The organism is Stratiformator vulcanicus, from assembly GCF_007744515.1.
Taxonomy (GTDB): Bacteria; Planctomycetota; Planctomycetia; order Planctomycetales; family Planctomycetaceae; genus Stratiformator; species Stratiformator vulcanicus.
Map to the genome: position 1 here is coordinate 4,468,828 of NZ_CP036268.1, position 57,671 is coordinate 4,526,498.

Here is a 57,671-nt window from a genome sequence, read left to right on the forward strand (position 1 = left end):
GTCGCAATCCGACCGTCCGGTGATTGCTTTGAGGACGTCGTGGACATCACCCAATCAAGCGAGCCCGCCCCCTTGTAGCGGCCATGTTTCGCGCCGATCTGATCGACCTCGCGGTTAATGGCTTCCCTATCGAACCAATAGGCCTGTTCCCAACTTGTGGCATCATCCCATAGGTCGTTCTGCCAACCCTGCTGCCGCTTATCGTAAGGATTGCCGTGGAACAGCTTGCCGACCTTAATCGTGCGATAGCCCGCTTCACGAAAGGCCTGCGGCAGCGTCTTCGCATCGGGTAAAGCGTATCGCGGAGAGACTTCATTCACGAAGACTTTGACCGCATCGGGTCGCTTCCCGAACAGCAGGGAGCATCGACTCGGCCCGCAAAGAGGGTATTGACAATAGGCATCGTCGAACCGGACACCGGTTTCGGCCAGCGAGTCGATATGTGGTGTCTCGATGGCCGTATTTCCGTAGCATCGCGGAAAGACGCCTAGATCATCCGCCATGATGAACAGGACGTTAGGACGGTCGGCGGCAGAGACGAACTCTGAAGCCGCAACGAGACACGCCAGAGTTACAATAATAGCAATGAGTTTTTGCGCCAAAGATCAGATCTCCAAGAAAAGTCAGTTAGTTGGACTCGAATTGCCCGATGGCGGAAATGAGTGAGAACTCGAGCGGGTAGGGCGCGGCTCGCGGGCCTTTCGGCTGGACAAAGAATCCCGATGTGCGATTTTTTAAGGCGGCTTTCATCTCCGGCAGTTTGGGCCGGGCCTTTTCACCAAGGCGTTCCAACGTCCTCGCCGCATGGCACGCGGCCCAGCCGTTTTCGCTATTGAGTTCTTTGGCCAGCAGGTCGAGTGCGTCGTCGTGTTCGGCATCAGTGCAAAGTAGCGATGCTGCTTCAATACGAACCGATGCGGCTTCATCATCAAGCAGTGATGTCAGGGCTGGTCTGATCTCAGCCAATTCGTCACGTCGCGTTGCAAGCCCCTTCAACGCCCAATAGCGGATCGCAGGGTCGGGATCACTTAAGTGGTTTGCAATCTCCTCGAACGATGTCAGTTCCGTAACTTCAAGAATACGTTCCAGCGGGTATCCCTTACCGTCGCGCGCCAGTTCATAGGCGGGAGCGGCAAGCTCGGCCTCCGCCAGCTCGGCCTCTGGCCAGAACCCGAGATCACGTTCGGAGATTAAGAAGTGCTTTAATGCCACATCCATTTCCTTAATTCTCCCCTGCTGGGCCGGGTCATTCGCCAAGTCATTAAGGCACCATTTGTCAGACTGCGTATCGAAGAGCAATCGAGATGAACGATTCGTCTCCCAGTAGTGTTGCTGCTGCGGATTCAATATTCCTTCGTCGGCATTCTCCCGAATCTCCTGAACCAGTTCGCCCTCGACGTTGTAGAGCGCCGACATCGTCTGTTGATCGTACGGGACATCTCGGGCATACCTGCGGATAAGCAGATACCGCCCATCGCTAATCCAGCGGGTCACTTCCCGGGTTTCATCCATGCGGTCGCGCGTGCCGAGAACATAGCGGTGCTTCTTCGAAGCGCCCCGGCCCAAGAACGGGATGCCGTGCATGTAAACAGGCGAATCGACATCCGCCAGTTCAAGCACCGTTGGAGCCAGGTCGGCAAAACAGGTCAGCCGATCACTGACCGTGCCATGACGGGCAGGGGCAAGTTCTTGAAACTGCTCCGGCACATGCACCAGGAGCGGGCATCTCAGGCCATAGTCACTTGCGCAAGCTTTTCCAGTCGGCAGCCCGGCACCGTGGTCTGAATAAAAGAAGATGATCGTCTCATCGGCGAGGCCGTCTTCTCTTAATTGATGAATGATCTTTGCAACGAAATCATCGAGCGCCGAGATGCAGTCGTAGTAGCGAGCAACGGTCCGCCTGGCCGTATCGGACTGAGGATAATGCGGTGGAAGCGGGGCGTCGGCCGGGTTATGAATTTGCTCCGACGTGAGTGTGGATTGGACCTCATCAACAAAATAATCCCAGTCGTTGCGACTCGTCCGCGACTGATGGGTACCCATGAAATTAAAGATACTGAAGAACGGTTTCTCGTCCGTTCGATTCCGCCAGTGCGCGGCCTGACTCGAATCGTCCCATGCAGCCCGGACGAACTCGCTCACATCGCCCTCGGCATTACGCGCGAGGTTGTAATCGGTCTTCTTATTATTGGTGCAGTAATAGCCGGTATCGCGCAGATAGGCCGAAAACGGTCGCACCCATTCAGGAATGCGGTGATACGACCGCATCCGCGACGTGCCGAGCGGGCCGTTATGCATGCCTGTGATGATCGTACTCCGCGACGGCGAACACATCGGCGACTCGGCGAAGAATCGAGTGTAGCGAACGCTCCGCTTCGCTAACGCGTCAATGTGCGGCGTGGCGGCATACTTGTCGCCGTAACAGCCAAGGTCCGGGCTCATATCTTCAGCGACGATCCAAACAATATTGGGCCGGTCGTCGGCCCGCGCCGCTGAGGCACCAAAGATTACTGCAATTAAGAGAAAGTTCTTGGTCATGAAACGCAACATAGTAATTTCGCGGGAGAAACATTACCCGAGTGGTAGGTAGCCGAAGCGACCACAATAGCGCACTATCAGGCAATTCACAAATAAAAAGAGTGCAAACAAAAAGGGAGCGGGTCGATAGTCGACACGCTCCCTCGTCAATTTGCCCGCTATTCGTTAGACCAACTAAAGGCAGTTTTAACACTAGCCAGACGCGCAAGTCGATGGTCGACCAACCAGTGATGTTCCCGACGGCTCGCGCCTCGGGCTTGTATGCCAGACGATTTGAAACCAGTTCTAAACGATTTCTTTGATGACGCCGTCGGCTTCGCCGCCCTGAAAATCTTCGGGAACCGGAACGCCCATCACACCGAACATCGTTTGCCAGAGGTTTCCGAGATATTGGTCATCGTTGCGGACATGTCCCTGGTGATTCACACCGAGGCGACTGCCGCCGCAAATCATCGTCGGAAGTTGATGGCGATTGTGGGCATTGACCGTGCCGCCGCTGGACCCCCATGCGAGCAGCGTGTGATCGAGCAGCGTCCCATCGCCTTCCTTAATGCCTTTGAGCTTATCGAGCAGGTAGGCCCACAATTCCATATAATTCGTGTCAACGATCGTCCACCACTTGAGTTTGTCGTTGTCTTCGCCGTGGTGGGTCATCGTGTGATAGCCGTACGGGTTGTCGGTCGACCCGCGGAACGCGCCGGTTCCGTCGCTATTATCCTTACGAGCCATATAGGAAATAACGCGCGTGCTGTCGGTCTGAAGCGCCAACGCGATCACGTCATACATCAGCTTTTGATAGCGGACGTAGTCGAGCCCGCCGCGATCGGGGTCGAGGCTTTGCTCATCTCCGAACTCCGGCCGCGCGACCTCCGGCTTCGGCTTATAGAGCCAGCGTTTGTCGGCCGACATTTTATTTTCGAGGTCACGGATCGACGTGAAGTATTCTTCGAGCCGCTCTCGATCGTTTTTACCAAGGGTTTCATTGAGCCGTTTCGCTTCATCACGAACCGAGTCGAGTACACTTTCTTGAATGCCGAAGTTCTGTTCGCGCTTGGCGATCGACTCCGGAGTCTCGGGGCGGAATAGTTTCTCGAACAGGGCGTGCGGCCGGTTCTCGGCCGGCAGCGGCGTTCCGCTCCGCGTCCACGAACAGGTATTGTCTTGCGGCGCACCAAAGCCGGTCCCACGACGAATGCCGAGTTGGAGTGAGGGGAATCGCGTCTTGTGACCGATCGCTTCGGCCAGTTCCTGATCTGCCGAAATGCGGAGCTCGGTGTCGGCATCATGCGTAGCCGTTCCGGTGAGGAAAGTCCGATCGCCGCCGTGGCCACCGGAGTGGGTCAGCTTTAAACCACTGATGACGGTGAAGTCATCTCGGTGCCGAGCAAGCGGCTTAAGGATCGGCGTGAGCTGATAATCCTTGCCAGTCGCCTTCGGCGTGTAGTCTCGGCCGTTCATGCCGAGACCCCAGAATGTGAAGACTGACCGCTTGGGGCGTTCATCGGCCGTAATTTCGCCGGCCGTCGCGACGCTCCGCGCGTTGCGGCTCATCGCTTCCAGCATTGGCAGACCGAGGACGACCCCCGTTCCGGCCCCCTTAAGGAAACTGCGGCGATCGAGCGGATTGCGGCTATAGCGAGGTTTCATGGTGTTTCCGTTCTAGCTGAGTTGCGAGTGCTTGGAAGTTAGTCGATCAATAATTGAAAGGCTTATGACTACTTGGTTTGAAACGGCTCCGAAGCCACGATTGCTTGGATGAGCGGCCGAATGCGGTAGTCGTTCTGCTCCAATGCCGCGACCAAGTCGTCGACCGTTTTATAGTCGACATAACCGACCGGTCGGCTGAGGGCGTATGTCAGCAGCTTCTCGCTGAAGGCCTTCGCAAATTTCTTCTTTTCAGCCAGAAGCGCGACTTTAAACTCTTCGAGGCTTGAGTACTTACGACCGGAGGGCAACTGGCCACTCACGTCGAGTTCCGGAGCTTTCTTGGGATTGCGGAAATTCTCACCATTCGCCTTGGTTCGCCAGGCTCCGATCGCGTCGTAGTTTTCGAGCGCGAGACCGTACGGATCGAGCTTGGCATGACAAGACGCACAGGTCGGCTCATCGCGGTGGAGGGCCAGCCGTTCGCGGACGGTCAGATTCTCTCCCTTGGTATTGGGCTGCACTTCCCCGGCATTTGGCGGCGGGGGCGGAGGAGGATCATTAAAGAGATTTTCGACGATCCAAGCGGCCCGACGAACCGGCAGTGTTCGCGTCCCATCTGCCAATAGCGTCATCAATCCGGTCATGCCGAAGATGCCGCCGCGGTGATGCTCGGGCTTAATCGCCACACGACGAAATTCTTTTCCCTTCACACCTTTAATGCCGTAATGCTCGGCCAACCGCTCGTTAATGACCAGAAAGTCGGAGTCTAGGAAATTCGTGATCGCCAGATTGCTTGCCAGAATCTCCGCGAAGAAGGCGAGCGCTTCGGTTTTTGAAGCCTCTTCTAATGACTGATCATAGTCGGGGTAGAGATACATCCCCGGTTGAACGCTGCCGAACAGCTCGACCTGCAGCCACTGACCGGCGAAGCTCTCGACGAACTGTTGCGACTTCGGATCGTCAAGCATTCGCGTCACCTGAGACCGCAGCACTTTCGGGTCGCTCAGCCTTCCCTGCTCGGCGAGATGAAACAATTCTTCATCGGGCATCGTACTCCATAGGAAATACGAGAGCCGCGATGCGAGTTCGTAATCGTTTAATTCGCGGACACCGTCCGACACCGAAGCCGATCTCGGGACCGGCTCTGCGATATAAAGGAACTGCGGAGAGCACAGCACTTTCTGCAGCCCGAGCCGCATCGCCTGTGGAAAGTTCATGCCGTGTTGATTAATGCCTGCCTGAACGATCGCCAGCACACGGTCGACCTCACCCGGCTGGACCGGTCGCCGGAAGGCCCGCGGCAGCAATTTCTCAATCGCCGCTCGGGCTTCAGCCAGTGTCCTGTCTGCCGAAGTCTCTTCACCCAGCAACAGTTGGTGACTTGCCGGCGGCCATGACTGGTGAACCGGTCCGCTGACTTCGATGACGTCGACGAAGAGTTTCGGCACTTCATCTTCGCGACCGGCCCATTCGTTAGCATATGAAAAGAACGGCTCATTAAACTTTCCAGCCAAATCAAGAAGCCGATCGCGCTCGGCGTACGCTTCCTTCAGCGCTTGCTTATCGCCCGACTTCTTCGCCGCGGCGATCTCTCTGGTCACAACTCGGGACGGGTTCTTAATCTTCTTATACCAAGTTCCGTTCCCGCCGATGACCTTTTCAATGCCATTCCACGAGATACCCAACCCACGCTTTTGACCGGGCTGCCCGGCCCGCAGAAACATGACTGTTTCGACCCAGTCCGGATCGTCAAGATCGTGAGGTAGTTCGACGATCTTCTCCGACGCGACCGGCGTGCTATCGGCGTAGGAATATTTTAATTTGATCGGTGCGCCCCGTGATCCGACCGATGCTCCGGCTTTCATTCGGATACGGTAATAGCCGTCACTCGTCACGAGATCATTGAGCTTCACGCTCTGAAAGATTTTACCCCAGTACTTCGGCCCTTTGTCGTAGCCATAGTGACTCTGAATGTGCAGCACGCCGTTATCTTTGAACTCGTACTTCTGGACGCCGGCGGGGATTTTGAAGCTTTCGCCAAGCAGCGATTCCTTCACGACACCCTTAGTCTTTCGCGTACTGTCTTCAGATTCCGAGACAATTTTCTGGGCCTCCGGCTCGGAGCCGGAGACGATCACTTCGTCGGAAATCAAACTGGCGGCTTCCAGGTAAGCGTCCATCTGAGTCGCGTCGACGAATAACGCCGCACTCACGCGGTCGAAGCCCTCGGCTTTCCCGTCGGGGGGAACTGCTTCCATCAACGTCGTCGACGCAAAGTTCTCATCGATCAATAGCAGGTCGCGAACGGTGTTGATGTATTCGCGTCGGTTGAGCCGGCGGAGTTGGATTCGACCCCCGGCCATTTTCGCTTCCCGTTCGGTACGACGCAGTTCCCGGCCGACCCATTCGACGACAGCAAAAGACTCTTTCGGATCGGGACGAGCTTCGTCCTCCGGCGGCATGTCGCCGATGTTGATGCGGTCGATGACCTCGCGCCACATTTCCGGCGTTTTGGCGACCGAGAAATCGGCCCCCAACTCGTCGATGCGGAAGCCAGCGGCTGCCTGCCGAGCGTCGTGGCACTGGTAGCAGTGCTTCTTCAGAAAGGGCTCCACATCACGATGAAATGCTTCATCCGCGGCACTACAAAGTGTGGCGGGCGGGCATAACGCAATGGCAATCAGCAGTTTACGCATGGGAACTCTGGGCGAGCGGTCAGGCGGGACTCGTATCTCGAATTATCGACCCGCGTTTCGAACAAGACGTTCGTCCGGATCAGAATGATTCACGAAAAGCGGTCGACACGGCGAAATCTCACGATTGAGGCTTTGGTCCCAAATCAGAACATTATGCCTATCGCATCAACATTATCTTGTGCATTATTCCCACTGTCAATGTGCGATTCGGAGCTGTTGCTGTCGAAGGAAATGTCGAATGTCGCCGACTGGTACAACCCACCGGCGAACGCATCTCGACGACCGGTTGGTAGCTTTGGGCGACGTTATCGAGCGAAGTAAATCCGGCAGCGCCGCCTTCGACCTCCTGTTTCCCGCCCGAGTGATCCACATGAAACTTGTTGAGTCATCGCAAACGCGTTCAGCCCGATCGCTCTTTGGTGCCGCCGCCGTGCAGATATCGCGACGCTCTTTGACTAAGGGCTTCGCTATATTGATCCTGCTGACCTCGTCGATGGTGACCGCCGCCGATTGGGACCATTGGCGCGGACCGAATCGAAACGGTCTGACGTCGGAGACTTCCGGCTGGGACGGCGGCTCTTGGATCGAGGAACAAATCTGGAGCGCGCAAGTCGGTGCGGGTAGTTCTTCACCCCTGATCGTCGGCGATTGCGTTTACCTTCAAGGATGGTCCGGCAACCGCGATGCGATCGTTTGCCTCGATGCGACTTCTGGCAAGGAACGCTGGCGGCAATCGTATCCTCAGCCGCGCTATGGCCGACATGCGGTCGGCGACCAGAGTTTGTACTCCGGCTCCTCGCCGACGCCTGAGTACGACGCCGAAACCAAGTTCCTCTTCACCCTCGGTGTCGACGGCGATTTGAACGCGTGGGACACCCGCGATGGGGGCAAGAACGTCTGGTCGCTTAATCTTTACGATCACTATCATGCCGGTCGCCGCCCCGAAGTGGCCAAACGCCGCCGAACGCGTCGCGACTACGGGTACACCGGAGCCCCGCTGGCGCACGGGGACCAACTGATTGTCGAAGTCGGTGGCGATCAGGGAAACGTCGTCGCGTTTGATAAACGCACCGGACGCCAACTCTGGACGTCAAAGAATCAAGACGAAGCGGGGCACACCGCCGGGCCTGTGCTCTTAAAGGTCGGTCGGATGCAATGTGTCGCGGTGCTGACGCTTCGCAATCTGGTCGTGACGCAGATTGATGGGAAGACGCCGGGGCGCACGATCGCGATCTACCCTTGGACGACCGACTTCGGCAACAACGTGGCTTCACCGGCGGTCCACGAGAACTCGGTCGTGATTACGTCCGCCTATAATCAGTCGGCGATGTGCCGCTTAGACATTACGACTCGCGGAGCGCGCGAAGTCTGGAAAACCGAGGGACTCGCCTCCGGAGTCTGCAGTCCGATCATTCACGACGGACGGATTTACTGGGCCTGGAACGGCGTGCGATGCGTCGATTTCGAGACCGGCAGTGAGATATGGAGAGGCGGAAAAGTCGGCTCGCAGGGTTCGTGTATTCTCACCGGCGATGATCGCCTCATCGTCTACGCGAACCGGGGCGACCTGCTCCTCGCTGAAACGGCCAAACGCTCCCCTGACGAGTACCTACAGTTGGCCGCTAAAAAAGTTTTGTCGAAGACCGACGCCTGGCCCCACGTCGCCTTTTCCAGTGGCCAACTCGTGTGCCGCGACCGGGCGGGCAATGTGCGATGCCTGAAAGTCTCTCCGCGATAACCGACCCGGCTGCCTGTCGTGACAACGTCTCGTTTCAGGTTCTCAAAGCGACCACTTGCACTAAAGCAGCATACGCCCGACGATCCTCAAACCATGCTGCCACATCTCGCACTTTCAGCACCGGTAGCTCAGCAGGATAGAGCGACAATTTCCTAAAGCAGGTGCGGAATCGCCATTCGCCTAAAAAGAATATAGTTTTCTCCGCGCTCGACCCTCGTGGGCAATCACGCAAAAATCCGGCTTCCCCGCGTTTAGAAATTGTTCCAAGTGTCGCGATGCCAGAGGGTCACTAACACTGCTGCTTCACCGGAAGCAAATTCAATAACGTGCGTTTCTGATTTGTCGAGACTCGCTTTTCAGGTGGCCCAGTCGAGTTCGGCACTCTTCGACTGAAACCTGGCGCGGCATTTAAAAAACTCATTCTTTCGGATACTTTTCACGAAACCATTTGGCCGCCGCGGTGTTTCAGGTCTTCCGAGAACATTTTCGGTTTTCATATTATTCGATCTGCTCAGTCGCCATCGTTATCCCCGCCTTCGTCCTGCCACAACTTGTTTCAGCCCACGCGTAGGATCTGTAATGCATCAATGGCGGGTCGGAATCGTCGGAGGGGGCCCTGGCGGTCTCATGTCGGCATATGACTTACAGAAGTCAGCGTCAGCTCCATTGGCAATTACCATTTTCGAAGCGACCGAGCGCTGTGGCGGCAAGATTCTGACCCCGCACTTCAACAATGCCCCCATTCGGTACGAAGCGGGAGCCGCGGAGTTTTATGACTACTCTCACTTCGACGAAGATCCGCTTAAAGATCTTATCCTCGAGTTAGGGCTACCCATTTCGCGGATGGGGGGAAGCGCATTCATCTTCGGACACCAGAAGTTTACGAGTCTCGACGACATTACCGACTACCTAGGCCACGATGTGGCGCAGGCATTCAAAGACTTTGACAACCGTGCCAGAGAGGAAATGACCCCCCAAGAGTTTTACCACTCGGACGACCCTGAAGGAGTTACCGGGACGCTGAATTGCGATTTTGACAGCCGGCTGTCAACGATTACACACTCCACCGCACGAAAACTGATTGAAATGGTCATTCACAGCGACCTGGCAACTGAGCCGGCCCAAACCACGGCCTGCTATGGCCTGCAGAATTACCTGATGAACGACCCCGCCTACATGCAACTCTACGGAATCGTCGGCGGCAACGAACGGCTTCCGCAAGAATTAGCCGCACGAAGCAGCGCCAGCTTTCGCATGAGCTCACCCGTTCGAGAAGTATTAAAGGTTGATGAATCACTGCGTGTTGTGTCCGAAGTCGACGGACAACCCTGCTACGACGACTTCGACTATGTAATCATTGCGCTGCCCCACAATCAGTTACAAAGCGTTTCCTTTCAAAGCACGCGACTGTCACAAGCGATTAATACTCACTACAACACATATCATTTCCCAGCTCACTACCTACGCATCAGTGCTCTTTTTGAAAGACCATTTTGGCGAGAAGAACACAGTGACTCTTTTTGGATGCTGGAAGACTTTGGGGGATGCTGTCTCTACGACGAGTCTTCGCGCGACCCGTCTTGCACGCACGGCGTCTTGGGCTGGTTAATCGCCGGCGAGGCTGCCGCGGTCATGAGCGAATTGAGCGACGAAGCTCTCATCGGGAAAGCATTGGAGACTCTAACACAGCTAGATTCCCAATCGTGCAGTGGTTTCATTGAAGGGCAGGTCCACCGCTGGTCGGGCGCCGTGAATGCCATACCTGCCGGCAAAACTCCCCAACCACACGATCGTCGCCATCAGCCGGAGCCGATCGAACACCCAAATTTGTTCTTTGTCGGCGACTATTTGTTTGATTCCACCCTGAACGGGGTCTTGGATTCGGCCCAATACGTCGCGGCTTGGATTACCGGTCAAATTGCTGATCAAGCTTTATCGCAGAACGGCGAGTGAAAATGGATGAACGAACAATATCTTCACCGCAGCAACCCCTTCGGAGTGACTTCCAGTCGGAGGCCTTCCCTGACGCCTCGGTCGAAAGCATTTTGATTGTCAATCAACTAAATGAAAGCGATACGGTAATCCATCAATTTGAGCCGCCGCTGCAACTCTGGGCAGTTCGGCAGAATGAAACGCAATCAAATCACTCCAGAGTCGAAGCCGAATTCGACTTTCTATTTCTCCCAACCGACGCGACAGATCGCAAACTGGGTTCGACAGATGTCCCCGGTGATGTGGCCACTGAAATGCAACAATGGACGCAGCAATCTTCTGGGTCACACACGCCAACACCCTACTTTTTTAACTTCCAGGGCACACAAGTCTCTTGGTCAATAGACAGATGCGCCGTCCATGCGCCCATCGATAAGGTTGATACGATACGCCGCACGATTGCCGAAGTTTCTTACTACGAACTTGAAATGAGACGGATCGAGAGTGAGCTAGGGTCTGAATGGCCCCAGTTGGAAGCCGACATCCCCTTAGCGTTTGATTTCAACGAAAGCTCACTCGAAACGAAGAACGCATTGCTAAAGCGGTTCCAATTCACATACCTGACTCGAGCAAGGCTGGCCCGCCTTGGCCCCTTTATCCATTCTCCACATCTCTATCCGCCCACTCTCGCCAGCCAACTTAATGAACGCCTTCGCGATCGAACGCGGATTACTTACCGCCACGAATTTGTGAGTGATCAGCTGGAAGTTTTTGAGGAGGTTTATGAGTTATGCGGGCAGCGATCCAGTGATTATTCTCAAGCCAGAACCGGCCACATTCTCGAATGGATCATTATAATTATCCTGATCGTTCAAGTACTATTTTCGGTCGCCGAAATTCTCGCCGGCGCAAGCAGCACGTAATGCGTTACGCCTCGATTGATATCCTAAGAGCTCTCGCCATTTTCGTTATGGTCTTTGTGCATTTCGGCGAGAATCTGTCTGGCGTCGTAATGCCTTTCGCGGGCTTCGGGGCGCCCCTCTTCGCGTTCCTATCTGGCGTCAGCTATTACCTTTGGACAAGGGGTCAATTCTCTCGCGGAAAATCGGAGTCCGAGGTTTCCAAAATTTCCGTTCGCCGTGGCCTCTTCGTATTCGGGGTTGGTATCGCTTTCAACATCTTAGTTTGGTTGCCGGAAGACACATTCAACTGGGATGTATTGACGTTTATAGGCGTGGGGCTTGTTGTCCTTAACTTTGTTCGTAGGATTCCCAAAGAGGTCATCATTATGATGGCCGTGGCGTCGGTTCTCATCAGCCCGATACTCAGGCTGATTATTGATTACAACAGCTATTGGGCGAACGGGTACTTCGACCCCGATCTAACGTTATCAGACATCTTCATCGGATTCGGGATCGCCGGGTATTTCCCGGTATTCCCATGGCTGGCTTTTCCACTTCTAGGCTATGTTTCCAGCCAACACCTGTTTTCACGTGAAGAAGAGGCAGAACAATCTAGATCGCAGTCGCACTATCTAGTCGCCACGGGCGGACTTCTCGCATTGACCGCGGGCCTATTGATCCAGACAAGACCTCTTCTACCAACCCTTGTCTCGACCAATTATTTTGGCGGATGGACAATGTACCCGCCGACCATCGAATACATCTGCGGCACCATCGGGCTGACGTTGCTGCTGCTTTGCGTCACACATCGTTACTTCGATAGTCCGACCGCCGCAGAAAATCCCGGTCATTTGTTTGCAGCGGCAAAGCTGTTCAGCCAATATGCATTTACGGTTTATATCGTCCACCACCTTGTCCATGTCTGGCCTATGTGGATTTACGCTCTTGCGGTAGGCCAAGAGCCGACTTATTACTGGATGAAGGCAATGCCGCTATGGATGGCAATGCTGCTCGCGGTCATTTTCCTGTTATTCACCTATCTAATTTTGCGACGCGTTGGCCAGCGAAGAACGTTCGGCGTGGAAGCCTCGATGCGATGGGTTTGCGACTAGGAACGTGCACACTTCAGACGATTTGAGAACAGATAACCAGGAAATATTAAAAGTCGGTTACACGGCGAACCGCTCGCAGTTACGGTCAGCTATATCGGAAATGACCAAGTGGTCCCGTACAGACTCGATCCAATGACCTCAGGCATGTTATTCGTGATCCGACAACCCCGGAATCACACCAGTGTCGCGTCACGTCCCTTATACCGCCGCGGGAAGTGAGAACCCTGACCGGCCCCCACAAACCGAAGCCACTTGCTGGGTGAGAAATCCTTCGATTGGCATCTAAGACAGGGGAGGCACGCGATGCCGCCGAAACGATTAACGACCGAGCAGATCATTAGGAACCGGCATGAAGCGGAAGTGCTGCGATCGCAGGGGAGCGTCATCGAGCGGGGCTTCTCCAGGCTCGCCCGCGATGGCTAACGGGAAAAACGGCTTTCGAAGTTGCCGAAAAAGCATTCGGATGCGTGCCGCCATCGACTCAAACAGGGGTGATGCCCCAACGGACGAGACTGCTTTCGCAGTTGACCAGAATCACACGCTGACCGTTGTTGTGGTGACACTCAGGTGAATTTAACGATAGGGCTTTGAGACAAGATATCTCGGTCCGATATCGGACCGAGATATTGGTGGCGGTCGAAGGCGGTGTCGGCGATTTTACTCTGCGAGTTGATGCGGCACCGGGACATCGCCGCGACGATGCGATACTATGTCGGGCAGAATCAGGTGGAGACTTCCCGCCTCAAAACACAGCGAGAACAAACTGCACCCGTAGCTCAGCAGGATAGAGCAACGGTTTCCTAAACCGTAGGTCGTGGGTTCGAATCCCGCCGGGTGCGTTTTGCTTTGACCGATGCGGCTCTGAAAGCGCTCAGTTCCGGAGATAAAGCTGCTTTTCAAAAACCGGTTCGAAGCCAACTTTTCGGTACAGGGCCTCTGCAGCCGAGTTCCCGAATCGATAGCAGACCTTGATACAGTTGGCTCCCGCTCGCTGAAGTTTGCGGACACCTTCGTGCATCAATGCAGTGCCCAAGCCTCGCCTCTGGAATTCCTGTTCCACTCGAACAGGTTCGAAGATTCCGACGCTGTTTTTTTCGTCGAGCCAACACAGGCAATAGCCCGCCATCGTTCCATCAGGGGCGAGGATGTGCAGATCGAGGTCTGGCCGGTAGAGGGAGCATTCTTTTAGCAGCTCGTCGACACGTTCGCCCTTTCGCGTGGTCATGGGGTGGACGCGCGAGGAGTCACGACGCAATTCGTCGGTGAACTGAAATCCGTGAGGAAGCGTAGCTGCCAACACAGCTTTATTGTTGGCAAGAACGGTCTGCACCAGCGATTCTTCCGACTTATGCCAGCCGAGTTCGTTCAGAGTTGTCGCCGTGGCCACATCGCGGCCGTCGATCATTATTTTTGCGGGCTTATCGTTCGGCAGCGCGGTCAGTAATTCTTCGTAGACAGGCCAAACCTCTCGCCGTACCGTTTGCTCCAACTGGGCGTCCCAGAAGATATCCGCCTCCCATGCCGGGCCGCTGTCGTACTGGAAGAATACGGCAATGGGGCGATCGTCTTGATTAAACCATACCAGTTGATTTGCTGGATCGTCGAAACCGCCGTCGACCCACCACCATTGGACTTCGGCCGCATCCAGAAAGCCGACATCGCGACCGACCGATCGATTCCGGGTTAAAATCTCCGTTGCCGCTCCAATGACCTCGATTCCCCTCAGCCTGCGAGCGACCAGACTGTTCATGATTCCGACCCGAAAATCTGTTTGATGAGAAGTGCACCCACGTTCTGACACAGGTCCGGTCGCAAGCGTTCGCAAAGTCTTCGGGCGAATTAATCACACCGGATACACCTCCAACTCTGCTGCCGCCCGATCATCGATGTCGGCGAGTCGCCAGAGGTACCACGTGGCGAGCGTGCGGTAGGGTCGCCATTGTTCGGCAAGGACTTCGCACTCTTTTGGTGGAGGCGAGGCGCTGTAGTCGAAGACCCGGCCAATGGCGTTGCGGACGCCCAGGTCGCCCGGCGGGAAGACATCGGTGCGGCCTAAGCCGAAGATGAGAATCATCTCGGCGGTCCAGCGCCCGATGCCACGGACGCTGACGAGTGCTTTCATCGCTTCTGCGTCGGGCATCTCCCACAGCGAATCCATCGGCAGCGAGCCGGCCTGCACGGCCTCGGCGGCGGACACGATGTAACTGGCACGAGCATTGGTCATGCCGGCACTGCGGACTTGATCGACTCCGAGCTTCGTGATCGTCGCGGGATCGAATCGCTCTTTGCCGGTCTGCTCGAGCAACCGGGCTGCGACGGTGCGGGCGCCTTTCATCGAGACCTGTTGCGAGACGATCACCCTCACGAGCAGGTCGAACAAGTCATCGTGAAGGGAGAGGCGGAATGGACCGACCTCGGCGATGAGTTGCTTCAACTCAAAGGAGGTGCCGCGCAGGTGCCGCAGGCCGCGACGGACTTCAACGGTGGGCCAGCGCCGAGGGGCATCGGAGTCGAGAGTTACATTCCGCGATGCCACAATTTGTTATCCATCAAAGCTCGTATTCCGCCAAAGTGACCTCGCGCCGCTTCCCGTGCAATCGGATGATCGGCGCTTTTAAGAGGACAAGCCGCGCACGAAGTAAGCGGATACTCGTCGTTGATCCGCTTACTTCGTGCGCGGCTTATTGGCATCTATAGCGGACGGGTTCATTATTTTATGCGCGGCTTGTTGGAATGATTTGCTGATGGATCAATGCCGCCAGAGGCCGCGGTGGATGGGGACGCCTTTTTCGCGTGCTTTGCGTTCGAAACTCGTCTGGTAGTCGAGTTCGTGTTCGGGCGGGCGTTCGTCGGGCGGGGGCAGCTGTTCGAAGCGGTCATCGTGATTCATCAAGCCGGAGATGACTTCAAAATACTCGGGCACGTCGGTCCAAGAATGGACCAGTCCGCCGGGTTTGACGACACGATCGAGCAGGTCGACGAACACGTCGTCGAAGAGCCGGCGATGGCGTTGCTTCTGCTTCCACCACGGATCGGGAAAGTAAACATGGGCGGCGGAGACCGAGTGCGGATCGATCAGCCGTTTCATGACGTATTTGGCATCGCCGCCAATCACGCGGGCGTTCGGTTGCCGTCGCTTCTTCAAGCGTTTGGCAGTGCGCCGCGCCTCTTTGAAATCGACTTCCATCCCGAGGAAATTCGTCTCGGGTTCGGCATCGCTGGCGTTGACGAGGAAGAGTCCGCGGCCGCAGCCGATGTCGAGTTCGACAGGCTGCTCGCGTTCAAAATAGGTCGCCCAATCGAGTTGAGGTTCGACGTCTTCCAATGTCACGAACCATGGGCGGAGGACTTCGCCGGGGGGTTGCTGCTGCATGGACGAAGATCGAGGTTCAGCGTGTGGCATTCAATAAGGGAGGGAGGATCAATACGGACGGTCCCTTGCTTGCGCTGCGGGCTTGTGTTTGGACTCACTCCGTCTTCAGCGGCACGCCGATGGTCTGACCGCTGACGACCATGCGGTCCTCAACAAATCCTTGAAATTCAAACGTGGCTTGCCGACCGGCGCGAAGCTTGAGCAGCTTCGCCGCAACGACAAAGCGATCTCCCGGGAAGACGGGCGAACGGAAGCGAATTTCGTTCATTCCGCCGAAACCGAGAATGTCGCCCTTGAGGATTTCGAATCGCTTGGAGTAGTAGCTGGCCAATTGGGCGGCGACTTCACACTGGACGACGCCGGGCATGATCGGGTAGCCCGGCATATGCCCGCGGCACCAGAACTCATCGTGCGTGAGATCTTTGAATCCGACGACTCCGACAGGATCCTCCTCGAGATGCACGATCCCGCTGAGCTGCTCCATCTCATGCCGTTGCGGGTTGTACTCACGAATCTCGTCGAGCGTAACGACGGGGTTCTCGAAGTCGAATTGCTTCAGATCGTAAAGGGGAGGCGGTGGCATGACTTAGAAAAAGATTGGACTGCGAAACCGGACAGGACGGGATCATAGCCCGGAAGTCGGCGTTGCGGAACCTTTCGGTGAAAATGTGTTCGCAGGCAGTCCCGACCGAACTTCAACGCATCGCTAATCGACACCCGTCTTGCTTCGAAATCTCGATCCCGCCGATGTCAGGCCATTTTGACACGGCGGAGTCGAAGGATCGGCCCCCCTGCCCTCGCTGCGGATGTGTAGGGGTCCCACGAGTGCCGAAAAGGACCCGTCAAAGGCCTTTGACGGCTTCGAGCAGTTCGCCCGCGGCGGGTCGCTTTGTCTTTAGGCCGTCGATCACTTTGACAATTTTGCCTTTCGAATTGATCACGTACGCATCGTACCCCTGAGTGCTGTAAGCCGAGGTCGCTTCGGCGGGGGCGTCGATCAGGATCGGAAATTTCGCGCCGGAGGCTCTCCGCATCTTGGCGATGCCTTCGGCTCCGTCACGCTCTTCCCGCAACACGACGACAACCTCGGCACCCGCCTCTTTGAATGCGGAGTATTTCGCTTGAAGCGACCTCAGATGCCCGGCACAGAACGGGCACCAATGCGCCCGGCTGAAGACGAGCACGACCGACCCGTCTTCAGTGAAGTCAGAGAGCTTCTGCTTATCCCCCGATTGGTCCTTAGCCGAAAAACCGGGGGCCTCGTCTCCTTCGGCGAGTTCCCCGGCGATCACCGCAGACCCCGAAACGAGCAATCCGAAGCCAACCACTGCTAAGCCAAATACATTTGTGCGACGCATAAATCTTCGCTCTCGTCAAAAATACAAATTGTTTCTTCGCATCGGAACCGATGTCCGACCGGCGTTATCGTAGGCACCGGCTCGCTACCTTCTGTGAGAAAAGTCACGAATCTGCTCGAACAAGTTACGACCGCAGATCGACGTCGTCCCGCAAGACCATCCCGTCGAGCCTGTTTTCGAATGACGCTGCTATCTCGGCCAACGTGCGCCCGTCGGTCGGGTGTCGATAGTCGGGATCGAGTTCGGCGAGCGGAATGGCGAGAAACGCATATCGAAAGATGTCGCCATCGGGCAGCGTTCGCCCCGCATATTCGCCCACGAGATCGTCAAACAGGGCCAGATCGAGATCGATCGTGCGAGGCCCCATCTTGTTTTCGGGATCGCGGACTCGGCCCAGACGTGTCTCGATTTCGCCGACGACATCGCTGAGGAACTGTTCGGGCGACAATTCGGTCGCCACGAGCACGGCCGCATTCAAGAAGTCGGCCTGATCGGTGAAACCGACCGGCGCGGTTTCGTAGACGCGGGAGACGGCTAGGATTTCGCCGTGGCTGGCCAGCAATTCGATAGCCGCGGGCAGATTCTGCTCCGGGTCGATATTGGATCCGATTCCGACGAAAGCGCGATGCACAGCGGGGGCTTCAGACACGAATGTAGGCGAGGGATTACGTTCGTCGAACGGCTCCGCTGATGCAAGGATTTCGCACTAGACAGTCGAAATTTCGACTCGCCGGGCATCTAAACTCATCACCTTGACCGCGTGATCACAACGCCGACGGAGGCGGCGAAGCGGACGGCAGTCGGCTTCTCCACTTTGACCGTCGCAGTCGTCACGCGGTCATCTTCCAGACAGATCGCAGCGATCTGCGCAGCCATCTTCTCGACGAGAAAGAATTCGGAGTTCTCGACGAGATCGATCGTCCTCTTCGAAATCGTCCGGTAATTCACGGCATCGTCGATCGCATCGCTCTGGCCGGCCGGACCGCAATCGCAATCGAGCGTGATGTTGATTAGCACATCCTGCTTTTTGATCCGCTCGTCGGGATTGATTCCGATGATCGCCCGCAGCAGCAGGTCTTTGATGATGACTTGGTCGCTCATGGTCCCGACAGGTGCTCCGCTCCGGTGACGTGCAAAATCTCGCCGCTGATAAAGTCCGACTGCAAAAGATAGAGCGCCGCGGCCGCGATGTCGTCCGGTCCACCGGTTCGGCCCAGTGGAATCTCCGGCACCTTGCGGCTTTTCCACTCCTCGGGATCGCTTCCGGGCGGCGGCAGGATCGCTCCCGGGGCGATCGCGTTGACCTGAACGCGCGGCGCCAACTGCTGCGCGAGCCCTTCCGTCATTGCCGCAAGCCCCGCCTTGGCGAGCGTGTAGGCGATGAAGTCGGGGGGAATTCGCCGTGACCGCCAGTCGGCGAGATTGAGGATGTGTCCGCGACGATCCCCCGGCAGTTGTTTCACAAATTGTTGGGCAAGGAAGAACGGCGATTTCAGATTGATGTTCTGGTGCCGGTCGTATAGGTCTTCGGTCGTCTCCACCAGCGGCGCGTTTTCAAAGATCGCCGCGCTGTTGACCAGCACGTCGATAGGCCCGAATGCGTCGCGGGCCGCATCGAAGATCGCCTCGGCCGTCGCGACCGAGTCGTTCAGGTCCGCCGAAATCGTGAGCGCTCCCACCCCGAACTCACGAAGTTCCGCAGCCGTCTCTTCAGCTTCGTCTTTCGAGGTTCCGTAATGCACGACCACATTGGCACCGGCCCTGCCCGCCCCGAGGGCGATCGATCGACCGATTCGGACCGCGGCACCGGTCACCACGCACGTTTTGCCGTCAAGGTTCATAAGGAATCTGCACCATCAATCCGAAGCGCGGCGGTGTTCAAGCAACGTCCGAGGGACGGAGACAGGAGAATATTCAGAGCACTATAGTCGAATCGCTGCTCGCGTCCGCTAAAATGGGAGGCCCTCCCCATCTGGTGGAAATTTTGTGAGGCCCGTCGGGTTTGTGGGGCCAACAACTCACTCGAAAATTCGGCTTAACCCGTTCAGATCGAATGTGTTAAGTTCATCCGCCCGAAGCCGCATCGACTGAAGGCAGAACGACACCGAAGTCTGAGGCTCGCCAATTCAGCGAAGTCGTCAACAATCTGTTGTTGCGATCTGATCCGACCACCGCGAATTCCGCATCTTTGAAGCACCTCTATGACCGCTGGACCAAATCATTCGCGGAACAGAGCTCCGAAGGTCATCATCGCCGGAGCCGGACCGGGCGGTCTGGCCGCGGCAATGCTGCTGCGTCATGCGGGCTGCCAGGTGAGCCTCTACGAACGCCGCCCGAGCGTGGGAGGCCGGACCAGTTCGATCCGCGCCGAAGGTTTTCGCTTTGACTGCGGGCCAACCTTTTTTCTGTATCCTCGGGTCCTTCAGGAAGTATTCTCCGCCGTCGGACGTGATCTGGCTGACGAAGTACCGATGGCGCGGCTCGATCCGCAATATCGGCTGATCTTCGGCCAAGGCGGCCAACTCGACGCCACCCGTGACGTCGAGAAAATGGAACGACAGATCGCGTCGATCAATCCACGCGACGTCGGGAACTTCGAACGCTATCTGACGGAGAACCGCCACAAGCTGGAGAAATTCCGGCCTGCGCTCGAGTCCCCCTTCAGCAAGCTGACCGATTTGATGTCGCCCGGGCTCATCGCAGCCCTGCCGGTCCTGCGGCCGTGGCTGTCGGTTGACGGGGACCTGAAACGCTACTTCAAAGACCAGCGGCTGCGAATCGCGTTCAGCTTTCAGTCGAAGTATCTCGGGATGTCTCCCTTCCGATGTCCGAGCCTGTTTTCAATTCTGGCGTTTCTCGAATACGAACACGGCGTCTGGCATCCGTACGGCGGGTGCGGGCAGATTTCGGAGCGGATGGCTGAAATCGCCGTCGAGATGGGCGTTGAACTGCATACCGCCGAGCCGATCGAAGAGATTCTTTTCGACGGGCGTAAAGCCGTTGGTGTGAAGACCGCATCCGGCGAAGAGTCCTGTGATGCTTTGGTCATCAACGCCGACTTCGCCCGCGCGATGCAGCGACTCGTTCCCGACACAATTCGCCGTCGCTGGACCGATCGCAAAATCGAGAAGAAGGAGTTCAGTTGCTCCACCTACATGATGTATTTGGGGATTGAAGGTCTCGAAGAGCAGTTGCAGCACCACACGATTTACATCTCTGAAAACTACGACCGCAACCTGCGAGAGATCGAGAGCGACCATGTGCTTTCGGACGATCCCAGCGTCTACGTTCAGAACGCCGGAATCACGGATGACTCGCTCGCCCCGAAAGGTTGCAGCACGCTATACGTGCTCGCCCCGGTGACGCATCAGCATCCGAACGTCGACTGGTCCGTCGAGAAAGATCGATTCCGCAAAGTCGTGATGCGACAGCTCGCACATTTAGGAATCGAGAATCTTGAGAAGCGAATTCGCTTTGAAAAGATCATCACACCGGCCGATTGGGATACCGACTACGAAATTCACATCGGTGCGACGTTCAATCTCGCTCACAGCCTGAAGCAAATGTTGCACTTGCGGCCGCGAAACCGCTTCGAAGACCTTGACGGCGTCTATCTCGTGGGCGGCGGAACTCACCCGGGAAGTGGTTTGCCGGTGATTTACGAGTCAGCACGCATCACCAGTCGCCTGCTCTGCGGGGACTTCGGTTTAGAGTTTCCTGAGACCGACGAGCCGCCGGCCCTCATCTCTCGCGGCTCCGCCGATGATGCTTTGGAAGCCGAGGCCGTTGCTTCCTGATATGATATTTTCCGACCGCACCGTTGCGGCGACCGTCTCGATGGATCGACCGAACATGTCCACAATCACCGCACAGCGCCCCAATATCGACCGCCGTTCTCACAGCGACGACCCCGACGAGGTCGCATTCGTTTCGGAGGCCCTGACGCAGGCGCGGTCGAGCCAGTCGGCTTGGGCAGAGCAGCCGCTCCGAGAAAAACTGAAGATCGTCCGCCGCTTTCGCGAGCAAATTGCCGCACGACCCGATGACTTCACGTATGCGGTTGAACTGCCGCAGCGACGCAATCGCGCCGAGACCCTGGCCTCTGAACTGCTCCCGCTGGCCGACGCCTGCCAATTCTTGGAGTCGGAAGCGCCGCGGCTCTTAGAGCCGAAAAAGCTCTCAAAACGCGGCCGACCCGGCTGGTTGAAAGGCGTCATTGCCGAGGAGCATCGGGAACCGTTCGGCGTCGTGCTGATCATCGCGACTTGGAACTATCCGCTGCTACTGCCGGGCGTGCAGATGCTTCAGGCTCTCGTAGCCGGCAACGCCGTGCTGCTTAAGCCCGGTAAAGGAAGTCACGCCGCCGCGGTCGCGCTGCGAGAAGCCGTTGTGGCGTGCGGACTCGACCCGAACCTCGTCACCGTGCTTTCTGAAGCGACCTCCGCCGCCCAGACCGCCATCACGCCGCCCGAGGGAACCTCCGGCGCGGACAAAGTCATCCTGACCGGCGCCGCTGCGACGGGTCGCAAGGTGCTCGCTCAAACGGCGGAGCATCTCACCCCCGCCGCCATGGAACTTTCAGGCTGTGATGCCGTCTACGTTCGCGGCGACGCCGACCTCGATCTGGTCGTCGATTGCCTCGCCCTCGGCATGACCTTCAACGGCAGCGCCACGTGCATCGCTCCCCGTCGCGTGCTCGTCCACAATTCGATATGCGATGAGCTCGCCGACCGACTGTCGGCTCGGTTTGCCGAATTGCCGAGCGCCGCGATCGAACCGACACTGGCCGGCCGCCTTTCGCGGCTGGTCGACGAAGCCTGTGATGACGGAGCAACCAAACTGGCCGGGCAGGTCGAAGGCCATGTGGTCGCGCCGATTTTGCTGCGCGACGCTTCGCCTGAGATGGCATTGTTGCAGGCGGACATTTTCGCCCCGCTGCTGTCGATCGTCCGCGTTACCGGAGACGAGCAAGCCCTCGAATTCGACCGCCGGTGTCCCTACGCGCTGGGCGCGACGATCTTCTCAACCGATGAAACGGCGGCGCGATCACTCGCTGCACAAATTAATGCCGGTTGCGTCGTGATCAATGACTTTTTGATTCCGACGGCCGATCCGAGAATTGCCTTCGGGGGGCGCGGAGAGAGTGGTTTCGGCGTCACCCGCGGCGGACAGGGTTTAATCGAGATGACGCAGCCGAAGACGGTCGTCGTGCAGCGAGCATCGTGGCGACCTCATTTGACCCCGCCCGACGAAACTTACGAACAATTCTTTAAAAATTACATCGCCTCGGCCCACGCGAAGAGCCCTTGGGCTCGAGCCAAGGCGGGGTTTGCTTTCCTGTCTGAAGCGGTGAAGAGGCAACGAGAACAACGTTAAACGGCGAACATATATAGCCCGACGCGCAAGCGAGGGTGCTATCTTGGATCAAAAAAGTCAAAACACATTATTCGCCCTCGCTTGCGCGTCGGGCTATCGAACTGGAAAACCCCGATGAGTATCGCCGAGCCGCTGGAAGCACATTCAACTTCGTCCGCCTCGAACGAACGTATCGTCGTGATCGGTGGGGGTTTGGGCGGCCTCGCCTCGGCCTGCGTGTTAGCCGCCCGCGGCTATCAAGTCACATTGCTCGACAAAAACGAATGGTTCGGCGGCAAGGCGGCGATCCTGCATGAAGGCGGATATCGCTTCGACATGGGGCCGACGATCGTCACCCTGCCCTCGGTCTTGAAGCGCATTTTCGCCGAAGCCGGTCGCGAGATGGCCGACTATCTCGACATGCGGCCGCTCGACCCGCAGTGGCGGTGCTTCTTCGATTCCGATTCGGCGAGCGGCGGTGGCGTGCTCGACCTTGTGTCCGACGTCGACCAGATGAAGCAGAACATCGCGGAATTTACCGGAGGCAGCGGAACATCGGCGGATGGTTACGAGGAGTTCCTCAACTATGCCGAGAAGTTGAACGGCGTTTCCGACCGTTTCTTCTTCTGGAAGTCGGTCGGCGGCTTGATGGACACCTTCAAAGCCGACGGCATGTTCGATGCGAAAGTCCTTAAAGACGTGATGTCGTTGCGAATGGGCTCGAGTGTTGCGGGAACCGTCCGAAAGTACGTGCCGGACGAACGGGTCGCGCAGATGATCGACCACTTCACCCAATATGTCGGCAGCGCCCCCGATCAATCGCCCGCCGTGCTGTGCGGCATCGCTCATATGCAGACCGAAGAAGGAATTTGGTATCCGATCGGCGGCACGCGGGCGGTGCCCGAAGCTCTGTGCAAACTGGCGGGCGAATTGGGCGTCGAATTCCGGCCGTCCACTCACGTCGCTCATATTGAAACCCAAAACGGTCGCACCACCGGAGTTCGTGCGGTCAACGGTGACCTTATTGAATGTGGCGCGGTCGTTTCGAACAGCGATTCCGTTCGCACACACCGCGAACTCATTGAGGGCAAGCCGGCACAGAAATTCTTAAATCGTCGGCAATACGAGCCGGCCTGCTCCGGTGTGGTTCTCTATCTTGGTCTGAAAGAATCTTACGAGCATCTGCTGCATCACTGCTTCGTCTTTAGTCGCGACGCCGAGGAAGAGTTCGAGGCGATCTATCGCAAGGGTGAACCGGCTCCCGATCCGACGTGCTATCTCGCCGCTCCCGCCCGTACCGAACCCGGCGTGGCGCCGGAAGGTGGGGAGGCACTCTACGTGCTCGTTCATACGCCTTACTTACGCGATCACCACGATTGGTCGAAGATGCTGCCCGAATATCGGCAGGTGATTCTCGACAAGTTGAAGCGAACCGCGGGAATGGAAGACATTGAAGACCGCATCGAAGTCGAGCAGCACTTGACGCCACAGGACATCCACGAGCGGTATCATGTGCTCAACGGTGCGATTTATGGTCTCGCCAGCCACGGTAAATTTACGGGGGCATTTAAACCCGCGAACCGAAGCAAAGACGTGACCGGCCTATATCTGGCCGGCGGTTCGGCTCACCCGGGCCCGGGCATGCCGATGGTCTTAATGTCTGGCTGGATTGCCGCCGACACCCTCGACCAGGACGGCGTGGTCAGTAAATCTGCCAATTAGTAGTGCCGTCGCGAATGTAAAGACAGGGACTCGAGAACTCGGACCGATGGGCATCCCACAGCAATTTCACAACTCGCGGTTGTCTCCACGAACATGAGTACTGCCACCGCCCGGACATCCAAAGCGGGTCGCCGGCCCGCGGCTTGCCCGCGGCTCAACAAGACGCTGTGTCGGCTTTTCTTAAGATACCTGCGCGGATATTTCCCAAAGCATTTCCACGCATTGCGGATTCAATACGAGAATCGCGAGGCGATACCGACCTCCGGCCCGGTCGTATGCTTCATTAATCACGCCGGTTGGTGGGACCCGCTGACCGCGTTTCAGTACAATCGTTTTCTGTTCCCCCAGCGATTCGCATTCGCGCCGATCGATGCCACAGCTTTGGAACGATATCCCTTTCTCGGCAAGATCGGCCTGTTCGGAATTGACGCGCATTCCCCTCGCGGGGCGGTGCAATTATTAAAGACAGCGGGCGCGATCTTCGAGCGTCCCGACGCATCGCTGTGGATTACGCCACAGGGGCGATTCTGCGACCCGCGTGAGCGGCCGATCCGGTTTGAGCGGGGGTTGGGACATCTGGCGAAGGGGACGCGAGGTTTGACTTTAATTCCGGTCGCCATTGAATATTGCCATTGGAATGAACGTCTGCCCGAACTGCTGGTGCGTGTCGGCGATCCGGTGAAGAGTCCGACGAGCGATGATGGCACGACCGACCTCCCCCTCGACACTGACGCATGGACGGCTGAGTTGGAGCATCGGCTTGAAGCGACGATGGACCGACTGGCGGTCGATGCGATCGCGCGGGACAAGTCGCGATTTGAGGTGGTCCAAGCGGGCCGGTCCGGGGTGAGTAGTCTATACGACCCGGTCCGCCGCGCGATCGCGTGGATGAAGGGCAAACGATACGCGGCCGAGCATGACGTGGTGCTGGAAGGCAAAACGTAATGTCGTACTGGATGTTTGCCCTGGCGATCACCGCTCTTGTACTCGCGGCGATTCCGGCCTTAATGACCGCAATCAATCTTTGTGTGTTTCATCCGCCGAAAAACCCGGATGCCGGCGCCCGCCCGGCAGGCATTTCGCTGCTGATCCCCGCGCGAAATGAAGAGCGTTCGATCGAAGCCTGTGTGGAAACGGCATTAAAGAGCGAAGGGGTCGACTTGGAGGTTGTGGTCTTAGACGATCACTCTGAGGATGCAACCGCGAATATTGTCGGACGGCTTGCCGAGCGAGACGATCGCGTGCGACTCGTCTCGGCGCCGACTCTCCCGGAGGACTGGTGCGGGAAGCAACATGCGTGCTTCCGACTTTCCCGATTCGCGACTCATGATCGGTTCTGCTTTATCGATGCCGATGTGCGAATTAAGCCGGGTGCTCTTGGGGCGATGAATGCCGAAATGGAGCGGCGCGGCGTCGACCTGCTCAGCGGCTTCCCTCGACAGGAAACCGGCACGCTTTTGGAAAAGTTGTTAATACCGCTGATCCCGTTCTTATTAATGGGATACCTGCCGCTGCCGATCGCGCGGCGCTCAAACTGGTCCGCCTTCGCGGCGGGTTGTGGGCAATTCTTCCTGACGACCCGATCGGCTTATGAGACGGTCGGTGGTCACGAGGCCGTAAAGCGATCGCTGCACGACGGTGTGACCCTCCCGCGGGCTTATCGGCGGGCGGGACTCAAGACCGATATTGTCGATCTCACGCCTTTAGCAACCTGCCGGATGTATCGCTCGAATGCCGAGGTCTGGAGCGGGCTGTCAAAAAATGCGACCGAGGGCCTGGCCTCGCCGATCGGCATCTGGGTCTGGACGTTTCTGCTGGCGGGAGGATTCTTACTGCCGTTCGCGCTGCGGTGGGAACCCCTAGACTGCGTCGAGCTTCCCCCTTCCGATGCATCGAAGGAAGTCTGGGACGATCACCAGCGATTCCTTGATGCTGACAAAGCGCTGGTGTTGATGCCGCAAATTGGCGTGGCGCTGGCACTGCTGACACGGCTGGTATTGGCGTGGCGGTTTCGACAGTCGCTCTTTGCGGCAGTGACTTATCCGGTGGGAATCGCGACTTTACTCGTACTGCAATGGTCCGCATTGGTCCGCAAACTCCTCGGTCGCCCGGAGTCCTGGAAGGGACGCAACTATACGGCGGCCACTTCCTCCACGCAGACGTAGCCGATCCGGCCATAGGAGTTATCCCGGTTCCGTTCGCTTTCGCCACCGAATGGTTCTTCGGTTCGCTATAATGATTTGGAGGGGAAGTTGACGCCTTTCAATTTATGTCGAAACGAAACGTTTTTTATCTGCCGCGGAGGAGAATAGCTTATGTTTTGGAAGCGAGATGTCTTAAACGATGCCGATGCGAAGAAGGTCGGCGATGAGTTGCAGAAGGTTTTGGTCCATCTGGTCGATCTGAGCCTCACGACGAAGCAGGCTCACTGGAATTTGCACGGCCGAACATTCTTCGGTGTGCACGAAAAGTTGGATGAGATCGTCGCAGCCGTCCGCGAGTATGTCGACGAGGTCGCGGAGCGAATGGATCAATTGGGGATCGCCCCCGACGGTCGCGCTCAGACGGTGACGGCCAGTTCGACGTTCGAGCCCTATCCCGACACATTCTTAACGGTCGGGCAGACGCTGACCCACATGGCCGATCGGCTGTCGATTCTTTCGAAGGTGCTTCGAGACGCCTCGACAGCAGTGGCCGATCCCGACCCGCCGACCGAAGATCTGCTGATCGCGATCACGCAGACGGTCGAGAAATACCTGTGGATGCTGCAAGCCGCGCAAGAAGCCGACGGCGAGTGATCGGGCGGTGCCGAATTCAGAAAACCGCAAAGCGGGATGTTCTCAGAACGTCCCGTTTTTTTGCGCCGTCCACCAAGCCAGCCAAGTACGTTCATCGTAACCGAACGATTCTTCCGCCCCGGTGATTTTCTTAAGGGCCGTGAGTATTTCAGGATTCTTATGATTGTAATTGATCGTCACGGTCTTCCAGCGAACATTCTGAGCAGCCGCGGGATCGTTCACGATGACACCGTTCTGTAGTTGCCCGCTGCGGAGCATTAAGTCGATGTCGGGAGGCAGGGATGCGCCTCCGGCTCCGAAAGAACCCGCCGTTGAAAAGCTCATCGTGCCGCTACGATCGGGTACCTGGACTTTATATTGATGGGTCGTAATCAGCGAAGCGATCAGGTCAGGGACGGCGTTTTGATCGGCCACGCGGCCCAGACCGATCCCTGACCGCCGGACCATAATGTTCTTGTCGCTGCGCAGGGTGCGACGGTACTGGGTCATGGCGAGCGGAAATTGATTTTCTGTGATGGAATCGAGTGCGAGATCTCTCATCCGGCGGTTCACGTCGAGCAAGGATTGATCAACAAGGGGACCGACGGCTGCCCCGCCCCCGATGTTGACGATTGTCGCCACATACAATTCTCGCACCGGCACCGATTTGGAGTTCGACAGAAAACGCCGCAGCGCAGGAATCGCGTCGGGGTCGTCGATTCGCTCAAAGTTCTCGATCGCTTCGAGTTGTCGGCCGGAATGTCCGCCGAAAAGCCAACCCGCCCAAAGTCTGACGCGAGGATACCACGCTTGCACCCGCTCCTCGCGGGCGGCAGCGCGTTCCATTAAATCACGTTCCTGCGAGGTCACATATCGCCCGTCATGCTTGACGTATCCACGACGACGCATCGCTTCATCCCGCGGCAGCCACTCGCCATCATGACGTATGTGGCCCAGGGCAGCGCGGGCACGCTCGTGATCAGGTTCGAATTCCACAAGCCTCCGCAGATGCCTGAGCCGCTCGTCTTTCAAGCGATTCTCCCGGCACCATTCTGAAAGCTCCCAGTGTGCGGGCCCCGTATCGGGAATGGTCCGGGCCTTCGTCTCATATTCTTCGAGCAATGGCGAGCGGGTCTTCACTTCGGAGACATCGTCTCGATGCAGTTCGACCGTGATCCCGCCCGGCGTTGTCAGCGTGACACGTGAGTCGTCCGGCGCCGCACCGTCGACACCCAGACCTCGAAGTTCCCCACCTGTTCGCAGTTGCGCGACATCGGCCGACGTCATCGCCGGCGACACCAACAAAATGCAGGAGATCAACCCGATTGCCATCGCGTCTCGGGCACGCACCGGGTGCGGATTAGTAACAAGGTCGGTCGATCGCACGGGGGGTGGGCAGGACATGATCGTTCCACTGTTCGTACCGCAATTAGATTTCACCGCGCATCGGTTGGATTGCGCCGTTTTCGTCCATCCCATCCGCATGTTAGGGTGCGTTTCTCGGCAATAACAGACCCTATTCGCGTTGAAATTCCCGAATCAGCGTAACCGCTTCGGTCGGCGCGAATCAGGCAGGTCGGGTAGACCGGCGAGCTTGCGGGCTGGTATTCGGCCCGGCCCGGTCTCTACCATCAGTTGCGGAACGCGGACCGATCGGCCCTGTTCGAACGCGATCACTCCAATTCAATCGTGGTGTCGTCTCTATGCGTCATTCTCCAATCAATGTTACCGGGCCCTGCACGGTCGTCGGTATTCGGGTAATCAATCTCGCTCTGATTGCAATAACACTGCTACTCGGTGGTCTTGGTCCCGACACGGCATTTGCGCAACGATCAAAGATTCCGTCGAATTCCTTTTTGCGGCGATACGGCTTGGAGCGAGCGTGGCTGGGCCGGGCGACGATCGACGCCCGGCAAGACATTGTGAAGGTTTTGTCCGGCGATGAAGAAGTCATGTTCTGCTCAACGAGAGCCGGTGTGCTTTCGGCGTTCGACGCAGAGTCCGGGCGAAAATTGTGGACGCAGCTTTCGCCCCGTGTCCAACAATTCCTGTCGGATGTCGTGACCGACAAGGGTCGCGCCTTTACGATTGTCGGCGAAAAAATTTATGCAATCAATAAGTTGTCCGGGGCCATTGAGTGGGAACTAAGAGTGCCGTTCGTTCCGGTGTCCCATCCTGTTTTCGACGAAACTCAGATGTACGTCGCGACGCTCGACGGCAGTGTCTACGCCTTCAACATCGAAAAGGTTGAGAAATACTCCAAGGAAGGACTACTCCCGCAGTACATCGAAGACACGATCGTCTGGCGATACAATACGGGCATTCGGATCGTCTCACCCCCGGCGGTCTCGGAGGGGCACGTGGTGTTCGGAACGGCAAACGGGAACGTTTTCGGCGTTTCGGCCAGTGACCGCAGCGAACTCTTCCAGTTCGAAGTCGACACGAAATTTTCGGCTCCGCTGATCGCCAAAAATGGAATCGTCTATCTGCCCACGGCGGAAGCGACGATGTATGCGGTCCGGATGAGAAACGGAACGTCCGCTTGGGAATTTATCGCCGGCACTCAGATCAGTCAGCCGGTTCTGCCGATCGGTGATTCCGTCTTTCTGATTGCTGAGAATCAGGGACTATTCCGCGTCGAACGGAAAATCGGCGATGTGCATTGGAGAGATCGTCAAATTGAGCAGTTTCTCGCCGTCTCCAACACTCGGGCTTACGGCGGCGCCGAGCGCGGCAAGATCGTTGTCGACGATCGTGAGACGGGGCGCCGGATCGGAAGTTTCACGCTCGCCGATTTCAAAGTCCGCATGACAAATCCGCGGACCGATCGCCTTTACATGGCGACCGAGGCGGGGGTCGTAATGTGTGTGCGGGAGATCGCTTCGGACTTTCCGGTTTATCACGAAGCTCCCGACCTGCGTCCCATTCTGCCGGAATTCGCTCAGTAGCATCGCACGGTCGAACGAGCCGAGTCGATCGCAGACCGCGTCGAGCAAGTCGGCCGAGGTCATTGCTTTGCGGTCGTGTTCAGCCTCCGCTATGTAAAGACCTATCAGGTTCGACCGCCCGGTTGAATCTGATCAGGGCGGCCCCGCCGATGCTTATTTGGCCGCTTCCCGTTTTTTCCCCAATCTTTTGTTCCCGAAACTTTTCTTGAAAACCCCCTGTGATGCCGCGCGCTCTGATCAGTGTCAGTGACAAAACGAACCTCGACCGGCTGGCACCGGCTCTTGTCGAACTCGGATTCGAACTGCTGTCAACCGGCGGTACGCGACGGCATCTCGAGTCGCTGGGCGTCGAAGTCATCGATGTCGCGTCATACACCGGCTTTCCTGAAATGATGGGAGGGCGAGTCAAGACTCTTCACCCATTGGTCCACGGAGCCATTCTCGGTCGGCCCGACCTTCCCGACGACGCGACCGCGATTGCCGAACACGGGATCGTGCCGCTCGATCTCGTGGTCGTGAACCTGTACCCCTTCGAGCAAACAGTGGCAAAGGCAGACGTTTCGGTCGACGAGGCGATCGAGCAGATCGATATCGGCGGCCCCAGCATGATCCGTTCGGCCGCCAAAAATCATCGCTACGTCGGTGTAGTGACCGACCCCGACCAATACGCCGACGTCGTCGGAGCGTTGGAGACAGACACGTTCGATCAAGCGTTTCGCCAACGCCTCGCGCGAGCGGCTTTCGCGAGAACGGCGGCTTATGACAAAGCCATCGCGACCTATCTGGCTTCGCTCGAAGCAAACGATACCGAGTCCGTGGAGGACCGGCTTGAAGTCGGAATGCAAAAAAGAGCCGACCTGCGATACGGCGAGAACCCACATCAATCGGCCGCGTTTTACGTCGAGAGTGACCCTGAGCCGGCAACGCTCGCTGCCGCCGAACAATTGCACGGCAAAGAGCTCTCGTACAATAACCTGCTCGACCTCGACGCGGCTTTGAACCTGATTCGCGAATTCGATGACCCGGCGTCGGCGGTCCTGAAGCACACCAACCCCTGCGGCTGCGGGACGGCGGAGTCGCTTAAGGAGGCATTTACGCGAGCCTACGCGGGTGACCCGGTCAGCGCCTTCGGGTCGATCATCGGTTTCAATCGCGCGGTCGACGCCGAGACGGCCGAAGCGCTGTGCGAGCCGGGCCGATTCGTGGAAGCGATCATTGCCCCCGGCTTCGACGCCGATGCGATCGAATTGCTGACGACAAAGCCCACTTGGAAGAAGAATGTGCGGCTGATGAAGTTGCCGGGCCTTCGCGAGCCGCGTCGCGGGGATCGAGATTACAGACGCGTCACCGGCGGACTGCTCGTGCAGGATCGCGACGAGGGGACGAGTCCATCATCCGATTGGAAGGTCGTCACGGAGCGACAACCGACCGACGCGGAATTGACCGACCTGACGTTCGCGTGGCTCGTCTGCAAGCACGTGAAGTCGAATGCGATCGTCTTCGCGAAAGATCGGATGGTGACCGGCGTGGGGGCCGGCCAGATGAGCCGCCTCGACTCATCGATGATCGCCGCCCGCAAGTCGGACGGTCGTTGCGTCGACGGCGTGTGCGCGAGCGACGCATTCTTTCCCTTTCGCGACGGCGTCGATCAGGCGGCCGAAGCGGGAATCCGGGCAATCATCCAACCCGGAGGATCGAAAAGGGATGACGAAGCGATCGCCGCCTGCAACGAACACGGCATCGCGATGCTGTTCACCGGCCGCAGACACTTCAGACACTAAGCCGACTTGAGTGTTGAGAGCCGGGGTGTCCGGAGACGGTTCTTCCATCACCCCGAACGGTGGAGGCTATCTTCAAATTGGCGGTCAATGATTCCTCAAAACCAATCGACGATCTTCATTTCTCGGCAATCGGAATCTTCGCTTCGATCGTAATTTGCTCTTCTACGAGCGTTTGCGGAAGGCTCCATTCGAGGTCGGACGTGCGGAGAGCTTCGATCGGACCTTCGAAGATCAAGGTCGCATCGAATCGGCCGACTCCCGTTCCCACGGCCCGATACTCGACCAGTTGGGTCGAAGACTTAGACAAGCGAGGAGCGGCATTGGTGACGGCTCCCGTGTGCGATTCGAGTTCCGCGGAGCAATTGAGGAATCGAACGGCAGCTTCGACTCGCAGGCGCGCCGGCTCAGGCGACTGGCCGGAGGAACCCTCTCTCAACTGCGCATCTTGAACCTTGAGTGCAACATGGCCGACACGGTCGAACGCTCCGTCAGATTCTGCGATGCGTGGTATCGACAACTCGACCTGCCCCGCCCCGTAGGTCAGCGTCACCGGCAAAGAGAGGTCGAGCACGGCCTCCGATTCGATATCGGCCGGCAGGACAAAGCGAATCGTCAACGGAGTGCCTCCATCGCGATTGATCCAAGGCAGGTTGCGACGGGCGTCGGGCGTCCAAGGTTTGAGCTGCGCTTGACCCGCTATCGCCTTGGAATCGGAATCATGCCATTGGACGCGAACCGGCAATTTCGACGGCTCAGCCAACAGGTCGGCCGTGACGGTCAGCAGACGCCGACCGTCACCGAGACGACGCGTTCGCGCCGGCATGATCGTGGAGCGAACGATCCCCTTCGTAACGACCGTTCCCGAAGCTTCCGGTCGATCGATCAGGATCAAGTCGCCCGAGGGAGACATCCCCCGGACCGCGAATTGGGCCGTCTGTGACGCGTGCGACAGGACTTTCCACACAGACATTTCGGGAACAGATTCGATCTGTCGACCGAGTACTGATTCATTGAGCCGGGTCGTGTCGAATTTCCAACCGCATTGATTCGAGATTTGAGTAAAAAGAGACGATACGCTCATCCGTTTTTCGACCGCGATCCGGTGCGGCCGGGCGACGTCATCCGCCCTCCGCTGCTCGAAGTTGAGGCGAATTCGCTCGAGCAAATCATTCGCCCCAGGCGTCGGCAGCGTCCCCGCCGCGGGTAGATGCGCGAGGGTTTGAGTCTCCCGCGTCATGATCTGCTCGGCAGCGTGGAGCCGGACGCGTGACTGCGGAGCACTGAGTTCATCGAGCTGTTGAGAAAGCGATTTCTCACCGGCCGGCAGAGGGGTCGCCACGAGCGCCACAGCCGCGACAACCGTCACGACCCGCAAGACGAACTGAGCGAGCCGGTCGGGTCGGAGGGGGTCGACGCCGGATGACCGCGATGCGTGAGTTAGGGTTCGAACACGTCGCCCACCCCGTCCGCTGTTCCGGCTTGACTGATGCAAAATCGAAGACTCCGATCGCAATCTCGGCTCATCACGTGTTGGTCGGTGATTGTACTCGGGCTGACCGCCGGCGTGGGAGACATCGCAGAGGCGGGGAATCGATTTTCGCTGATCGAGTTCGAAACGAGCAGCAAAACCCAACGGGGGCGATTGCTGGCCCGTGACAGCTCCGCCGCGCTATTCGAAGACGAGGCGGCCCGTTTGCACTACGTCCGACTCTCGGACATCAAACGCGTCGAAAAAGTTGGGCCGTTTTACCACTGGGGTAGCCGGACGATGCGGGCCGAACTGGCCGGCGAATTCGGTGCGGAGGCCGGTTATCAGGGGGCAAATCCGTTTCTTGTCGTTGGCCCGCCTGACCGGGTTAAGGATTACGCCCGCGTATTGGGCGAAGTCTACGGATCATTTCGCCGGTTCCTTCTGACCCGGGGGTTTGACGTCGCGGAGCCGACGTCGGTCCTCGTGGTGGTCGTTTTTCCGAATCGCGAAATGTTCGAGGCCTATGCCCAAAAAGAGAAGACCAAGATTTCTCGCGACCTCGTCGGCTATTACCTGCCGACCTCCAATCGCATCGCCCTGTATGCGGGGGGCGCCGGTCGTTCGGCCCGCAGTTCCACGGGCATGGCGATCGAGAATACGTTGGTGCATGAAGCCACGCACCAGCTCGCTTTCAACATGGGGCTTCACGACCGGGTCGGACAGAATCCGCAGTGGGTCGTTGAAGGATTCGCGACAGTCTTTGAAGCACCGGGCGTGCGGTCTCAAAGCGGTAGTCGGACGGTACTCGACCGTGCCAATCATGATCGCCTCCGCTGGTTTCGCGAGTCGATCGATCGTCGCCCGAGCGAGAACGCTTTGGCGAAGTTCGTCTCGTCCGATCAGGCGTTTCAACGCAGCGCGCTCGATGCCTACGCCGAAGCGTGGGCGCTCTCATTCTATCTGCTTGAGACCCGGCCCGTGGCATACGCTCGCTATTTAAAGCGGGTGGCCTCCCGCGATTCTCTCGGCGGGTATTCGGCGGCGGAGCGGCTGTCGGACTTCGAAGCGGAGTTCGGGAAGAACCTCGACATGCTCGACGCCGACTTCGTCCGCTTCTACAAGAAATTGCGGTAGCACCGGGGGAAAGCGCGGTTCAGCGTTCGGGGTCGGTGATCCGACGCAGCGCGACTGCGAGTTCCATTTCGAGCTTGAGCAGCCGTTGCCATTCTTCCCAGCCGACGAGCATCTCGGGATGCTCGGGGATCGAAGCCGTCTCCTCGGCTGACAGCACGAGCCCTTTGAGTTCTTCATGAACATGGTCGAGCAGGTCGGACAGTTGCGCCCGCTGCAGGGCTGTCAGCCCTTGCGGGAACTTGGCCCATTCGGGCTCATAACCTCCGCCTGCTTGGCCGGTGACGCCGCCGGTGACATTGTGCCATTCGTCCGAACCGGCGAGTTGCTCCGCCTGTTCCGGCTTGATGGTCACGGTCTCTTCCCTTGGTAATTCGTCCTCGCCGAGTTCTTGCTGTCCGGCTAATGACTTTCGAGCCTCGATCTCATCAACGCCGCCGTAGAGCAGGACGCAGCGACCGATCGTCACATGATCGCCGGGCCGCAACACCCGTATTTGAACCGGGCGGCCGTTGACCCGTGTGCCATTGGTGCTGTCGAGGTCGGTCAGAATGATCTGCCCCGACTCTTCCTGCAGCTTGGCGTGAAAGCGGCTGACCCGTTCGTCATTGAGTCGGATCGAATTTTCTTCCTCGCGGCCCATCGTCAACGGCAACGCCTGGTCGCGATAGACGCGACCGCGTTCCAAGCCTTCGAGAATTTGAAGCGTCACCATGGCCATCGTCACGCGTTGCCCGAGATTGCAACATGACAGGGTTTTCGCCGGTGCGACCGGCACGTCCGCGGGTGCCCCGCCAACCGTATCAACCGGGTTCGGGCAGAGAACCGGTCGAACAGGCAGAGCGTTCGCTCATGCCCGTGCAGCATGATTGCGATTGGGAATCGCGTCAACGAGTGGCCGAAATTCTTGCGATTTCGTTCCGAATTCAGCCGAGATCGTCAGCCGAGATCGTCAGAACGGTTCACCGCGTCTTTCAGTCCCTCGTGGTAAGTTGGAAAGGAGAGCGACAGTGAGAACTCGTCTTTCATCTGTCGGTTGCGGCACCGCTTGCCCGTTCCGGATGAGTGCCGCGCGTCGCGATCTTTGTCGAAGATCGGTTCCGCAGTGCCGGCCAATTCGGCGAGTACCTCGTAGTAATCGGCGCGGCGAACGGGCTGATCATCACTGACGAGAAAAGTCGTACTCGGTTGCTTCGCTCCCGCGGCCGCACGCACGACTGCGACCCCATCGTCGACATGAATCAGATTCAGCCAGGCGTCGGGGTCTCCAGCGATCGGTTCGCGCTCTTTGAGTTGCGAAATGCGGCGGAGCAGCCGGTCGGGTCCGTAGATGCCTGCGAATCGCAAGATCACGCGTTCCGGAATCGAATTGGAGAATTCGTCGAAGACTTGTTCGGCATCGAGACAGACACGACCGGAGTCTCGTGTGGGTGCGGCCGCCGTCTGCTCATCGATCCAACGCCCGTCCGATTCGCCGTAGACACTCGTACTGGAGACGTAGATCGTTCGACCGCATCGCCCGGCCATTCGCTCAAGCGTGTGACGCAGCCCGTTGACATAGACTTCGCGCTGAGACTTTCCGGCGGACCGGTCCAAGCCGACGGCGAACAGCAAGGTGTCGGCTTCGGGCAAGTCTGACAAGCTGTCGGGCTCGGTGACATCACCGACGATCGGCTCAAGGCCGATCTCCCGCAGTTGATCGGCCCGCTCCGGCGATCGCGTCAGCGCGGAGACGCTGTCACCGGCTTGGAGCCAGGCGCGGGCCGCGCGCAGGCCGAGGTATCCGCAGCCGACGATCATTCGCTTTGGCATCGGGTCGTCCTTCTCGTGACTTACCTGTGATGATCTCGCCCTGTGGTGATCTCGGCCTGTGGTGATCTCGCCCTGTGATGAACTCGCTGGGAGACATCGCATCAGAGCGTCGCCGAATCGGGTGGCCTACCGCTTGCCGCGAATTCGAGGCGCTAACGCTGAGGTCTCGGCGGCTTGGCGGATGCGGCCTCGAAGAAGCTCAACCGCGTCGGCATCACTTTCGTCTTCGGCAACCACACGGTGCGGAGACATTGCCTCCGAAATCCGTTCGTGTAATCGGTTCAGCCTTGAGACGGCATCCTGTAAGAATTCGGTCGTTTCCTTGTGGTTCAAGTCTCTGCGATTCAACTGCGTTGAGCGATTGCCGCGTTGACGAGTCAGTTCGGCCAGCGTTTCTCCTTGAGTGCGGTAGAGGCGACCGCACGCGAAGGCCCGCCGCAACCGGCCGGAGGAATCGAATTGGTAAACGGGGTCGGCCTCGAAATAGACTGCGAGTCGACCATCGCGAAACAATCCGGCCACAACGCGTTGACCGGAGTCGTCCATCCACTCAACACGCGGAACGAGCGCGGTCGCCTCGGCCATCAGCTCTTCGCGATCCGACTCAAGTTGTGCCATATCAAAAACTTGCGACAAGCATATCGATCACGGGTCGTTTTGATTGTATCCTACAGTCAAGATGAAAGTAACAAGGTGAAGTGTGACTTCGCTCGCGGGCCAATGAGCGACTGAAAAGGCAGCTGTTGTCTTGACGCAGAAGATGCCGTGGGGCGAAATGATGCTCGACTGATGCGGTCGTGCGGAAAAGAATTCTGGGAGAGGGTCACACAATGCCGATCGCTTTGAATGGGCCGTTAGAGCCGCTTTCATCGGCCGAGTTCTCGGTGCCTGACTTTCGCCGCTCTGATGAAATCGACGAACGGCAGCAGCGAGTCGCCGAGTTGCTGGAGCGTCGCGACCTCGATGCCCTTCTCATCAGCCAGCCGGCCAACTTCGCCTGGTTCACCGTGGGCGGCTGCAATGTGCTCGGCCTGGCCAATCGGACGAACGCATCGCTGTTTCTGACGAAAGATGCCCGTGTCGTCCTCGCTAACAACGTCGACTCGCAACAGGTCTTCGACCGCGAACTGAACGGCTTGGGCTTTCAGTTGAAAGAGCGACCTTGGTACGAACCCCCGGAAGTGTTGATCAGCGACTTGTGTCGCGGTCGGCGGGTCGGGACCGACGCCGGTCTGGCGGAGAAGAACGAGCAGAAGTCGGTTGTGAGCGATTTCGACACGTTTCGAACACAGCTCTCGCCGTTGGAGATCGAACAACTTCGCACCATCGGACGCGATGTCGTTCACGCGATCGAAGCGACGGCGCGATCGTGTCAGCCCGGGCAAAGTGAGCAAGATATTGCGGGGGAGGTCTCACATCGACTCATCCGCCGCGGCGTCGATCCATTGAACCTGCAGGTGCTCGGAGACGGGCGGGCCCGACTGTACCCGCACGGCAATTTCAGCAACGCTCCGGTCGTACGATGGTGTTCAATCAGTGCGACCGGTCGGCGAAACGGGTTACACGTCACGGCGACCCGGAGCGTGGCCTTCAATGAGTTCGACGCCAAGCAGCGGGACGCGCACCATCGAGCCGTCCTCATGCAGGCGACCGGCATGTTCTTTTCGCAAGCCGGTTGGAAGTTGTCCGAGACATGGAAGCGCGTCATTCGCATCTACGAGAAGTTCGGCGTGCCCGACGAATGGCAACTGGCCGATCAGGGTGAGGTCATGGGATACTCCCCGGAAGAAACGCCGATCGTGCCGCACAGCGAATTCCAACTCGAAAGCGGGATGCCCGTTTGCTGGCGTCCTTCGGTCGGCCCCTCCCCGCTGGGTGATACGATCTTGGTGACCGATGCGGGACATGAAGTTCTCACGCCGACAGAGAGTTGGCCCGAGGTGACGGTGAGCGTCCGCGGCCACTCGATGAACCGGCCCGACGTGCTGATTCGCGGCTGACGGCTCACGTCGAAGCGGCCCGATGTCGATACGACAATTGCAGTGCATCTGGGTGATCGTGTCATCGCGATTGATGGTCGTTCGCCGAGTTGCTTCGCCTTTGCCGTGCTCACTTGGTTGACAGGGTGGGCAGCGTGCCAAAGAATCGCCGCGCCACCGATCGCCAATGACGGACGTCATCGCGTGGCTCGGGAAGGTTCGCCGCTGCGGTGGCAACCGACCCGGTTCATCCGGCACACGACGTGACCCATTACTGCGGAGAGACTGATGAGCGGGCCGATTGTTCGATCGGGGGCAACCCCAAAATACTCAGAGAATTGGGACCAAGTATTCGGCGGCAGTTCCGGCGGAAAGAAGACTGCAAAAAGAGCTGCCAAGAAGTCCGCGAAAAAGAAGACCGCCAAAAAATCAACGGCATCGGCAACCTCGTCGAGCAAGAAGCCTCCCAAAGCAGCGCCGACGAAGACGGCCGAAAAATCAGCGACGAAGTCGAGCGCGAAGAAAGCCGTGAAGAAAACGACGAAAAAGAAGGCCGCCAAAAAGAAAAAATAATCGCAACGCAATCTGCTCAATGGCAAATGGCCTCAGCAGGACCGAGGTTTGGTCGGGTGGTCGGGGACGGCGCTTTCGCCGCCCCCGGAACGCGAACCTTCGAACTCGTGACTGCTTAAAGATGTCGCCGCTGGAGACGAGATCACTGTGGGCGTCGTAAAAACGCCGTTCACAGCCACCCCCTTTGAATTTCTGTTTCTTGCAAACTGACCCAAGTACTCGGCAGAAACATTTTGGGTCGAATCGGTGTCGCGGACATAGCAGACTGATGAGAGTCGCGATCGTTCATTTTTTGCGGTCCAGGTCATGTCGGCATCCGTATCATCCAATTCTGTGACGGATGGCGGTCGCGTCGAACACCGGACCGACCGGCTGCGGCATATCGCGACCCGAGTCGGTCCGTTTCTGCTGACCTGGCTGATCCTGTTGGGGTACTCGCTGCGACAGGCGCCGATCCCCGCGGTGAACGAACCGGCCTATCTGGGGAAGGCGAAACACTTTTGGGACCCGACGTACTGTCCCGGCGATGAGTTCTTCGATTCCTCGAATCCGCACCTCATCTTTTACTTAACTTTGGGGCCGCTGACTCAGTTGATGAGCCTGTTCGGCGTCGCACTAATCGGTCGCATCGTCGGGTACGGTCTGATGGCGTGGGGCTGGTCGGCCCTGTGCTTCGCCTTAACGCGTGTCCGATGGTTGCCCCCGTTGGCCGTGTCATTGTTCCTCGTGCTGCACATGACGGGCACGTTCTCGGGCGAGTGGATCGTCGGTGGCATCGAAGGCAAAGTCTTCGCCTACGGCTTCACGTTCTGGGCGATTGCGGCGGTACTTACCGGCCGGCGCGGCTTGGCAGGCTTTCTGTTGGGCTTGGCGATCTGCTTTCACGCCGTCGTCGGATGTTGGGCGGTCCTGGCGGCCGCAGTGGCGACCATCGCCGATTTCAGTATCCCCTCGGGCCGCCGCACGTCGCCGGCTGAGCGCAATTCATGGCGAGGATGGCTCGCCATGGCCGCACTGCTCGGCGTGACCGCCCTGCCCGGCATCGTCCCCGCGCTAGGCGCCGTCGCCGGTTCTGAAAATCCGCTGATCAATCAGCAAGCGAACTTCATTCATGTCTTCATCCGAATCAAGCATCATGTCGATCCGATGCAATTTCGAACGTTTGCATTTCAGCTTTACTTCGGCCTGTTTGTCGCCTGGATCATCCTGCTGAGATACCGCCGGAGCCCGGTACAGTCGGACAACCCTCGACCCGATTGCCGCTGGTTTCATTGGTTCGTTGCCGCGACTCTGGCGTTTCTGATCGCGGGCCTTCTGATCGGTTGGCGAAGCGGCGAAGCCGCCGATATGCCTTGGCAGCCATTGCGAACGTGGCTGCTTAAGTTTTACCCGTTTCGCTTGGGCGACGTCTTCCTGCCCGTCGCGGTCAGCATCCTCGTCGCTGAGAGGCTGCTGCTTTGGTGCGATCGGCGAGAAGTCGCCGTTGGCGGTGCCGGCGACGTCAACACGCACGACTCTGACGCAGTCGCCTCCCGAGTTCGCTACGTCCCGGCGGTCCTCGTGGGAATGCTCGCCGCAAGTTTGGCGATCGGCGTGGCAACGCCCGACGCGAATCCGAGTCGGATGCCGCCGCGGATGAAGCGAGACTGGATCGACCTGTGTCGCTGGATCGACGAGAACACCCCGCCCGACGCCCTGATCCAGGCACCGGTTCGCGATTGGGCGTTCAAATGGTTCGCCCAGCGGGCTCAGTTCTACAGCTACAAGGACTGCCCACAGGGGGCCGAGGAAATCGTCGCCTGGTATCAGCGACGGCAACGCATGCGGGACTGGTCGTACGAGTTTTACGACGGAAGTTTCTCGGCGGAAGACCTCGCCGCGCTGCATGACCTAACGGGGATCGATTATCTGATCGCGTATCGCCGCGGCCCGTTCGAAATCGACCCGGTCTACCGCAACGATTCGTTCCGGATCTATCGAACCGACGGAGCGATCGGCAACGACACCGAAGTCAGCGACAATTCCGGGGTCGACGGTGACTCTTTCGGGCCGCCTCAGCAGTAGCCGAATTCGCTTAACACGTCGCCCAGACGCTCATTAAGCTCAGCGATCGTCGCTTCGGACAATTTTTCTTGGTGGTCGCCCGGGCGGCCCTTCCGCACATGTTGGTCGGCCTGCTCCGTCGCGGGGCGCGACTTGTGATGGGCGCTCACGATTCGGGCGAGTGTCGATTCGGAAACATCGAGTTCGCAGTGCTCAAGCAAACCTGTGAGCCAATGCGGGAAGTCGGACGTCATCAACTCGTAGCTCGTGAGATGAACCGCCTCTTTGCCACAGAGCGCATCGCGGTAGCGTCGAAATTTGTCGCCGATATGGTCACACATTTCGAGGGCGAACTCGTCGACCGACATCTCCTGCGACCGTTGCCGCATTTGGCAGAAATACGGGTAAAGGACCGAATCGCGGGGCGGCAAAGAGTGACTGAAAGCGACGGAAAAATAGAGCGAAACTAATAAATCCCGCGGATCGCGCGTCATCAAAACGATCTGATAACTGTCAAGATCGGGGATGCCTTCGACCATTTTGGAGAACGGGCAGTAGAGATAGCCCTGCGGTCGAAACAGTTGCTGGTACGGAGCCATCGCCTCCGCCGAAAGATCCCCCAGATAGGGGAAATCGGTATTAAAGGAGAGCTTTTCGAAATTGACGGGAGTCAGACCACTCCTCTTGCTGCACTGCTTGAGAATCGATTCGACGTATTGCGTCGCCGCCTTGTTGAAAGAGAAGAAGAGGATGCTCGGATGCTGGCACGTCGTTTTGTGAGTGCCCTCTAGCAAAGCCCGCTCCGTCGTAAGGCCGTGCCGAATGCGCCGGTATTCCACGATTCGCTCGACCGCAGGCACGCTCTTGAGCCAGCCCTTCCATCGGCGTGCCGATGCCATCACCATCATTCCTCCACGTTGACTTCGAGCCGATTCCATCAGCGACTAGTGTTGCCTGAATGCTTGCGTTGAGCCGCCGCGAATTACTGAGTTCGCGACACTCCCGTTTGCGTCACCTCCCAGCGGGCGAAGCCGAGCTTCGATACCGATGTATTGATGAACAGATTCCGTTCGTGTGCGTGGGTCTGAATCGCGGCTGACGCTTACCTTCCCAGTTATCGGTCGGAGGCCGTCCTGTTTTCAGTCACCTTTTGAAAGGTTAGCAGCCTCGGACATTCTTCGTAAGATTTTCCGCGAACGACGTTCGTAGGGCGTTGGATCGTGACGTAATCACCGGCCAAAACTTGACGGGGAAACGTCCAAAAGCCCTGCGTGCGATCGATCCAAATGACCTTACCGTCATCGGCGGAGATCGCGGTCGTACCGTAATTGATTACGTAACCGCGGTTCTCTTCCAAGAAGAACAGGTTCCGCCGTCCGGCCAATCGATCGACAGGGACTTTTCGGTAATCAAGTTTGAGGCACTGAGTCAGCCGGCCGGTTGTGAATTCCCAACAGAGCAGATAGTCAACGAACGTTTTGTCGACCTTCGTCGCTATTTGGGCTGCGAAGGATCGACCGTCTCGCGAGAAACCATTCGAGCGAATGCTTGCATACGATTCCTCGCCGCCCTCCTTGTTGAAAATCTTCGGCAGTGCGACGCTCCCGACCTTTCGACCGGTGACGAGATCAACAACCTCGAGACGACCGAGCGGGAGCATCGTTAAAACATACCTTCGGCCGGGGCTGAATTGATGTCGGCCCCATTGACTGGCTTCGACCTCGAGGCGGATCGGATTCCGCAGTTCATTCACCTCCATCGAATAGATGCCCTCGTACCCGTGATGTCGTTTTTCGGGGTCCTCGACAGGGGCGACGGTCGAGATCAACCGACCTTCGGCGACGAAATCGAGCACCCAATTGAGAGCCGGAAACGAGCGTTCCTCACCGTCGATGATCGGGCGGCCGCGATAAATCAAATCACCGGTCTCAGCTGACTTGATCAGCAAATAAGCCGTCTTGGAATGCGTGAGTGGCGTGTTCGGTCGTGATCCGCGGCCGGTATCACTGATGCAGGCGACAAGCCGCGATTGAGGATCGAACGCGAAGGCCTTGTTCGGATTCACGCCGGGACGGCAACGGGCAACGACCTCCAGGGAATACAGATCGACAAGGTCGAATTGTGATGGATAGTCGCCGAACGTCGCGAAACGCCCCGTCGGCGATGGAAATCGGCATTCTCTATTCTCCGAAAGCAGTACCTCGACATTTTCCGGCGGTACTTCGAACTCAACCGGCTCGACCACCGGATCGGGGACTGCACTCCAGATATCGGGCTCGGGGACGACAACGGGCAACGAGGGAGCCGTAAGCTGAACGGAACTTGCGTCGTCCCGGACCCGCCGCAGAAAGTGATCGCGTGCGAGTGTCGCGGATGAAAAGTGATCTCCCAGCAAGTTGACGATTTCGAGCTTCGTCTCGCCCGCGGGATCAGCGTGTCGATACAGCGGATCGTCGAGACCGAGGTACGCGATGTGGGGCGTCTTCATGTCACGCTCGTTGCCGAGTAGTACACGGAGTTCGCATTCCGACGCATCCTGCGGATCGAACGGGCAAATTTCCGCGAACCCTGTCGCGAATATCTCAGGGGGATACAAGCCACCGCAGCTCCCACTCAGACGTAGCGGAATGGACTCGCCAGCGAGCGAGAGCAAGGCGGAGACGCCGCCTCCGACGCTGTGGCCAAAGGCATAAATGCGGCTCGAATCGACCGACGGCTGGTCAGCCAACCATCCGACGGCGTTGCAGCCGTCGTTGAACTCTCGGCCGAATAATTCGAAGTGACCGGGGTTTCCGTTTTCGCCGCGCAGCATCGGCGTCATGACGGCGAAACCCGCCTCCAAAAACGGACGCACGAATTCGAAGTCGTCAGGGCCGAAGGCGAAGCCGCTATGAAAATAAACAAGCCCCGGAACTTTGCGATCGGCAGTTGTCTTCGGTGACGCGTACCATGCTTTGAGTGCGAGGTCGCCAGACAGATAGGTAACTTCCGAGATACCGTCGGGGGGCGTCATTTCGCCAAAGGGTTGAGGGGCCGGTCCCTCTCGCACGAGTGTCGACTCCCAACCGGCGCGGCGCTTCAGGAATGGCACGGGCGGCGCTGTTTCCTCAGTGCTTGAATCACGCTCGACAGAGTCGGGCCTTCCCGAATCGATCGGTCGGCAGCCTGAGGAAATGCCAAGAAGTGTTGCCACCGCGACAAGGCAGACCCCCTGCCCGATTAAGCTCGAAAGGTGTGGGCTCAATACAGGTGGACTCAATACGGAACTCGACAAGCGACAGCGCCGGTTTCTATCGTCCAATGGTCGTCTCTCGTCGAAAGTTAAAGAAGGACCAAAATGGGATCCGAGTTCCATCTTGTCGATGATCTCGCAGCACCGCGTCAAATTTCGGAAGAAATTGGATAGCGGGTCAGTTTCGAACGCAAGGTTTGCGAGGTCGGGGGTGGCCGGGGACCGTAATTTTGCCGCCCCCGGAACGCGAATTTTCTTGAACTCGTGACAATTTGACAGATCAGCCGCCAAAGACGAGTTCACATTGGACGGCGTAATCGGATAGCGATCGAGAGGGGGATCGACGCCGCGCGACGGCGTTCGGTTTCGTCCTTGGCCAATTGTTGACGGTCAGGCGTCAGTCGCGGTTCGACCAGATCGAGAACGTCGAACCCGGCGGAGCGAAACGCTCTGAAATAATCGGACAGCGGCCGGTGAAACCAGAGGAACTCTTCGGTGAAGTGCCCCCAGGGCGGAGCGACTTCTTTTCTTCGTTCAAAATACGATTGGCGCCAGTGGTAGCTCAGCGTGTCCTGGCTGCCCTCCTCGGCGAAGTCGAACGGAAAGCACGGGTGAGAGAAGGCCAGCGCCGCTTCGCCGCCGGGACACAGGGCCCGATAAAACGACCGAACTGCCGAAGTCAGATCAGGGAGGTCCATCAGCACATAGTTCGAGACCAAGCGGTCGATACTCGCGTCGGCCACGGTCGCAAGTTCGGTGCAGGAATCGACGCGAAATTTAATCTCGGGATGGTCTCTCTCGGCGATCGCGATCATTTCAGATGACAGATCGACTCCCGTGACCTCTGCGCCCCGCTGCCGCAACAAGCCGCAGAAATAGCCCGTTCCGCAACCGGCATCGAGCACGCGCAGACCTCGGACATCCCCCAGAAACTCCCACAGGACCGGATCGGAATTGAGCCGGCGGTTGCGATCCCCTTCGCGTCCCACCTGCACGCGCCAGTCGGCCGCGACCGCATCCCAGAGTCGCCGAGTTTCGTCCAGTTCGTCAGACATTCCGGCTCCCGCTTTTGCTGCTCACCTTGCCGCAAGGCGACCGCCCGCGTCGTTCAGAGCAAACCCCGATTCGAGGACGCTCGAGAGGTGACTTCCTTTGGCGGCGATCCAAGACGGAGGCACCAGTCGTTGAGACGATTGCCGAGCGACCGGCCATCAGATTGCCCCTCGGACTCGCAGCGGTCGACGCACTGCCGCTCGATTCACGCGACTTCGCAGATCACGCACTTCAGATATTCGGTCTCCGGGATGTTCGGCGCGACCGGATGATCCGGCGATGCTCCACGGCTCTCAAGGACTCGCATACGGCGCCCCGTCCGCATCGCGACCGTCGCCAGCATCTGCAGGAAGTCGTCGCCCGTGATCAGGCCGGAACAACTGCAGGTGACCAGAATACCGCCCGGTTTGAGAACCTCGACGGCGAGTTGATTCAGGGCGAAGTACCCTTTGAGTGCGCGATCGATGCCGCGACGGTGCCGGGTCATTTTGGGGGGATCGAGCACGACGGCATCAAAGCTTGTTCCCGCCGCCTGAAATTCTTCCAACGCCTTCCATGCGTCCAACTGTTTCTCGTCGATGCGATCGGCGAACCCGTTCAATTCTGCATTCGCTCGGCAGAGTGCGAGAGCCGACTTGGAGACATCGACGACCGTCGCTTGATCGACGCTACCTTTTTGAAGTGCCGTCAACGAGAACCCGCCCGCGTACGAACACACGTCGAGGAGATGCCCACCCCGAAAATAGCCGGCCGCGGCGGCGCGATTCTCTCGCTGGTCGAGAAAGAATCCCGTCTTTTGGCCTTCCTCGGTGTCGACGCCGTACGTCACGCCATTCTCTTTGATGAACAACGGCCGCGGCGGAGCGTCACCCCACAGCTTTCGATCCGACAGGTCGATGCCCTCGGTATCGGTCACCCCCTTTTCGGTCCGCAGCCAGATTCCTTTCGGATTTAAGCGTTGCCGAAGTTCTTCGAGCAACATGTCGAGCCGCGGCAGCAACACGCCCGCGGTAAGTTGGACGAGCAGGTAGTCGCCGTAGCGATCGACGATCAGTCCGGACAGTCCGTCGGCTTCGCTGAAGACGAGGCGAAAGGCCGACTCGCTGCCCCAATCGGAGAACAATCGCCGACGGAGGCGGATGGCCTCGTCGAGCCGGCGGCCCCAGAACGGGGCGTCCAAGCGTTCTTCCGGATCCCACGAATAAAGCCGCAGCTTGAGGGAGCTTCCGGGATTGAACAATCCGCGGGCCAGCGGTTCACCACGATCGGTTTCGAGGATCGCTTCGCGACCGAGCGGGATCGGAGTGACGTCGGCGTCGACCGAATCGATCGCGCCGTCAAAGACCCACGGATGCCGAAAGTAGAACGGCTGCGCTTTACGGCGTTTGAGTCGGACGCGGATCGGGTCCGCGTCCGGAAGGGTTCCATCAGTCATCGCACCGGTCTTCGCAGACGGAGTCTGCCGAAAGGGATTTCGGCGGACGAAAAATTCAGGCCCGTGCCGCGGTCGAAGCCGTTTCGACGGCGTCCAGATAAGAGAGGAACCGGTTGCACTCCTGTTCCAAACCGCCGATCCCGAGCAGCGATTCGACACAAATCTTCAATTCCATGCTGTTGATCGGCTTCGTCAGAAAGTCGTCACAGCCCGCTTCGACCGCTTTGTCGATATCTCCCGGCTCGTCCAAAGCTGTAATCATCAGAATCGGGATCGACGCAATCTCTTCCTCGGCCCGCAAACGGGCGCAAACCTCGTAGCCGCTGAGCTTCGGCATCATGATGTCGAGCAGGATCACGTCGGGCCGCTGCTGGCGGGCGACTTCCAGCGTCTGCTCGCCATCGGCGGCGAACACGATTTCGTAGTCGCAATCGGCCAGATACGCCTCCAGCAGTTCGCAATTCTGCTGATTGTCATCTGCGATCAGAATCTTCGGAGGCATGAGACGCTTTGTGGTGAGGCGGCAAGGGTCAAAATCGACTTAGTTCAGTCGCGGGAGGGGTTTCGGCCCTGCCCGAAGCTATCCCTCGATGGTAGCATAATGGAGTTGTCGGCAGATGTCATTCGGAACGTTCGTGCGGACGGGCGGGCTGCCTGCGGAAAAATCGACCCGTGATCCTGTCGCTTGGTCGATTTTTAGGATAGCGTTTTTATGCCGGGACATTCGTTCGGGCATCCCGCTGCGACCTCCGGTCACATCGCACGTCAATTTCAGATTCATTAGCATTGCGGACTTGGAGCCGAATTGATCGGTCGTCGGCGACTCAGGTACCTATGGCGACGAAACTAGCCGCAGACTCTTTTCTCGAAAGCATTCGGAAAAGCGGCCTCCTCGACGAGGCACGTCTTGCGCAGAAGTTACAGGAAGTCGAAGCGGCCGGCGTCGACGCTGCCGACGCGCGAGCGCTCGCGAAGGACTTGATCGAACGCGACGTCCTGACGAAGTGGCAGGCCGAAAAACTACTGCAGGGTCGGCACCGCGGCTTCTTTCTCGGCCGGTATCGGCTCCTCTCGCTGCTCGGCAAAGGCGGCATGAGTGCGGTCTACCTCGCGCAGCACACCGTGATGAAACGCCGGTGCGCGATCAAGGTGCTTCCGACCAAACGCGTCAATGACTCGTCCTACCTTGGCCGGTTCCACCGAGAAGCGCAGGCCGTCGCTTCGCTGGATCACCCGAACATCGTGCGGGCCTACGATGTCGACGTGGAGAAAGAAGGCGATTCCGAAATTCACTTCTTGGTGATGGAATACGTCGAGGGCCAGAGCCTGCAGGAAGTCATTCAGGAATCGGGCATCATCACCTTTGCTCAAGCGATGGAGGTCGTGAGGCAGTCAGCCGATGGTTTGGCTCATGCCCACTCAGCGGGGCTCGTCCACAGGGATATCAAGCCGGGCAACCTGCTGATCGACCGGAACGGCGTGGTCAAAATCCTCGATCTCGGACTGGCCCGGTTTTTCGAGGAAGCGGATGACGAATCACTGACGGTCGCTCATGACGAACGCGTCCTCGGAACGGCCGATTATCTCGCCCCCGAACAAGCGATCGACAGCCACAAAGTTGATGCCCGCGCAGATATCTACAGCCTGGGCTGCACCGTCTACTTTCTCGTCACGGGGCAGCCCCCCTTCACAGACGGCAGCCTCGCCCAGCGATTGATGGCCCATCAGGCGAAGGCACCGCCCAAGCTTGCCGAACGTCGCTCTGATACACCCGACTCGTTCGAAGAGTTCATCGCCAAAATGATGGCAAAGGACCCGGACGATCGGCACGCATCGGCGATAGAGTTGTCACATGCCGCGGGTCGCTGGCTTCAAGAGAACGCCCAACAACACGAAATCGCACTGGGAGTCCTTTCCGGCGGCGAAGGCGATAGCACGGCCGAACTCGGTCGAGCTGCGTACGGACCGCTCACACTGGCGGGCAATCCTTTCTCAAGCGGCAGCAACAACGACGGGTCGTCACAAGCGGGTGGCGGCGAGGAAACCGGGGCGCTCTCTCCTGAGCAGGAACTCGCGCTGACCACGCAGATCAGCCTCGCCGAGAAAACCGACGCCGATTCGTCGACGATTCGCTTGGCCGAAGAGGCGGAGCGCAAACTGATCGAAGCACGGGAGAGCCGTGAGTCGGCCGATCCCAAATCAACGCCGACCGCGAAGGCGGGCGGTAACCGCGAGACCGAGCCAAAGCGTGCGCCGGGATCGCCTCAACCAAAGTCGGGGAAATCGCAGGCGCGGACCCGGCCGGCCTCCCCTCGATCCGACAGCGGCAAATCGTCCCCGCGATCTGACAGTGGAAAGTCCGCCGCCCGTTCCGACAGCGGGAAATCGGCCGCTCGACCTGACAGTGGAAAGTCGGGGGGCCGACGCGTTCAAACGAAAAAGAAAACGCAGGCGACCGAAGACGACCCGACCTCGATGTTCGACGATCTCGTCGATACCGGTTATCCGGAGTTCGACACCGACGTCGCCAAGGCTTTGCCAGCCCGGCGTCGCCGCGGCCCGGTCAAAAAGAAGCAGAGCACGAATATCAAGTGGATTCCGATCGCGATCGGATTGGTCGTAACCGTCTTGCTGATGTACGGCACCTGGGTGGTGATCAGTTTTGCGATCGATAAGTTGAATGAGCGGCCGACTGCGCCGGTCGTTCAGAACTCCACGGGCGGGGGCTCCGGCAAAGCCGTCGAACTGGCCGTCGGCCCGAACGCCGAATACTCGTCGATCAGCGACGCACTCAAAGCGATTGCGGACCTTTCTGACAAACAAAGTCCGATCACGATTCGGGTCCGCGGGGGAGAGACTTACCGGGAGTCGATCACGGTCGATGAATCGGTGCTTTCGTCCCCCCGCAAGCTTTCCATCATCGGCCAAGGCAATCCGAAACCGCTGATCGATCCGCCGGGTAAAGACATCGGGCTCACATTCGGAAGTCTTGAGAACTTCGAATTTTCGAACTTCCGCATCGACGCGAAAGACTTGAAGACAGCCATCGCGATCAACGGCCCCTTCACCGGCAGCAAGTTCAGCGACCTCGCGATCGAGAATCTGGCTGGTACGGCCATCGTCGCTGATGGCGGCTTCGGCGCTGATGACAAACAGAACGTGACCTTCGATCAAATCGAGATTCAGGCTTCGGACGCGACGGCGATCGGAATAACGATCACACCCGCCAAGAACGCAAAGGCCTCCGGCGTTGAGGTGCTCGACTCGCAATTTACCGGCCCCATGGAGACCGGCCTCAAAATCGTCGGTCCGGCGAAATCGATCGCGGTTCGCGAGTGTATCTTCCACGAAATGCAGACCGGAATTCTTATCGAATCGAAGGGACCGATCGATTCACTGCTCATCCGGAACAACACATTCTTTAAGAATCGGACCGGAGTGAAGTTCTCGGAATTGCCGCCGCAGGATTCGCGTCAGATCGCGGTGCGCCACAACCTGTTCGCCGAGACGGGGCGTCGCGAGTTCGAGGTCGGGAAGAATCCGACATTGCAGGACTTGCAGCCGTTTCTGACCGACATAGAGCCGTCCCTGCAGGGGAACGTCTCGACGCGCAAAGGCGGGTTCGGCCGGATCAACATTTTCAAAGACAAAGGCAAGACCGGTATCGATCCGAAGTTCAAATCGACCAAACCGGGTGAAGACGGTTACTTGAAAGCCGGCGAGAAGGCTCCCCAAATGTGGGTCACCAAGCCGGTCGAAGGCGAACGCGGCTATGCCGGCGCGAATCCCCGCTGATCGTTGCGCCCCGTCGAGCGATCAGGACGTCAGTCCCAGATCCTCGTAAATCGCCGAATTCAGCTCGCGGTTTCGCCGATTGTGCTTCGGCTCACCAATCAGCGTGTCGAACGCCCATGTGACCACGAGGTCGTACTCCGGATCGGCGAAACCGATTGCCGATTGAGCCCCGCCGTGGCCGAACGCACGTGCGCTGCTGTGACGCCCATACCCGTAGGCGATCGTCTCAGCACCGTGGCGGTTCGAGTCGACCATGAAGCACAGCCCGAAGTCGACGACGTGCATGAATGTGCGATCGTACGTGCCGTCGCGTAGCCGCGCGGTCATGGTTTTAGCGCCGCGGGTCGAAAGAAAGTCCTCGCGCTGCCCTGACAGCGTGGCCAGCATGGCCTCGTAGAAGGTGCCGAGGTCCCGCAGTGGTCCCCTCATGCTGCTGCCGGGCGACGGACTGGTGCAGCGTTGCTGCTCGTGCCAGTCGAGTTGCTTCTGCTTCGCTCCCAGTCGGCGATAGGCGGGTGTGATCCGCCCTCGATTCTCCCGCCAATATTCGGGCGTCATGGTCAAGCGGCTGTCCGTCATGCCGATCGGCGCGAGTACTTCATCGGCGAGATAATCAGCGATCGGCCGTCCGTCGATGCGGCGGATTACTTCGCCGAGCATGAACCAACTCGTCACCGCGTGGTAGCCGGCCGTCTCGCCGACGTCCCAATCGTCTTCGCGGGGCATCGCGCAGATCGTCGCGATGATCTCGTCCCAAGAGGCCTGCGGGTAGCCGGTCTCCGAACTCCGGAAACCGCCTGTGTGCATTAGCAGGTGCCGGATCGTAATGGGTTCTTTGCCGCCTTGGGCGAACTCCGGAATGAATTCCGCCACCCTTTGATCAAGATCGAGTTGCCCCCGCTCGACCAGCTGCATGATCGCGACGGCGGTCAGCGGTTTGCCGGCCGATAGCCAATTCACCAGCGCATCGGCCGGATACTCGCGTCCGTCTTCGAGCCGGCCGAACGGCGCGTCGATGATCGCTTCGCCGCGACGAGACACATAGAGCTGCCCCCCGTGATGGAACCCTCGCTCGGCATCCCGGGCAATCACCTCAGCGGCGGTCGGCAGGACCGCGGCGATCTCACTTAATGACACGCTCGCACTCACTTTCCGCCGAGCCGAATGTCAACGCTGGCCCGGTGTGCCGACAGTCCCTCTTTATCGGCCATTGCCTGCACGAGGGGCGCATCGGCCTTCAGGGCGTCGGCATCGTAGGAGATCACGGAGGAACGCTTCAGGAAATCGTTCGAGCACAAACCGTTGGCGAAGCGAGCCGTTCCCCCGGTCGGCAACACGTGCGACGGTCCCGCTACATAGTCGCCGAGCGCGACCGGTGTGTGATGCCCGAGAAAGATCGCGCCCGCATTCTGAACCTTCGCCAGCATCGCCTCGGGATCGGCCGTCGAAATGTGAAGGTGTTCCGTCGCGAGCCGATCGGTCCACTCGGCTGCTTCGTTCTCGTCCGCAACGCAAATCAACGCTCCGTAAGCTTCGAGACTTTGTCGCGCCAGATCACCGCGGGAAAGTCGTGCGAGCTGCCGCTCAAGCGCCGCGTAAACCTCGTCGATCAATGGTTTGTGCCACGTGACCAGCACACCCGAGCCGGGGCTGTGTTCGGCTTGAGAGATCAAATCGGATGCTACGTAGTCCGCGTTGGCCGCGTCATCGGCGAGCACGATCACTTCACTTGGGCCGGCGATGCTGTCGATACCGACGGTGCCGTACACATGGCGTTTGGCAAGGGCAACGAACAAATTGCCCGGCCCCACGATCATGTCGACCGGCTTGATCGGTCCGGCTCCGTACGCGAGCGCGGCCACTCCCTGAGCGCCGCCGACGCGATAGACTTCGCTGACGCCGATCTCTTGGCACGTTGCGAGCAGATCGGTGTTGTAGCCGCCGAAGTCGGTCGGGGGCACGATCACCGCGACCTCTTCCACGCCGGCGGCCATCGCGGGGATGGCAGTCATCAACAACGTCGACGGATACGCCGCCGCTCCGCCCGGCACACACACGCCGACCCGTTTGACCGGCACGTAGCGCTGCCGCAAATCGACCTGCCCCGGCCCGAGATCGCGGGTCACGCGAACCTCTTGATTGAGAATGGCGGTTTGGAATTCGTGAATGTTGTCGCGAATCTGCCGGATGACGTCCAGAAAGCCCTCGTCGGCCGCCTTGTGAGCGGTCGCGAATTCTTCGGTCGTGACCCGAAGTGTCGCCTCGCCGAGTCGTTTACCGTCGAGCTTTTCTGTGTAATCGAGTACGGCGGAAAGCCCGTCTCGCTCGACCTCGCCGCAGATTCTCGCCACGACCTCTTGGGGTGTGAGCGGCTCTCCGAACAGCGCGATCGTGCGTGCCCTTCCCGCTTCGGAAACCATGTTTCCCCGGGGACTCAGCTTTTCGCGCAGTTGAGCGAACAGTTCGTCCGCATCATCTCGAGCGGTATCGATTCGCGGGATTTGCAGTGGTGTTTTCGCAGCCGACATCGGTGATCGTTTCCAAGTTTCATGGCCGTTCCCGGCGATCGTAAGGCGGGTCGCGAGCTTGCGAAAGGGTCACGCAGCCGAGGAATCGGTAATACAATCGAGTATGCTTAGGGTCTCGTTTTTATAGGCGAATTCGGAAGCCCGTCGCGTGCGGCCCCATTTCGAAATATCTGTTTGCGCCCCCGTCTGACAACTCTGTCATAGTGAGCGGATGCCCGTGATTGATCTTCGCAGCGACACGAAGACGCGCCCAACACCTGAAATGTATCAGGCGATGGTCGAAGCCCCCGTGGGCGACGATATGGACGGCGAAGACCCCACCGTTAACCGCTTGCAGGAGCGGGTCGCGGAAATGTTCGGCAAAGAAGCCGCCCTGTTTGGTGTCTCCGGAACGATGACCAACCAGTTGGGCATTCGCTGTCATTGCGGGCCGGGGGACGAATTGCTGATCCACCGCACGGGGCATATCGCCAACTACGAAGGCGGAGCCCCAGCGGCGATGAGCGGGATCACCTGTCGCCTCGTCGGGGGCGAACGTGGAATGCCGACTCCGGAGGATTTTGAAGCCGAATTGCATCCCGAAGCTCAGCACTATCCGCGGACCCGGTTGGTCTGCCTCGAAAACTCCACCAACATGGGTGGCGGTGCTGCGTGGCCGATCGACCGGTTTCGCGAGGCCGCCGGATGGGCCCGCGAGCGAGGCTTCCGCGTGCATCTCGATGGCGCCCGCCTGTTCAACGCGTGCGTCGCTCGCGGCTACACCCCGGCCGATTTGACTGCCGAGGTCGACACGATTTCGATCTGTTTTTCCAAAGGGCTGGGCTGTCCGATGGGTTCGATGCTGATCGGCTCGGCTGACGACATCTGCAAGGCATTTCGAGCCCGCAAGTTGTTCGGCGGAGCCCTTCGCCAATCGGGCATCATTGCCGGCGCGGCGCTTTTCGCTCTCGATCATCACATCGACCGCTTGTCGGAAGACCATGCTAATGCACGGCTTATGGCTGATCAGATCGCCGCGATGCCCGGTTTGAGATGCGATCCTGCGACGGTGGAAACGAACATCCTGTTCTTCGAATTGGATTCGGAAATCGGCACGCCGCAGCAACTGGCGACCGCCGTTCGCGAGCGGGGTGTCGTCATGATGCCGGCCGGTCCCCGCACGATTCGGGTCTGCACTCATTTGGACGTGACGCGGGATGACATCAAACAGGCGGCCGGTGTTCTTGGTGAGGAACTGGAGAACCTCCGGCAATCGGCCAAACCGGTTTCGCTCGTAAGGCAAGGCTGAATTTCACGTTACGTCGCCTAAAAGATGGCCGAATCGAGAACTTCCGGTTGATACCGCTCCCGCGTATGACCTATGATCCACCGGTCTTCCGAAGCGTTCGCTGCGGTGGTCACAAGGTACGGAATCCGAGGTGAGATCATGGAAGTCAACGGAGTCGGCGGACAGGTTCCGCTGCAATCGGTTCGTCGCCCCGCCGAGGGCACCCGGACCGCGGCACAATCCGACGTCGATCGCATGGCACCACAAGATCAGGTTGAAATTTCAGCCACGGCTCGGGAACTGGCCGAGCTCGATACAACCGATCCGGTCCGGGCGGAGCGACTGAGCCAGATTCGTGCGGCAATTGATGACGGCACCTATGAGAACCCCGCCCGACTGGAAGCGGCAGTCGAGCGAATGATCGACGACATCGAACGAGAATCCTAACGATCAGTCGGGGCTCTGTTTCGGAACATGGCTCTGAGTGGACCGCGGCGTTTTCGCTCCGAGAGAGTCATCGGGTTCCAAGAGAATTTTTACGGTCCACTAGTCGCAGAATGATTCGGGTGTTGAGGTGAGTGAGCTGAAGTCGGTCAACGTGGCGGTCTCTCCGCTGGAGAAATTTCGCGAGTATCTCGCCACGAAAGGCCAGCGGCTCACCCCCGAGCGAAAAGCCATCGTTGAAGAGGTCTTCAGCGAACACGAGCATTTCGATGCCGAGCAGCTCGTGCAGCGGCTGACCCAGAATCGAGGCAATCGACGCGTCAGCCGGTCGACGGTCTATCGCACCCTCACGGCGATGGAAGAAGCCGGGATGCTTCGCAAGGTCGCCCGACAGGATGACCGTGACGTCTATGAACACGACTACGGCTACCCGCGACACGACCACTTGATCTGCCGCGAAACCGGAAAACTGATCGAGTTCCAATGCCCGGAACTCGAGTCGATCCTCGCGAAAGTTGCCGCCGAGCACGGTTTTCTGATGGAAGGCCATCGCCTCGAAGTTTATGGCCGCTCCGCCGAAGCCTGCCGACCGCGGGTGCGGAAGCACTCCAAGCTCGAACGCATCTGATCCCGATCCGACAGACGCGGTCTATTCGTCCCCAAGTTCCCCGTCCGCACTCCTCGGTGCATTGAGAACCGGAATGCTGTGATAGCCTCTGAGCAACAGAAGCATTCCGACTGAAATTGCTGCGATCAGGCCGCCCAGCACGGCCATCCCGATGGCGTCCCCCATGAGGTCGCGGATCGGGGCGACCCAGATGAACTTCCACGTCAGCAGCACCACAACGCATCCGCAGGCCAGATAGGGCCCAAAGGCGATGTAGGACCGCAGCCCCGAGACCGCAACGGCCAGCGCGACGACAATTCCCGTCAACGGCGCAATAGCGATCGCCAGCAGCACCGGCTGCCAACCCAGAAACGCCCCGGCCATGGCCATCAACGTGACGTCGCCGAACCCGAGGCCGTCGCGCCCGGCAATCGTCGAACACGCCGCTCGCGCAAGCCAGACCACGCCGCCGCCGACAAGCAGGCCCGCGATCGACACCGCCAAGCCGTGCCAGTGGGGCGTCTCGCGGACAAAGTCGGGCACCTGCGGCGGTTGAGGCGTCGGGAGCGGGTTGTACCAGTCGACCCAGATCGGCGCGAGATCGACATGACCCGCCGCGGTGAGTCCGATGATTCCCAGCAGCATTCCGGGGACCGTGATCCAATCGGGAATGACGTAGTCACGGAAATCGGTGATCGTGGCGGTCAGGAGAAAGAACAGCAGCGTTCCATGAAACACGAGTCGAGACGGCAGCGCGGTTGAAGAGAGGTGTTGATCGGGCGTCGTCTGCCATCCCGCCTCTAGCACCGCATAGGCCAGACCTGCATACAGCAGTCCGGAAAAAATCCCCCAACCGCACGCGGCCAGTATCGACGTGCGAATAACGTTTCCGGTATCGACGCCGCGGCGGGTGAGCGTCGTCGCCCAGAAATAGGCGATCCCCCCGGCAGCAATTCCGACAAGCGCTGATATGACGACCGCCGTGGTCACGGAATCGATCCCGTTGAAGCGTGTGAAGACTCCGCGACCGTACTTTCAACGGACGGAAGTGCCCGGCATAATAAGGAGATGCCGGACGCGAACAATCGCTGGCGACGCCCGTTCGGCGAAACGATACCGATGCAAAACGTCGTCCTGCAAGATAGCGACCCGGAAGATCGAAACCTCTCCCGATGTCGTCCCGAATGCTTCATCACACTTGGCGACGCACCCGTAACAACTGCCCGACATAAACTCACTTGGTTCGAGGAACCCGATGAAAAAGATTGAGGCGATCATCCGCCACTTCAAATTGGAAGAAGTAAAAGACGCGCTGAACGCCGCCGGTGTGCAGGGCATGACCGTTTCCGAAGTCCGTGGCTTCGGTCGTCAAAAAGGCCATAAGGAACAGTACCGGGGGGCTGAATACACAGTCGACTTCCTACCGAAAGCGAAGTTGGAGATCGTTGTCTCCGACGACCTGGCCAAAGAAGTCGTCGATACGATTTTGCGATCGGCCCGCACCGGTCAGATCGGAGACGGCAAAATCTTCGTCACGAATCTCGACGAAATGATCCGCATTCGGACCGGCGAAACCGGTGACAGCGCGCTTTGACGCTGATCACCGGAGCCGGATGACAAGTCGGCTCCGATTTTTTAGGAACCGCCGGGACGCGCTGCATGAAGAAAATCGAAGGCATCATCAAGCATCACCGGCTTGAAGAATTGAAGCTCGCCCTGATCGGCCTGCCTGTCGGCGGTGTGACCGTCTCGGAAGTCCGCGGAATCGGACGGCAGAGCGAAAAGAACGAACATTATCGGGGAACCGACTACCGGATCGACCTGAGACCGAAGGTCCGGGTCGAGGTGCTCTCGGACGATTCTCAGTGGAAGGCCGTCGTCGACTGCTTCCTCGTGCATGCCCGAACCGGCCAACCGGGCGACGGCATCGTGCTGGTGTCCGAACTGGACGATGCGATTCGAGTGCGCACGGGCGAATCGGGTCCGTCAGCGATCTGAGCTGCGTTTGACGCCAAGACCCGTTCGATAGAGTTGCATCCGCACATCCCGACACGGTCGAATGGCTGTTCCCATCATTATTCATGCCAGCCAGTTGGCTTTGACCGAGGCGAAACGGAACGTTGGCGGCCGACGGAACGATCCCCACGCAGCCGGTACCGCTCGACGAGCGGATTCGCCGCGAAGTCGCTTCTCTTCGGGAGGGGAAAGCGGGCGGAATCCACCTCGCCCACCGCATCGCCACGATCTTCGAAGAGCAAATCCGCTCGGTGATTCGTGACGTCCTGGTTAATCTGCCGGGCGACTTGCGCAAAAATGTCTCCGCGAATACAGCGGTCGTTCTCGTCGGTGGATCGGGACGGGGCGAACTGGTGCCCTACTCCGATTGCGATTTGCTGATTCTCCACGCTCCGAACATCAGCAG

The 57,671-nt window shown here is 58.6% G+C and carries 48 protein-coding genes and 1 tRNA gene (2 of these 49 only partly in view); 24 read left to right on the plus strand and 25 right to left on the minus strand.

Translation table 11 applies throughout. The features are described from left to right. The 4 genes from Pan189_RS17765 to Pan189_RS17780 form a co-directional block, all read right to left on the minus strand. Positions 1 to 602: the 5' portion of a sulfatase gene (locus Pan189_RS17765; RefSeq protein WP_310820734.1), read on the minus strand. It extends 898 nt beyond the left edge of the window; only the first 602 of its 1,500 coding nucleotides appear in the window; its start codon is at positions 600 to 602; its stop codon lies beyond the left edge, outside the window. A gap of 25 nt (positions 603 to 627) precedes the next feature. Then, positions 628 to 2,550 carry a sulfatase-like hydrolase/transferase gene (locus Pan189_RS17770; RefSeq protein ID WP_145365426.1) on the minus strand — a complete coding sequence of 641 codons (1,923 nt, stop codon included), beginning with the start codon at positions 2,548 to 2,550 and terminating at the stop codon, positions 628 to 630. Between the two features lie 273 nt (positions 2,551 to 2,823). Further along, the gene (locus Pan189_RS17775; RefSeq protein ID WP_145365427.1) at positions 2,824 to 4,185 is read right to left on the minus strand and encodes a DUF1552 domain-containing protein; all 1,362 of its coding nucleotides are present in this window, start codon (positions 4,183 to 4,185) and stop codon (positions 2,824 to 2,826) included. Positions 4,186 to 4,253: 68 nt separating this feature from the next. Continuing rightward, positions 4,254 to 6,881 carry a DUF1592 domain-containing protein gene (locus tag Pan189_RS17780; RefSeq protein WP_145365428.1) on the minus strand — a complete coding sequence of 876 codons (2,628 nt, stop codon included), beginning with the start codon at positions 6,879 to 6,881 and terminating at the stop codon, positions 4,254 to 4,256. Positions 6,882 to 7,119: 238 nt separating this feature from the next. On the opposite strand from Pan189_RS17780, the gene Pan189_RS17785 reads away from it, so the two are divergent. The 5 genes from Pan189_RS17785 to Pan189_RS17805 all read left to right on the plus strand — a co-directional run bounded on the left by Pan189_RS17785 (position 7,120) and on the right by Pan189_RS17805 (position 13,404). Continuing rightward, positions 7,120 to 8,619, plus strand: a complete 1,500-nt coding sequence (locus tag Pan189_RS17785; RefSeq protein WP_145365429.1) for an outer membrane protein assembly factor BamB family protein — start codon at positions 7,120 to 7,122, stop codon at positions 8,617 to 8,619. A 579-nt stretch (positions 8,620 to 9,198) separates the two neighbouring features. Continuing rightward, positions 9,199 to 10,572, plus strand: coding sequence for a flavin monoamine oxidase family protein (locus tag Pan189_RS17790; protein ID WP_145365430.1), 1,374 nt, complete (start codon positions 9,199 to 9,201; stop codon positions 10,570 to 10,572). A 2-nt stretch (positions 10,573 to 10,574) separates the two neighbouring features. After that, a complete protein-coding gene (locus tag Pan189_RS17795; RefSeq protein ID WP_145365431.1) occupies positions 10,575 to 11,474 on the plus strand; it encodes a hypothetical protein in 900 nt (299 codons plus the stop codon). Then, the gene (locus Pan189_RS17800) at positions 11,474 to 12,565 is read left to right on the plus strand and encodes a heparan-alpha-glucosaminide N-acetyltransferase domain-containing protein (protein ID WP_310820737.1); all 1,092 of its coding nucleotides are present in this window, start codon (positions 11,474 to 11,476) and stop codon (positions 12,563 to 12,565) included. The genes Pan189_RS17795 and Pan189_RS17800 overlap by 1 nt, the downstream gene beginning before the upstream one ends. Positions 12,566 to 13,330: 765 nt before the next feature. Next, positions 13,331 to 13,404: transfer RNA gene (locus tag Pan189_RS17805), tRNA-Arg, on the plus strand. Positions 13,405 to 13,436: 32 nt separating this feature from the next. On the opposite strand, the gene Pan189_RS17810 is transcribed toward Pan189_RS17805, so the two are convergent. The 8 genes from Pan189_RS17810 to Pan189_RS17845 form a co-directional block, all read right to left on the minus strand. Next, complete coding sequence (locus Pan189_RS17810) at positions 13,437 to 14,315, minus strand: GNAT family N-acetyltransferase (protein ID WP_145365433.1); 879 nt, start codon at positions 14,313 to 14,315, stop codon at positions 13,437 to 13,439. Between the two features lie 93 nt (positions 14,316 to 14,408). Then, entirely contained in the window at positions 14,409 to 15,101 is a 693-nt protein-coding gene (locus Pan189_RS17815; RefSeq protein WP_145365434.1) for a DNA-3-methyladenine glycosylase family protein, read from the minus strand. 213 nt (positions 15,102 to 15,314) lie between these two features. Continuing rightward, positions 15,315 to 15,938 carry a tRNA (guanosine(46)-N7)-methyltransferase TrmB gene (trmB, locus tag Pan189_RS17820; protein ID WP_310820738.1) on the minus strand — a complete coding sequence of 208 codons (624 nt, stop codon included), beginning with the start codon at positions 15,936 to 15,938 and terminating at the stop codon, positions 15,315 to 15,317. Positions 15,939 to 16,032: 94 nt separating this feature from the next. Continuing rightward, positions 16,033 to 16,521, minus strand: coding sequence for a 3-hydroxyacyl-ACP dehydratase FabZ family protein (locus Pan189_RS17825; RefSeq protein ID WP_145365436.1), 489 nt, complete (start codon positions 16,519 to 16,521; stop codon positions 16,033 to 16,035). A 259-nt stretch (positions 16,522 to 16,780) separates the two neighbouring features. Continuing rightward, the gene (locus tag Pan189_RS17830; protein ID WP_145365437.1) at positions 16,781 to 17,296 is read right to left on the minus strand and encodes a peroxiredoxin family protein; all 516 of its coding nucleotides are present in this window, start codon (positions 17,294 to 17,296) and stop codon (positions 16,781 to 16,783) included. A 124-nt stretch (positions 17,297 to 17,420) separates the two neighbouring features. Beyond that, positions 17,421 to 17,927, minus strand: a complete 507-nt coding sequence (gene folK / locus Pan189_RS17835) for a 2-amino-4-hydroxy-6-hydroxymethyldihydropteridine diphosphokinase (protein WP_310820739.1) — start codon at positions 17,925 to 17,927, stop codon at positions 17,421 to 17,423. Positions 17,928 to 18,043: 116 nt separating this feature from the next. After that, on the minus strand, positions 18,044 to 18,397 hold the full coding sequence (gene folB, locus Pan189_RS17840) for a dihydroneopterin aldolase (RefSeq protein ID WP_145365439.1): 354 nt from the start codon (positions 18,395 to 18,397) through the stop codon (positions 18,044 to 18,046). Then, complete coding sequence (locus Pan189_RS17845; protein ID WP_145365440.1) at positions 18,394 to 19,137, minus strand: SDR family oxidoreductase; 744 nt, start codon at positions 19,135 to 19,137, stop codon at positions 18,394 to 18,396. The genes folB and Pan189_RS17845 overlap by 4 nt, the downstream gene beginning before the upstream one ends. A 360-nt stretch (positions 19,138 to 19,497) precedes the next feature. On the opposite strand from Pan189_RS17845, the gene crtI reads away from it, so the two are divergent. From crtI to dps, 6 genes are all read left to right on the plus strand, one after another. Continuing rightward, a complete protein-coding gene (gene crtI, locus Pan189_RS17850; RefSeq protein WP_145365441.1) occupies positions 19,498 to 21,093 on the plus strand; it encodes a phytoene desaturase family protein in 1,596 nt (531 codons plus the stop codon). A 55-nt stretch (positions 21,094 to 21,148) separates the two neighbouring features. Next, positions 21,149 to 22,672 (plus strand): aldehyde dehydrogenase family protein, encoded by a 1,524-nt coding sequence (locus Pan189_RS17855; protein WP_310820740.1) that lies wholly within the window; start codon positions 21,149 to 21,151, stop codon positions 22,670 to 22,672. Between the two features lie 114 nt (positions 22,673 to 22,786). After that, positions 22,787 to 24,373 (plus strand): phytoene desaturase family protein, encoded by a 1,587-nt coding sequence (locus tag Pan189_RS17860; RefSeq protein ID WP_145365443.1) that lies wholly within the window; start codon positions 22,787 to 22,789, stop codon positions 24,371 to 24,373. Positions 24,374 to 24,466: 93 nt separating this feature from the next. Further along, a complete protein-coding gene (locus Pan189_RS17865) occupies positions 24,467 to 25,318 on the plus strand; it encodes a lysophospholipid acyltransferase family protein (protein WP_145365444.1) in 852 nt (283 codons plus the stop codon). After that, positions 25,318 to 26,538: a glycosyltransferase family 2 protein gene (locus Pan189_RS17870; protein ID WP_310820741.1), complete on the plus strand. Its 1,221-nt coding sequence runs from the start codon at positions 25,318 to 25,320 to the stop codon at positions 26,536 to 26,538. Before Pan189_RS17865 ends, Pan189_RS17870 begins: the two co-directional genes overlap by 1 nt. Before the next feature lie 150 nt (positions 26,539 to 26,688). Further along, positions 26,689 to 27,171 (plus strand): DNA starvation/stationary phase protection protein Dps, encoded by a 483-nt coding sequence (gene dps, locus Pan189_RS17875; RefSeq protein ID WP_145365445.1) that lies wholly within the window; start codon positions 26,689 to 26,691, stop codon positions 27,169 to 27,171. 42 nt (positions 27,172 to 27,213) lie between these two features. Here the strand turns inward: dps and Pan189_RS17880 are convergent, their stop codons facing one another. Then, positions 27,214 to 28,554, minus strand: coding sequence for a HEAT repeat domain-containing protein (locus tag Pan189_RS17880; RefSeq protein WP_145365446.1), 1,341 nt, complete (start codon positions 28,552 to 28,554; stop codon positions 27,214 to 27,216). A 299-nt stretch (positions 28,555 to 28,853) separates the two neighbouring features. Here Pan189_RS17880 and Pan189_RS17885 point away from each other — a divergent pair, with 299 nt between their 5' ends. After that, on the plus strand, positions 28,854 to 30,098 hold the full coding sequence (locus tag Pan189_RS17885; protein ID WP_145365447.1) for a PQQ-binding-like beta-propeller repeat protein: 1,245 nt from the start codon (positions 28,854 to 28,856) through the stop codon (positions 30,096 to 30,098). Positions 30,099 to 30,319: 221 nt separating this feature from the next. Then, positions 30,320 to 31,879 (plus strand): bifunctional phosphoribosylaminoimidazolecarboxamide formyltransferase/IMP cyclohydrolase, encoded by a 1,560-nt coding sequence (gene purH, locus Pan189_RS17890; protein ID WP_145365448.1) that lies wholly within the window; start codon positions 30,320 to 30,322, stop codon positions 31,877 to 31,879. A gap of 115 nt (positions 31,880 to 31,994) precedes the next feature. Here the strand turns inward: purH and Pan189_RS17895 are convergent, their stop codons facing one another. Continuing rightward, positions 31,995 to 33,218, minus strand: coding sequence for a hypothetical protein (locus tag Pan189_RS17895; protein WP_145365449.1), 1,224 nt, complete (start codon positions 33,216 to 33,218; stop codon positions 31,995 to 31,997). 147 nt (positions 33,219 to 33,365) lie between these two features. Between Pan189_RS17895 and Pan189_RS17900 the strand changes: the two genes are divergently transcribed. Beyond that, positions 33,366 to 34,484: a DUF1570 domain-containing protein gene (locus Pan189_RS17900; RefSeq protein WP_145365450.1), complete on the plus strand. Its 1,119-nt coding sequence runs from the start codon at positions 33,366 to 33,368 to the stop codon at positions 34,482 to 34,484. Between the two features lie 19 nt (positions 34,485 to 34,503). Here Pan189_RS17900 and Pan189_RS17905 read toward each other — a convergent pair whose 3' ends face one another. The 3 genes from Pan189_RS17905 to Pan189_RS17915 all read right to left on the minus strand — a co-directional run bounded on the left by Pan189_RS17905 (position 34,504) and on the right by Pan189_RS17915 (position 36,911). Beyond that, complete coding sequence (locus Pan189_RS17905; protein WP_310820742.1) at positions 34,504 to 35,196, minus strand: FHA domain-containing protein; 693 nt, start codon at positions 35,194 to 35,196, stop codon at positions 34,504 to 34,506. A 224-nt stretch (positions 35,197 to 35,420) separates the two neighbouring features. After that, the gene (locus tag Pan189_RS17910) at positions 35,421 to 36,293 is read right to left on the minus strand and encodes an SDR family oxidoreductase (RefSeq protein ID WP_310820743.1); all 873 of its coding nucleotides are present in this window, start codon (positions 36,291 to 36,293) and stop codon (positions 35,421 to 35,423) included. Positions 36,294 to 36,419: 126 nt separating this feature from the next. Further along, positions 36,420 to 36,911 carry a hypothetical protein gene (locus Pan189_RS17915; protein ID WP_145365453.1) on the minus strand — a complete coding sequence of 164 codons (492 nt, stop codon included), beginning with the start codon at positions 36,909 to 36,911 and terminating at the stop codon, positions 36,420 to 36,422. 212 nt (positions 36,912 to 37,123) lie between these two features. On the opposite strand from Pan189_RS17915, the gene Pan189_RS17920 reads away from it, so the two are divergent. From Pan189_RS17920 to Pan189_RS17930, 3 genes are all read left to right on the plus strand, one after another. Further along, positions 37,124 to 38,293 (plus strand): M24 family metallopeptidase, encoded by a 1,170-nt coding sequence (locus tag Pan189_RS17920; protein ID WP_145365454.1) that lies wholly within the window; start codon positions 37,124 to 37,126, stop codon positions 38,291 to 38,293. 209 nt (positions 38,294 to 38,502) lie between these two features. Beyond that, on the plus strand, positions 38,503 to 38,964 hold the full coding sequence (locus Pan189_RS21515; RefSeq protein WP_310820744.1) for a hypothetical protein: 462 nt from the start codon (positions 38,503 to 38,505) through the stop codon (positions 38,962 to 38,964). Positions 38,965 to 39,151: 187 nt separating this feature from the next. After that, positions 39,152 to 40,909 carry a DUF6798 domain-containing protein gene (locus Pan189_RS17930; RefSeq protein ID WP_145365456.1) on the plus strand — a complete coding sequence of 586 codons (1,758 nt, stop codon included), beginning with the start codon at positions 39,152 to 39,154 and terminating at the stop codon, positions 40,907 to 40,909. Here Pan189_RS17930 and Pan189_RS17935 read toward each other — a convergent pair. The 5 genes from Pan189_RS17935 to Pan189_RS17955 all read right to left on the minus strand — a co-directional run bounded on the left by Pan189_RS17935 (position 40,900) and on the right by Pan189_RS17955 (position 47,110). Then, positions 40,900 to 41,787: a sulfotransferase domain-containing protein gene (locus Pan189_RS17935; protein WP_310820745.1), complete on the minus strand. Its 888-nt coding sequence runs from the start codon at positions 41,785 to 41,787 to the stop codon at positions 40,900 to 40,902. The genes Pan189_RS17930 and Pan189_RS17935 overlap by 10 nt on opposite strands. Before the next feature lie 215 nt (positions 41,788 to 42,002). Beyond that, the gene (locus tag Pan189_RS17940; RefSeq protein WP_310820746.1) at positions 42,003 to 43,979 is read right to left on the minus strand and encodes an alpha/beta hydrolase family protein; all 1,977 of its coding nucleotides are present in this window, start codon (positions 43,977 to 43,979) and stop codon (positions 42,003 to 42,005) included. 440 nt (positions 43,980 to 44,419) lie between these two features. Further along, entirely contained in the window at positions 44,420 to 45,175 is a 756-nt protein-coding gene (locus Pan189_RS17945; protein ID WP_145365459.1) for a class I SAM-dependent methyltransferase, read from the minus strand. A gap of 203 nt (positions 45,176 to 45,378) precedes the next feature. Beyond that, complete coding sequence (locus tag Pan189_RS17950; protein ID WP_145365460.1) at positions 45,379 to 46,608, minus strand: class I SAM-dependent rRNA methyltransferase; 1,230 nt, start codon at positions 46,606 to 46,608, stop codon at positions 45,379 to 45,381. Positions 46,609 to 46,663: 55 nt separating this feature from the next. Beyond that, positions 46,664 to 47,110: a response regulator gene (locus Pan189_RS17955; protein ID WP_145365461.1), complete on the minus strand. Its 447-nt coding sequence runs from the start codon at positions 47,108 to 47,110 to the stop codon at positions 46,664 to 46,666. Positions 47,111 to 47,442: 332 nt separating this feature from the next. Here Pan189_RS17955 and Pan189_RS17960 point away from each other — a divergent pair, with 332 nt between their 5' ends. Then, on the plus strand, positions 47,443 to 50,403 hold the full coding sequence (locus Pan189_RS17960; RefSeq protein WP_145365462.1) for a serine/threonine-protein kinase: 2,961 nt from the start codon (positions 47,443 to 47,445) through the stop codon (positions 50,401 to 50,403). A 21-nt stretch (positions 50,404 to 50,424) separates the two neighbouring features. Here Pan189_RS17960 and Pan189_RS17965 read toward each other — a convergent pair whose 3' ends face one another. Further along, a complete protein-coding gene (locus tag Pan189_RS17965; RefSeq protein WP_310820747.1) occupies positions 50,425 to 51,540 on the minus strand; it encodes a serine hydrolase domain-containing protein in 1,116 nt (371 codons plus the stop codon). 8 nt (positions 51,541 to 51,548) lie between these two features. Next, on the minus strand, positions 51,549 to 52,931 hold the full coding sequence (gene hisD, locus Pan189_RS17970; RefSeq protein WP_145365464.1) for a histidinol dehydrogenase: 1,383 nt from the start codon (positions 52,929 to 52,931) through the stop codon (positions 51,549 to 51,551). Positions 52,932 to 53,142: 211 nt separating this feature from the next. Here hisD and Pan189_RS17975 point away from each other — a divergent pair, with 211 nt between their 5' ends. The 3 genes from Pan189_RS17975 to Pan189_RS17985 all read left to right on the plus strand — a co-directional run bounded on the left by Pan189_RS17975 (position 53,143) and on the right by Pan189_RS17985 (position 55,270). Then, positions 53,143 to 54,219 (plus strand): threonine aldolase family protein, encoded by a 1,077-nt coding sequence (locus Pan189_RS17975; protein ID WP_145365465.1) that lies wholly within the window; start codon positions 53,143 to 53,145, stop codon positions 54,217 to 54,219. A 138-nt stretch (positions 54,220 to 54,357) separates the two neighbouring features. Beyond that, complete coding sequence (gene flgM / locus Pan189_RS17980; protein WP_310820749.1) at positions 54,358 to 54,645, plus strand: flagellar biosynthesis anti-sigma factor FlgM; 288 nt, start codon at positions 54,358 to 54,360, stop codon at positions 54,643 to 54,645. A 127-nt stretch (positions 54,646 to 54,772) separates the two neighbouring features. Then, positions 54,773 to 55,270 (plus strand): Fur family transcriptional regulator, encoded by a 498-nt coding sequence (locus Pan189_RS17985; protein WP_145365467.1) that lies wholly within the window; start codon positions 54,773 to 54,775, stop codon positions 55,268 to 55,270. A 21-nt stretch (positions 55,271 to 55,291) separates the two neighbouring features. Here Pan189_RS17985 and Pan189_RS17990 read toward each other — a convergent pair whose 3' ends face one another. Then, positions 55,292 to 56,239, minus strand: a complete 948-nt coding sequence (locus Pan189_RS17990) for a prepilin peptidase (protein WP_310820750.1) — start codon at positions 56,237 to 56,239, stop codon at positions 55,292 to 55,294. 265 nt (positions 56,240 to 56,504) lie between these two features. On the opposite strand from Pan189_RS17990, the gene Pan189_RS17995 reads away from it, so the two are divergent. The 3 genes from Pan189_RS17995 to glnD form a co-directional block, all read left to right on the plus strand. Further along, entirely contained in the window at positions 56,505 to 56,843 is a 339-nt protein-coding gene (locus tag Pan189_RS17995; RefSeq protein WP_145365469.1) for a P-II family nitrogen regulator, read from the plus strand. Positions 56,844 to 56,908: 65 nt separating this feature from the next. Next, a complete protein-coding gene (locus tag Pan189_RS18000) occupies positions 56,909 to 57,247 on the plus strand; it encodes a P-II family nitrogen regulator (RefSeq protein WP_145365470.1) in 339 nt (112 codons plus the stop codon). 122 nt (positions 57,248 to 57,369) lie between these two features. Continuing rightward, positions 57,370 to 57,671, plus strand: partial view of a [protein-PII] uridylyltransferase gene (gene glnD / locus Pan189_RS18005; protein ID WP_145365471.1) — the 5' portion only. It continues 2,380 nt past the right edge of the window; only the first 302 of its 2,682 coding nucleotides appear in the window; its start codon is at positions 57,370 to 57,372; its stop codon lies beyond the right edge, outside the window.

What these genes read in the sequence shown, in the direction of transcription:
- Pan189_RS17885 (WP_145365447.1), top strand. Translation starts at nt 28,854, where the DNA reads ATGCGTCATTCTCCAATCAATGTTACCGGGCCCTGCACGGTCGTCGGT.
- Pan189_RS17960 (WP_145365462.1), top strand. Translation starts at nt 47,443, where the DNA reads ATGGCGACGAAACTAGCCGCAGACTCTTTTCTCGAAAGCATTCGGAAA.
- flgM (WP_310820749.1), top strand. Translation starts at nt 54,358, where the DNA reads ATGGAAGTCAACGGAGTCGGCGGACAGGTTCCGCTGCAATCGGTTCGT.
- dps (WP_145365445.1), top strand. Translation starts at nt 26,689, where the DNA reads ATGTTTTGGAAGCGAGATGTCTTAAACGATGCCGATGCGAAGAAGGTC.
- Pan189_RS17920 (WP_145365454.1), top strand. Translation starts at nt 37,124, where the DNA reads ATGCCGATCGCTTTGAATGGGCCGTTAGAGCCGCTTTCATCGGCCGAG.
- Pan189_RS17825 (WP_145365436.1), bottom strand. Translation starts at nt 16,521, where the DNA reads ATGCCACCGCCTCCCCTTTACGATCTGAAGCAATTCGACTTCGAGAAC.
- Pan189_RS17935 (WP_310820745.1), bottom strand. Translation starts at nt 41,787, where the DNA reads ATGGCATCGGCACGCCGATGGAAGGGCTGGCTCAAGAGCGTGCCTGCG.
- Pan189_RS17950 (WP_145365460.1), bottom strand. Translation starts at nt 46,608, where the DNA reads ATGACTGATGGAACCCTTCCGGACGCGGACCCGATCCGCGTCCGACTC.
- Pan189_RS18000 (WP_145365470.1), top strand. Translation starts at nt 56,909, where the DNA reads ATGAAGAAAATCGAAGGCATCATCAAGCATCACCGGCTTGAAGAATTG.
- Pan189_RS17845 (WP_145365440.1), bottom strand. Translation starts at nt 19,137, where the DNA reads ATGAACCTTGACGGCAAAACGTGCGTGGTGACCGGTGCCGCGGTCCGA.
- folB (WP_145365439.1), bottom strand. Translation starts at nt 18,397, where the DNA reads ATGAGCGACCAAGTCATCATCAAAGACCTGCTGCTGCGGGCGATCATC.
- Pan189_RS17855 (WP_310820740.1), top strand. Translation starts at nt 21,149, where the DNA reads ATGTCCACAATCACCGCACAGCGCCCCAATATCGACCGCCGTTCTCAC.
- Pan189_RS17880 (WP_145365446.1), bottom strand. Translation starts at nt 28,554, where the DNA reads ATGTCCTGCCCACCCCCCGTGCGATCGACCGACCTTGTTACTAATCCG.
- Pan189_RS17975 (WP_145365465.1), top strand. Translation starts at nt 53,143, where the DNA reads ATGCCCGTGATTGATCTTCGCAGCGACACGAAGACGCGCCCAACACCT.
- Pan189_RS17795 (WP_145365431.1), top strand. Translation starts at nt 10,575, where the DNA reads ATGGATGAACGAACAATATCTTCACCGCAGCAACCCCTTCGGAGTGAC.
- Pan189_RS17870 (WP_310820741.1), top strand. Translation starts at nt 25,318, where the DNA reads ATGTCGTACTGGATGTTTGCCCTGGCGATCACCGCTCTTGTACTCGCG.
- Pan189_RS17900 (WP_145365450.1), top strand. Translation starts at nt 33,366, where the DNA reads ATGCAAAATCGAAGACTCCGATCGCAATCTCGGCTCATCACGTGTTGG.
- hisD (WP_145365464.1), bottom strand. Translation starts at nt 52,931, where the DNA reads ATGTCGGCTGCGAAAACACCACTGCAAATCCCGCGAATCGATACCGCT.
- Pan189_RS17785 (WP_145365429.1), top strand. Translation starts at nt 7,120, where the DNA reads ATGTCGCCGACTGGTACAACCCACCGGCGAACGCATCTCGACGACCGG.
- Pan189_RS17915 (WP_145365453.1), bottom strand. Translation starts at nt 36,911, where the DNA reads ATGGCACAACTTGAGTCGGATCGCGAAGAGCTGATGGCCGAGGCGACC.
- crtI (WP_145365441.1), top strand. Translation starts at nt 19,498, where the DNA reads ATGACCGCTGGACCAAATCATTCGCGGAACAGAGCTCCGAAGGTCATC.
- Pan189_RS17770 (WP_145365426.1), bottom strand. Translation starts at nt 2,550, where the DNA reads ATGTTGCGTTTCATGACCAAGAACTTTCTCTTAATTGCAGTAATCTTT.
- Pan189_RS17995 (WP_145365469.1), top strand. Translation starts at nt 56,505, where the DNA reads ATGAAAAAGATTGAGGCGATCATCCGCCACTTCAAATTGGAAGAAGTA.
- Pan189_RS17775 (WP_145365427.1), bottom strand. Translation starts at nt 4,185, where the DNA reads ATGAAACCTCGCTATAGCCGCAATCCGCTCGATCGCCGCAGTTTCCTT.
- Pan189_RS17830 (WP_145365437.1), bottom strand. Translation starts at nt 17,296, where the DNA reads ATGCGTCGCACAAATGTATTTGGCTTAGCAGTGGTTGGCTTCGGATTG.
- Pan189_RS17945 (WP_145365459.1), bottom strand. Translation starts at nt 45,175, where the DNA reads ATGTCTGACGAACTGGACGAAACTCGGCGACTCTGGGATGCGGTCGCG.
- Pan189_RS17865 (WP_145365444.1), top strand. Translation starts at nt 24,467, where the DNA reads ATGAGTACTGCCACCGCCCGGACATCCAAAGCGGGTCGCCGGCCCGCG.
- trmB (WP_310820738.1), bottom strand. Translation starts at nt 15,938, where the DNA reads ATGCAGCAGCAACCCCCCGGCGAAGTCCTCCGCCCATGGTTCGTGACA.
- Pan189_RS17910 (WP_310820743.1), bottom strand. Translation starts at nt 36,293, where the DNA reads ATGCCAAAGCGAATGATCGTCGGCTGCGGATACCTCGGCCTGCGCGCG.
- Pan189_RS17790 (WP_145365430.1), top strand. Translation starts at nt 9,199, where the DNA reads ATGCATCAATGGCGGGTCGGAATCGTCGGAGGGGGCCCTGGCGGTCTC.
- purH (WP_145365448.1), top strand. Translation starts at nt 30,320, where the DNA reads ATGCCGCGCGCTCTGATCAGTGTCAGTGACAAAACGAACCTCGACCGG.
- Pan189_RS17780 (WP_145365428.1), bottom strand. Translation starts at nt 6,881, where the DNA reads ATGCGTAAACTGCTGATTGCCATTGCGTTATGCCCGCCCGCCACACTT.
- Pan189_RS17930 (WP_145365456.1), top strand. Translation starts at nt 39,152, where the DNA reads ATGTCGGCATCCGTATCATCCAATTCTGTGACGGATGGCGGTCGCGTC.
- Pan189_RS17955 (WP_145365461.1), bottom strand. Translation starts at nt 47,110, where the DNA reads ATGCCTCCGAAGATTCTGATCGCAGATGACAATCAGCAGAATTGCGAA.
- Pan189_RS17860 (WP_145365443.1), top strand. Translation starts at nt 22,787, where the DNA reads ATGAGTATCGCCGAGCCGCTGGAAGCACATTCAACTTCGTCCGCCTCG.
- Pan189_RS17905 (WP_310820742.1), bottom strand. Translation starts at nt 35,196, where the DNA reads ATGGTGACGCTTCAAATTCTCGAAGGCTTGGAACGCGGTCGCGTCTAT.
- Pan189_RS17800 (WP_310820737.1), top strand. Translation starts at nt 11,474, where the DNA reads ATGCGTTACGCCTCGATTGATATCCTAAGAGCTCTCGCCATTTTCGTT.
- Pan189_RS17810 (WP_145365433.1), bottom strand. Translation starts at nt 14,315, where the DNA reads ATGAACAGTCTGGTCGCTCGCAGGCTGAGGGGAATCGAGGTCATTGGA.